The sequence below is a fragment of the Rhodococcus aetherivorans genome (genome assembly GCF_011058165.1).
Classification (GTDB): Bacteria; Actinomycetota; Actinomycetes; order Mycobacteriales; family Mycobacteriaceae; genus Rhodococcus; species Rhodococcus aetherivorans.
In genome coordinates this window covers 57672-105648 of sequence record NZ_JAALEG010000012.1, presented here as the reverse complement: position 1 = coordinate 105648, position 47977 = coordinate 57672, and the positions used below count along the sequence as shown (strand labels likewise).

The window sequence follows — 47977 nt, the reverse complement described above, 5'->3', positions numbered from 1 at the left end:
CGCCACCACCCAACCCGCCCCCACCACCGAGGAGTCCCAGGCATGAGCGAAGCACCGATCGAGATCGGCCGCGGCGCGAACGGCGCCGTCAAGCGGTTCGGCGGCCAGACCCCGGCCAAGGAGCCGTACCGGTTCGTGCTCGGCGACAGCCCCGAGTTCGTGATCCAGGAACCGGACACCGGCACGATGCTCGAGCTACAGTCGGACCGCACCTCGCTGCGGCAGGGACTTCGGCTGCTGCTGCTCGACCAATACGAGACCGCCGAGCCGTTCATCGAGGCGCTGTCGTGGGACGAGTTCATCGACTGGCAGCGTGATGTGTTCGAGTACTTCGGTCTCGACGCGCGGCGCTTCGAGGAGCGTCAGGCCGCGAACCGGTTCGAGCGTCGGCGTCGTCGCCGCTGACCCATGACCGAGCTGGAGACGGACCCGCCCGACGACGGGGACACCGAGAGCTTCTTCGAGCAGGTGCTCGCCGAGGCGGCGGGTCCGTTTTCCCTCGACCTCGACGGCCGCACCGTCGTGGTCGATGTCCCGGCGGCGGACGGGGCGTGCGCCCTCGACACCGCCGTCACCCCCACCGAGCAGCTCGACGCGCTGGTCGGGGAGGACCTCGCCGACGACATCCTCGACGTGTACGAGGAACGCCCGGTGTCCGAGCTGGTGACGCTGATCGACAAGATCCGGGCCCATTTCGGGCTGCTGGTCCCACCGCTCGGAGGGTTCCTGCGGCTGGTCGAGACCCTCGATCTGTACGGCGAGGCGATCGAACGCGACCTGATCGACCGGCACCTGAACCTGTACGACTGGGTGCGCGAGCACGAGAAAACCCCGTGGGACAAGCTGTTTCGGTTCCTCGAACGCCCCATCGAGGGCGGCTACTACACCGCGGCGCTCGCCGCGGATCTCGAGCTGGCCGAGCGGCACGCCAAGTGGGAAGCCGAGCACGGCAAGCCCGCGGGGGTAGGACGGCCGTCGCTGGTCGGGTGGACCCGCGACCGGGACACCGACACCGCGATCCTCGAGACGCTGCGCCGGATCGAGGCGGCGGTATTCCAGGCCAGCCCGAAGTTCAAGGGCCGCGGCCCGAAGACCCCGCGGCCGCTGCCGCGGCCCCTCACCGCCCGCGAGCGGTACGAGAAGTACCGGCTGTACGTCGAGCACGACGACATCGCCTCGAAGGTGCTCGGCTCCCGCTACAAGCGGCTGAGCCTGCCCGACCCCACCCACGACTGAGAGGAAGGACCGCGGTGCCTGATCTGTCCGGCGGCAACGCCTTCGTCGATGTCATGCCCTCGATGCGGGGCTACTTCCAGCGCGTGCGCCGCGAGATCCAGAGCAACCCGGTCGAGCACGAGATCCAGCCGTCGGTCGATCAGCGGCAGCTCGAGAAGGCGCGCCAGCAGGTGGAGCAGGCGTCGGCGAAGGTGGAGGCGGCCCGCCGCAAGGAGGCCGACGCCACAGGCGCGGTCGCCGTCGCGGAGGCCAAGCTGCAGGCCCTCGTCGATCGGGGCGTCACCGACGCCGGCCGCCTGGCCACGGCCCGCGAGAACGTGGCCAAGGCGACCCGCCGGCAGGAGGCAGCGGCGCAGGCCCTGCAGGCCGCCGAGTCCGGGCAGCGCTCCGCCGAGGGACGAGTGCTGCGAGTGCAGGCCAGGCTCGACAGCGCCGAAGCGGAAACCCAGACGGACTCGTTCTTCCAGCGCATGACCGGCCGGGCTCGCGCATTCGGCGGCGGATTCAGCGGCATCCTCAAGGGCGCGGCCACCGGTGCAGTCGCCGCGGTGGGACTGCTGTCGACGCAGATGGGCGAGGTCCTCGAACGCGGCAACCTGCAGCGGTCGCTGCGCGCGCAGCTGGACCTCACCGCGGAGGAGTCCAAGCGCGCCGGGTCGATCGCCGGCAACGTGTTCGCGCAGAACTACGGCTCCTCCATGGCCGAGGTCACCGACGCCGTCGGTGCCGTCGCGGGGTCGATGTCCCTGATCGGGGACACGACGGACGCCGAGATGGAGGACCTGACCAAGCGGCTGCTGGTCATGGCCCAGACCTTCGGCATGGACGTCAACGAGCTCGCGATGTCCTCGTCGCTGCTGATGCGCAACGGCATCGCGCAGAACGGGCAAGAGGCCACGGACATGCTCATGGCCGCGTTCCAGCGGGTGCCCCCGGCGATGCGTGGGGAGCTCATGCCCATCGTCGACGAGTACGGCGGGTACCTCACCGGGCTCGGGTTCACCGGGCAGGAGGCCATGGGCCTGATCGTGAACGCCTCGCAGAACGGCGCCATCGGGATGGACAAGATGGGCGACGCGCTCAAGGAGTTCCAGATCCGGGCCACGGACATGTCCAAGGCGTCCGGCGAGGCGTACACCGCCCTGGGCATGGACCAGACGGCCATGACCAACCGGCTGCTGGCCGGCGGGGAGGACGCCAAGGCAGCGTTCCGGGAGATCATGGTCGGGCTCGAGGGGATCAAGGATCCGGCGGCCCGGTCGCAGGCAGCGCTCGCGCTGTTCGGCACGCCGCTCGAGGACCTCGGCGTGGACAAGATCCCCCAGTTCCTGGCCCAGCTCAACGGCGCGGACTCCGCCATGGGCGACTTCCAGGGCTCGGTCAACGAAGCCGGCGATGTGCTGGCCGGCGGGCCGCTCAACGCCATCCAGACCTTCGGGCGCGAGATGCAGAACAAGGTCGTCGGCCTGCTCGGCGACAACGTCCTGCCGATGTTCGGGGAGTTCACCGGCGCCCTTGAGGACAGCGAGGGCAACGCCTTGGCCGCGGCCGCCTCGATGGTCGGACTCGGCGGCGCGCTGGGCGGATTCGAGCAGGCCAAGGGCGTGTTCGACTCCGTGAAGGAGGGCGTGGTCGGCGTCAAGGACTCCCTGGTCTCCGCCAAGGACACCGCCACCCAGGCATGGAGCACGATGAAGGACGCCGGCGGCTGGGTCAAGACCCAGGCCACCGCGGTCGGTTCCTTCGTCAAGACCTCCGCGTCCGCGACGGTGGAGGCGGTCAAGACCGCGGCCTCGTGGACCGCGGCGCAGGCCCGCATCATCGGCGGCTGGATCGCCAACGCAGCGCGCGCCACGGCCACCTTCATCGCGACCTCCGCATCCGCCGCGCTCGAGGCCGGCAAGACCGCGATCTCCTGGGTCGTGGCGAACGCCCGGATCGTCGCCTCGTTCATTGCGACCCGGGCGGCGATGATCGCCTCGGCCGTCGCCACCGGCGCGATGACCGCGGCGCAGTGGCTGCTCAACGCGGCCCTGAACGCCAACCCGATCGGCGTCATCATCGTCGCGCTGCTCGCCCTCGTCGGGGCGATCGTGTGGGCGTGGAACAACGTCGACTGGTTCCGCAACGCGGTGCTCACTGCCTGGGACTGGATCCAGGCCGCGATCTCCTGGGCGTGGAACAACGTGATCATGCCGATCCTGAACTGGTTCGGCCAGCTGTTCTCCGCCCTCGGCGCCGGCATCATGTGGGTCTGGAACAACGTCATCAAGGTGGCGTGGGACCTGCTCCTCGCCGGACTGCAGGCCGTGGGGAACTACTTCTCCTGGGTCTGGAACAGCGTCATCAAACCGGTCTGGGATGCCCTCGGCGCCGGAATCGCCTGGGTCGTCGACAACGTCGTGCTCCCGGTGTGGGACCGACTCAAGGGCGCCCTCGACCTGGTCAAGGACGCCTTCGGCGCCGCGGTCGACTGGATCGGCCAGGTATGGGACCGGATCAAGGGCATCGCCGCCAAGCCGGTGAAGTTCGTCGTCGACACCGTCTACAACAAGGGCATCCGCGAGGCGTGGAACAAGGTCGCCGGCTGGCTGAACCTGCCAAAGCTCGACGAGGCCCCACTCGGGGAACTCGGCAACTACGCCCGCGGCACATCGCGGCTGCCGGGATACTCGCCGGGACACGACAACATGCGGTTCGTCTCGACGGACGGCCGCGCCGCGATCAACCTCGGCGGCGGCGAAGGCATCGCCCGACCCGAGGTCGTGCGCGCGGTCGGGCCGAGCCGGTGGGACAACCTAAACACCGCCGCCCGCACCGGCGGTGTGCCCGCGGTGCGCCGCGAACTCGGCAACTTCGCCGGCGGCGGCGTGGTCGAGTCGATCGTCGACAAGGTCAACCGGTTCTTCCCCGGCATGGAGATCACCTCGACGTACCGCGACACCAACGATCTGCACGGCCGAGGTCTGGCGGTGGACTTCTCCAACGGCGGCACCGCCGGCACCCCGCAGATGAAGGCCGCCGCGCGGTTCTTCCACGACAACTACGCACCGATGCTCGCCGAGCTGATCCACTGGCCGCTCGCCGGGTGGCGCAACATCGACGAGGGCCGGCCGTTCGACTTCGGGCCGGCCACCAACGATCAGCACCGCGACCACGTGCACGTCGCGGCATACGCACCGCTACCGGAGCCGGGCACCCCCATCGAGCCGATCGCCTCCGGCGGCGGTGGCGGGGGCCTGTTCGGCTGGTTGCGGGCCCGCGTCGCCGACGCATTCGAGGGCGTGATGAGCCCGATCGGCAACGCCATCCCCGACTTCGGGGGCGGCGACATCGGCAAGCTGCCCAAGCTCGCGTTCGACAAGTTCACCAGCACCGTCGGGGACTTCCTGCGCGGCAAGGCCGACAAGGAGGAAGCGGCAGCCGGGATCGGCGCGTACGGCGCCGGTGCCGACTTCTATGCCTCCGAGATCATCCGCGCCGCGAAGGACCGCGGACTCGGGAAGGAAGGCGCCTCGATCGGTATCGCAACGGCCCTCGTCGAGTCCGCGCTGCGGATGTACGCGAACCCGAATGTTCCGGAGTCGCTGAGCTTCCCGCACGATGCGTTGGGCTACGACCACGATTCGGTGGGTCTGTTCCAGCAGCGGCAGGCCGGGTGGGGAACCATCCAGGAGCGGATGAACCCGTACGGTTCGGCCGGCCTGTTCTTCAACGCGATGGTGCGCAAGTTCCCGAACTGGCGGGCGATGGATCCCGGCGCGGTGGCGCAGGGCGTGCAGGTCTCCGCCTTCCCCGACCGGTACGGCCAGCGCATGCCCGAAGCCCGCGCGTGGGTGGACCGGCTGTTCGACCAGGGCGGCCTCGCGCACGGCCGCGGGATCATGATGAAGGACATCATCCGCCCGGAGCGGGTGCTCGATGCGGACATGACCCGGTCCTTCGACGAGAAGTTGATCCCGATCCTCGAACGCCTCACCACCGTCTCGCCGGGGGAGGTGCTGTCCGCGACCGACCGTGCGGCGTTGGTGTCGGTGGATCTGTCCGGCTCGCAGGTCGTCGGTCAGCAGATCGAGAACCAGTACGTCTCCGACGACAAGCGGGTGGCGCGTGAGGTGCGGCAGCAGACCAAGCGGGCCTTCGCGGAAGCGAGGCTGTGATGGCGGTGCTCACCCGGGTCGGCATGTGGTGGACCTCGCATCTGGGGACGCGGTGGGATCTGATGGCCGGCACCGAGGGCGCGGTGCTGCCCCAGGGTCTCAAGTCGGTGTTCCTGCCGAAGTTCACTCCGCGCACGCACACCTCGGCGCGGGTGCCGGGGGTGCGGTTCGACGGCATCGACTGGGATGCCGGGGAGCTCGGCATGACGGTGACGGTGGGCGATACGTGGGTCTCGCGGCCGGACGGGCGGTTCCGGCGCGGCGACGAGTGGCTGTTGCTGGATCGGGCGTTCCGGGATTCGTTCTCCCCGCTCTACCCGGGCACGCTCGAGGTTCAGGCGTTGTCGCAGACCCGCCGGTTCGTGGGGCGTCTGGTCGAACTCGATCTCGCGGACACCGCCGCGGCGATGCCGGACATCGCCGGCAAGACCACCTACAGCATCACGGTGGCGTCGGAGTCGCCGTTCTACCTCGGCAAGCCGCAGGTGTACGACTTCGGGTTCGTCGGAGCGGCGGCCCCGGAGAACTACTACGGCCCGGCGAACGCGGGCCCGGATTTCTACATCACCGGCGGCAACGCCCTGGGCAACGTGGTGCTCACCAATCCGGGGCAGGTGGAGGAGTGGCCGACGTGGACGGTCGACGGGCCGGGGCAGGCGGTGCTCGGCATCGGCGATCACATCACCTACACGCACGGCCTGGCGGCGGGGGAACGGTTGGTCATCGTCACCGACCCGAACGGCACCACCGTCGAAGACGGCGCCGGCAACCGGGCGTGGGACCGCATCGCCGGGCTGTACGACTTCGCACCCGTCGCACCCGGCGACAACGTCCTAGCGACGGCGCAGATCGTCGGGGGCGGCCCGGGCGCCAACATCCGCCTCGAACTCGCCACCCACTTCCTGAGCGCGTACTGACATGCACACCTCGAAGAATCAGCCCCGGTATCTGGTGTACAACCGGCACAAGGAACTGATCGCCTCGATCACCGACCACGACAAGGCGACGATCACCGCGAAGTGGGAGGACATCGGGTCGGGCACCATCACGATCCCCGGCACCCCGGACCCGCAGTTGCTCACCGCGGCGCTGCACGTGCACGACGAGCCGCTGCTGATCTCGGTGTACACCCCGTCGGCGGTGCCGTGGACCGGCCGCGTGTCGGGGGAGTACGTCGACGACGGCGACGGCCCGGTCCTCGAGCTCACCCTGGTCGGTGATCGGATCTGGCTCGACGCGATGCTCGCCGTCGCCAACCCCGACGTCGGACCGAGCCTGCAGGACCGCGAGTCCGACGTCCGGGAGGGCCCGCTCGAAACGGTGGTCAAGGGGTATCTGGCCGACGCGGTGGGGCGGTTGCAGGTGCCGGTGATGGTGGTGCCGGCCGCGCCGGACGATCAGTCCCCGATCGTCGAGCTCTCGGCGCGGATGGTCACGGTCAAGGCCCTCACCGACGATGTGCTCAAGCGGTACGGGTATTCGATCACCGCTCGCACCTACCGGGTCGGGGATCCGCTGCCGGCCGGGGTGCAGGTCGCCCCGGAGCCGGGCACGGTGATGCTCGACGTCGTCGCCGGCCGCGACACCGGCCGGTTGCTGTGGCAGCAGGAACACCTGTCCACCTTCTCGGTGGCCTCCACCGAACCGAAGGCGTACCGCGCGTACATCGGCGGCAAGGGCGAGGGAGTGGCGCGGCCGTTCTCGGAGGTGATCGACACCGACCGCCGCGCCGCCGGCGCGAACCTCGGGCTGCCGGAGATCTTCGTCGAGGCGAACGACGAGAACGTCGATCCGCTCGACGCCGGGCGTACCGCCCTCGCCGCGGCGGCCGGGGGACTGTCGGTGAACTTCACCGTCGTCGACGGCAAGCCGTGGTTCCTCGGGACCGACTGGGAGCTGGGGCATTTCGCGTACGCCCGCATCGCCGGACAGGTGTTCCGGGCGCAGATCACCGAGGTGGAGATGCGCGACGACGCCGGCGCCACCATCACCTACACCCCGACGTGCGGTTCCGCCGCCCCGGGCCGCCCGACCGCGGTCGCCGACGCGGTCGCCCGGCTCGCCGCGCAGATCCGCAACCAGAACGCCAGGAGGTGACCGCGTGGCCCAGACGCTGACCGGGTTCAAGGGGATCGTCGACGAGGCCGGCGAGGCGCGACGGTTCGCGATGCTCGCCCCGCCGGTGGTGGCCGGCGCGAACGACCTGAAACCGTCCTCGTCCGGAACGCGGACGATCGCGCTCACGGCGGGGACCGCACTGGCGTGCGGCATCCGGTACGCCGAGACCGCCGCCACCTCGGCGGTGTTGCCGGCCAACACCTCCGGGCAGCCGCGGTTCGACCTCGTCGGGCTGCGGTTCACCTGGGGAGCGTCCCCGTCGGTGACGGTGTTCTCGAAGCAGGGCACCCCGGCGGCGTCCCCGTCGTCGCCGGCGCCGACCCGCACCCCGGGCGTGGTGTACGAGATGGTCCTGGCGGTGGTGTACGTGCGCTCCGGCGTCACCACCATCGCCCCGGGGGACGTGTACGACACCCGCGTGTGGGGCGGCGTCGGCGGGCCGTACCGGGCGGTGCAGGCCACCAACCTCGCGCGGGTCGATCTGCCGCTCGGCGCGGAGATCCTGGTCGGGACCTCGCTGTATCAGGTGACGGTGCAGACCCCGGCGGCGGCGACGATCGGGTACACGGTGATCGATCCGCAGACCACGGCGTGGAAGTCGTTCGTGCCGAACATCTACAACTCGGCGGGCCAGCTGGTCACCGCGTCCACGTTCTGGAAGGACGGCCGGTACCGCATCGCGGACGGGGTGTGCCGGTTCAAGGTGCGGCTCGGGTTGTACGGCACGATCGGCGGCTGGACCAACCCGGACGGGGTCGCCTACGGCATGGCGCTGCCGACCGCGGTGGGGGCGCAGCTGACCGACCAGTGGGCCGACGCCGAGGTCATGTATCCGTCCTGGCCGTGGATGCCCGGGAAGATGCTGCTGCGCGAGAACGCCACCCGCGGCCTGTTCTACGTCGCGTCCAACCCGAACGATGTGCGCATCCGGGTGATGAACGGCCGCCCCGAACTCGTCACCGTCCACGGCGCATACCTGATCTAGGGAGCTGAGCTGAATTGGTAGCCACCACAGCAGGGTTCAAGGGCACCGTCACCGAGGTCCAGGAGGCCACCCGTTTCGCGCTCGCCGGCGCGAAGGCCGTCGTGGACACCGCGGCGGCGTTCAAACCGACCTCCACCGGCGTGCGGTCGATCCAGCTCGCCGCCGGCACCGCCATGGTGTGCGGGGTGCTGGTGGTCGAATCCGCCCCGCAGGTCGTCGAGATCGCCGCCAACGCCGGCGCCTCGGCGCGCCTCGACGTGCTGGGGTTGCGGTTCACCTGGGCCGGGGACAACTCGCGCGTGGAGGTGTTCGTCAAGCAGGGAGTGGTCGGGTCGAGCACCCCGCCGGCGCTGACCCGGGTCGCGGGAGGCACCTACGAGTTCCCGCTCGCGGTGGTGCGGGTCCGGCCGTCGGTGTCGACGATCGCCGCCGCCGATGTCCTCGACGTGCGGGTGTGGGGCGGGTTCGGGGGGCCGTTCCAGGCCGCGCAGACCGAGCAGCTGTCCATCGTGGATCTGCCGGTCGGGGCGGTGCTGCAGTCCGCCGCCACCGAGTACACGATCACCGCCAACGACGGGCAGGGCAACAGCACGCTGTCGCTGACCTCGGCGGCCGCGCTGCCGTGGACCGCGTACGACCCGGTGCTGCAGTCGTTCGTCTCCGGGGTGTGCAACCTCGGCGCCGGCGGGGTGCGACGCGGCTGGTACCAGCTCGACCCCGCCACCCAGACCTGCCACGTGCGGTTCGAGATCCGCAAGGGCACCGGCTTCGTCGACTTCGGCCGCGGCGGGATGCGCATCGACCTGCCGTCGGGGATCCGGCCGTCGACGGTGTTCGCCGACCAGTGGGGCGAGGGTCTGCTCAACACCAACACCGGGGACGGGTTCTACAACTGGCCGCTGAAGTTCCTGATCCGCAACGAGTACAACAACTTCGTCATCCCGTACGTGACCACCAAGGGCGACGACACGCGGCTGCTGCCGCTCAAGTCGAACGGCGACGACGGCAACCCGGCCGGCGCGGTGCCGGTCATCCTCAACGCCCCACCACCGAACGGTACGCCGGTGGTCGTCGACCCGAACGTCATCACCGGCCATCTCAGTTACATCGTCGCCTGAATGGGAGGCACCCTCGTGGCGCTCGCCGACCCGCACAACGCGGACCCGATCTGGTCCCCGAACCGATACCCCGGCGCGGCAACGGACTGCCGCTACCTCGTCATCCACACCCAGCAGGGCAACGGCACCGCCCGCTCCCTCGCCGGCTACTGCGCCCAGGCATCCTCGCAGGTGTCCTACCACGACGCGGTCGACGAGCGCGAGCTCATCCAGATGGTGCGCTATGTCGACGCCCCCTGGGCTGCGGCGAACGCGAACACCGTGGCCGAGCACCTGTGCTTCGGCGGCAGTTTCGCCGAGTGGACCGCAGCGCAGTGGCTCGATCCGGACAAGGACACCGACGGCCGCAACCAGGACCTGATGCTCTGGCGCGGCGCCCTGTGGGTCGCGTGGCGCGCCGAGATCAACGAGCTGCCGATCCGCCGCGTCACCGACGGCACCCCGCCCCGCTCGCGGGGCGTGTGCGGGCACGGGGACCTCGGCATGTGGGGCGGCGGGCACACCGACCCCGGACCCGAGTTCCCGTGGCCGATCTTCCTCGACCGGGCGGTGCACCTGTCGAAGGGCGGTGCCGTCGGCGCCGCGGTCACCGGTGAGGACTGGGACACGGTCCTGGCCGAATTCGTCGGAAGGGGAAAGTGATGGCCGGGCCGGAGGAGGCGTGGAAGCCGGTATCCGGATACGTCGGCTACTACGAGGTATCCGATCAGGGGCGGGTTCGATCCGTCGACCGCATGATCTGGCACAACTGCGGCCGCGAAGTGCTTTACCGTGGCCGAGTTCTGCGGCAGAAGATGATGCCTCGCGGACACCGACAGGTGACGCTGAGTCGGGACGGCGATCGGTGCACAGTGCTGGTGCACCGTCTCGTGCTCGAGGCCTTCGTCGGTCCGGCTCCCGAGGGGACCGAAGGGCTTCATTGGGACGACGACCCGGGCAACAACCGGGCCTCGAACCTCCGGTGGGGAACGCGATCCGAGAACATCGCCGACCGGATCCGGAACGGAAGGCGGTGCGGCGGAATACGCATCGTCTGCAAGCGGGGGCATCCGATGTCGGGTGACAACGTCCGCACGTTGAGCGATGGCAAGCGCCGCTGCGTCACCTGCCTACGCAAGACGGACAGGGAATGGCACGCAGCGAAAAGGCGGGAGATGAGCAATGCCGCGTAGGTACTTCCCGATGGCCCGCGGGCACATCGTTACTAGTGGTTACGGACCGCGTTGGGGCGCAACGCATTACGGTGTGGATTTCGGCTGGCCGGGTGGATCGGCCAACAAGCCGGTCTACGCCGTCCAGGCAGGCACCGTCGTCGCCGTCGGATGGGATCCAGAGGGTTTCGGTCACTATCTCGACATCGATTCCGACGACGCTCAGGGCTCGAACCTGTGGGTGTACGGGCACATCGTCCCCGAAGTACGCCGCGGCCAGAAGGTCGACGCAGGCCAGCGCATCGGCCGCGTGAACGGAGACCGATCGACCAATGGCGGCGTCGATCCGCACGTGCACGTCGAGGTGCACCGCTGGACGCGCCAACCGGCCGGCCCGGGACGCATGGACCCGATGCCGTTTCTGAAGAACGCGAACTACCCCGGCACCGCCCCGGCGCCGGCCACCACCAAGACCCCGGCGGCATCGGTGCCGTCGGTAACGAAGGGAGCCTCCGTGGCTACAGCAGCAGACGTCCAGAACGAACTCGTCAACACCGCCGACGCGTTGACCCTGTACGACAACATGTCGAACGAGTACCAGGACCCGCGGATGCGGCAGTGGCTCAAGTCCGTCGCCGCCGAGATGACCTTCGGTGAGGTCGCGGACAAGACCAAGGACGGCGGCACCGGCCCGACGACCATGCGCGGGCATGTGCTGCGCACCGCGGCGCTCGCGCGGGAGAACAACCTGCTGCTGCGTGCCGTCGCGGCGCACCTGCAGCTCGACGTGAATCAGATCCTGGGTAGCTGACCATGGTCAAGGTCAAGGATCTGACGCCGGCGCCGGTGGGGGACGTCGGCGGCACCGACCTCGGTATCCCGTTCGTGATGCCGAACGGCCGGGTCGGGTTCGTCCTCGGCGACACGTTCGGCGGCACCCAGCCGTGGGGCCCCCCGATCGGCGGGCTGACGAACTGGCGCTCCCCGGTGCTCGTCACCTCCCCGACCCGGGACATGGCGCAGCCCATCGTGATCGACGGGGCGTGCAAGGGCGGCGCCCAGCTGTGGCCGTACGTGCACAACAACCCGGTGTTCTCCACCGTGCTGCCGTGCGACGCCATCACCATCGGCAACCGCATATACCTGTGGGTGATGGTCACGCAGGGCCTCGGCGGTGAGGTGTGGTGCGAGATCTGGTACTCCGACGATCTCGGCGAGACCTGGGTCAACGGCACCAACTCCACCACGAAGTGGTCCACCAGCGCGTTCCGCGGGCAGCGGGTGATGATGACCTGGGACCGTGGCCGCGACGGCTGGGTCTACGCCATCTCCACCGGCGGCCTGGCCCGCAACAAGAACGCCCTGCTCTGGCGGGTCCGCGAGGAGGACATCCTCGATCCCACCAAGTGGGAGGGCCGCTGCTGGATCGGCGGTCAGTGGGTGTGGAAGGCGAACCCCGCGGACCACGAACCCGGCGACCTGCTCGCCGCCGGCGCCCGCCTCGGCGAGCTCGGGCTGCGCTGGATCCAGGGGCACTGGGTGTGGAGCGGATTCGACGACGCCGCGTACGCCAGCTTCATCCGCGTCGGCCACGGCCCGATCGAAAACATCAACTGGCGCACCGCCCCGATCACCCGCCCGGTGCGCGGCGGCGGCTTCCCGCTCGGATTCGACGTCGTCGACCGCCTGTACGGCTGCTACGTCCACCCCGACAGCCGCTTCCGGAAAGCGGACGGCACCAAGGGCACGTTCGTGATGATCGTGTCCCAGTGGGCCGCCGACGGCGACCCGTACCACGCGATGCAGTACCGCGTCGCCACCCCGAACCCCACCGGCCCGATCCTCGACGACCCGGCCCCACCGGACGCCCAGCCGGTCTCCGAGTGGGACGCCATCCTCGCCGAGTTCGTCGGCCACCCGTAGAAGGGGCACCCGCATGTCTGCAGATCACGAAACCGACGAGCCCGCCGGCGACCAGCTGCCGTTCTGGGAGCTGGTGCGCCGCGAGGCCGCCGACGCCGCCCGCCAGGAGTGGACGCGCCAACAGGCCGCGGTGCGCAGCGAGCTCGGCGACTACGCCCGGCAGGTCGGTGCCGGCGTGCTCACCGGCCAGGGCATGCCCGACCCGGTCCCGGACGTCACCGCGGTCACCGCCCGCGGGAAAGAGCTCACCGTCGTCGACGCCCGCAGCCGCTCGTGGCGCACCTTCGTCCAGGGCCTGGCGATCGACGTCGGCTTCGCCCTGTTGTCGGTGCTCGCCCTCGCGCTGGGGGACTTCGACTTCCTCGACGGCGCCGCGTGGGCCACGTTGGGGGTGCTGGTGCTCAAGACGATCATCCAGACCGCGATCTCGTACCTGGCGCGGCTGAAGATCGCCCCCCGCTACACCGCGGCCGCGCCGCCGGCCTCGGGGGTGAGGTCATGACCGCAGGGGCCCGCGGGCCGGCAGGAAAGGCAGGGACGGCGCGTGTCGCAACCGAACGGACCATCGCCGCGGACCCGGTCCGTGGTCGTCGGCATCGTCGTGGCCCTGTGGGGAACCTCGGTCTCCGCCCAGATCGTCTCGCAGTTCTTCCGGTTCGAGTGGGTGGCCCCGACCGGGCTGAACGAGATCATGACGGCCGTGGTGATGTGGTTGCTCGCGCGTAACCACCAGGCCGCCAAGGCCGACCCGCCGGCGCCGCCCCCACCGCCGCAACCTCGACGGCCGCAGGCCGAGCAGGAGGCCGAGTCCAATGACTGAACTGTGGGAGACGCTCATCCGCTACGTGCTCGTCGGCGCGGCCAGCTACGCCGCCGGCACCATCGTCCAGTACCGCCAGTACCGGCTGCGGGGCGTGTCGCTGCTGGTGCCGTTCGTGCCGAAATCGTCGCGCAACTTCACCATCGTCGTGATCACCCTGTCCCTGCTGACCACGTTCTCGGTGATCACCGGCCAGATCGCCCAGCAACACCAGGCCGAGTGCAACGCCGACTTCCAGCGCGCGCTACGGGAGAACGCCCGCATCAACAGCGAGGACCGCGACCTCGAAAAACGCGACGACGCGCTGCGTGAGCAGCGCGACGCCGCCCTGACCGACCTGGTCCGGGGTCTGCTCACCGCCCCACCCGGCGGCAACGGCCGGGTGCGGGATCTGCTCGAGCGGTACGAGACGACCGTCGCGGTCAACGACCGCGAACGCGCCGACCTGATCGCCGCGCGCGGGGCGCTCGAGCAGCAGCGCCGCGACAACCCGTATCCCGAACCGAAGTGCGACTGACCGGAAGGACGCCGCGATGCCGTCGAGAGTCGCCCAACTGGAGTTGGCCCGCCACCAGCGGGAGCTGATCCTCAAACCGTCCGAGGCGCACGTGTTCGGCGCGGGCCCGGACGCGCCGATGATGTCGTCGATCACCACCGGAGACGTCGCCACCCTCGCCGAGCTGCCGCCGGGGTGGTTCGACTACGGGCTGATCGACAAGGAGGATGCGATCGTGTGGGCCCGTGAGATGGAGAAGTCCGACATAGGTGCGATCGGCTACTCCAATCCGGTGCGCTCGGACATCACCTCGGACGTGTTCTCCCTGGCCTTCAAGGGGCTCGAGACCAACCGGCACAACATCGAGACGGGCCTGCAGGTCGACCTGTCCGGCGTCGCCCCGGTGCAGGTCACCGGCGAGGTCTCGTTCGACCAGCCTGCCGTCGCGCAGGTCCGCCGCGGCCGGTTCCTCACCCTGGCTCGCTCCGGGTACGGCGCCGACGCGATCTACATCGGCCGGCTGATCGCCGCCGGGGAGGTCGCCGAGACGGGGGAGCAGACCATCACCGACGGCGAGGGCGCCCTCGCGTGGCCGGCCACCGTCAACGCGATGATCGACACCGCCGCCGGGTTCTCCGTGCGGCACTTCTTCGGCGGCCCCGGCTGGAGACGGCTGCTCGTCGACCTCGGCTTCCCGCCGGTCGATCCGGAGACCTACACCCTCACCGAGTCGCCGGCCGGATCCGGGCTGTACGGGTTCACCGGCCTGACCGAAGACCCGCCCGGATCGGGGTTGTATGCGATCCCGGCCGGCATGCCCGAATCCCCGGCCGGATCCGGCCTGTACACGATTGGAGCCTGACCGATGGCCAGAAAGCTCGTCTCGTTCGACGAGGCAACCGGGAAGCTCTCACCCGACGTCGAGACCGCGCTCGGCACCGGGTTCGCCACCAAGGGCGAGGTCGGGGCGAAGCTCGACCAGACCGCCGTCGACGCCCGGGTGCGTGCGGTCGGGGATGCCACTTACGTGCGTCCGCCCGGTACCCGCGTGGGGATGATCCCGTTCTCCGCCCCGAACACGATCGCCGCCGCTACCGTGACGGACCTGACGCAGCGCAGCCTCGTGCAGCTCCCGTTCGACGGGATCGAATGGCGCCTCGGCGTCCGCAACATGTCGAACCGGTCCACAACAGTACCCACCACCCCGTGCACGATCACCGGCGTGTGGACCGGCGCACCGCAGCGCACCACCGGCAACACCACCGGACAGCGTTGGAACGGCAACATCCAGGGCGCCGTGACGCAGGTCGCCGGGCAATTCTCGGTCCCCACCGACGGCAGCTTCGGCTGGACCGACTGGATTCAGTCCGACCCGATCCAAGCAGGCATCGAGAAGGTCATCTCCTGGGGGCTGACCACGCCCGCCACCGGCACCGGGATCGCCAACGGCAACGCCCTACAGGGCGTGCTCGCCACCGGCGCAGCCCAGGCCAGCCAGGCGGTGCTGACCGATCCGGTGATCGCCCGCAACTCCATCCGCCTCGACGTGGTCGTGCAGTATCGGTTCGCGGAAACGGTGCAGCACGGTCTGTACGTAGGCGACTCGCGCACCATCTCCTACTCGCAGAGCCGTCTGCCGCTGCCCGCCCTCGTCACCGACGTGCCGGTCTCGGCGCTGCCGCACGAGTCCTGGCCGCTGACCGCCGCCGCCATGTCCGGTGCCGCCGGGTCGAACCTCGGCGTCGGCTCGACCACCCTCGCGGACTGGGCCGTCAACAACCTGCACCTGTGGGACCGCGTCCCGGCGGGTGAGCAGTACGACTTCGCGGTCGTCTCGCTCGGCATCAACGGCATCTCCGGCGGCCTCAACGGGTTCTCCACGCACATGCAGACCATCAACGCGAGGCTGCGGTCGATGGGCATCGGTCGTATCTGGTGGACCACCATCGCCCCGGCCGGGTACGCCGACCAGTACGCCAAGCTCACCGCGCCCGCCGCTGCCGGGGCGACGACGCTGTCCCTCAGCGCCTCGCCGCCGGCGGGGACGCTGCTGGTCGGCTCGGGATACAACACCGAGGACGTCACCGTGTCCTCGGTGTCCGGGACTGGGCCGTACACCGCGACGTTGTCGGCGGGCACCGCGTACGCGCACACCACCGACGAGGCCGCGACGTGGAACTCCGAACGGTGGCGCCGGGTGATCAATGCCCTGTTGCGTCAGCTCCCGGACGGCATCGCAGGGTGCGTCGACTTCGAGCGCGTCCTCGAGGCGACGCCGGGCAGTCCGGTCGGTGATCCCCGCCTGGTCGACTCGGACGGCATCCACTACACCCGTGCCGCGTCGGTGGAAATGGCGCGTTCGGTCGCTGCGGTGTCCTCGCGTCCGCTGTTCGCCTGACCCCGCTCGTAACGGCTCAAACCGACTGTGCTGAGACCCGACCCCTCAGCACAGTCGGTTTGAGCCGGACGTGTCGGACTCCACCGGTAGCCTCAGGCGGTCAAACGAAAGGACCCCGGCGGGTGCTGTAACACCCCCGGGGCATGGCCGAACTACTGAGGAGTTCGACGATGTCTGATGATAGCTGGCGCACCTGCCGGATCTGCGGCGAGACCAAGCACATCTCCATGTTCTACCGCGACCAACGGCGCAACGGGGAAGCCCGCATGCGGCGCCGGTTCGACTGCCGTGACTGCGCCCGCCGCATCATGCGGCAGAGGTACCAGTCCAACCTCGACTTCATCCGCAACTACAAGCTCGAGCAGGGCTGCGTCGACTGCGGGTACCGCGAGCACGCCGAGGCGCTCGAGTTCGATCACCTCCCGGGCGTGAACAAGCTGGCCCACGTCGGCGAGATGATGATGCACTCGCGGGCCGCGATCGAAGCTGAGATCGCCAAGTGCGAGGTGGTGTGCGCGAACTGTCACCGGGTGCGGACCAAGGGGCGCGGCGCTGCGCATGCGTGGCATGACCTCCGTCGTCGCGGCGAGCTGCCTCCCACCGACATCGCGCCACCGTTCCAGCAATTGCAGCTCGACCTGGGCGCATAACACTCACTACGTGGCGATGATCGCTACACCTTTGAGAGGATGGACACATGAGCCTCGGGGAGGATCCATTCGCCAACGCCGTGCCGTCCCAGTGGATGCGCGAACGGTACGGGTTCCTGTTCGACAACCCGCCACCCACCATCGATCGGGTGCCGTCCGGTCGGGGGTATGGGTGGGTCGGGCCGGAGCCGCAGGACTGCCCGCTGCGGCGTGACCACCTCATTCAGCAGGAACCGTGCGAGGGGTGCGGCTGGGATGGCTGGCGACTACCACTGGAGCCGGTGCGTATGAAGCGCACCACCTGGCGCAGATTCAACCTCAAGGCGTGCTTCGAGCATCTGAGGGGTGCGGCATGAGCGAAGACCAGCCGGAGCTCGATCGGGTAGAGGAGATACGCAAGGAATGTGAACGCCGCGCGGAGGCGGCTCGCGTGGGCGTGCTCGGCTACCCGTTCGGTAGCCGTACTGCGTGGCAGTGCCAGACGGAGGAGCAGATCTACTCGGCGATCGCGCGGCAGCTCGGCGACGCCATCGGTACCGTCGGCGGGTGACTCCGCAGAAGCGTGGACTGATCCCCGACCCGGAGCGGGCGCGCATCCTCGACGCGATGCGTGCCCGCGACGCCGCCGAAACCGAGCTGCGCGCCGCCGTCGTCGCCGGACTGTTGGCCGGCGGATCGATCCGCGAGATGAGCATGCTCACCGGCATGTCGACCAGCACCATCCAACGCTGGGGCCGCGAGGGCGGCTGGCCGTCCGACGAGCAGAAGACGCGGTGGGCGGCGAAGCACGCGGAGGTGGACGAGTGGCAGGCGCGCCTCGACGCCGCGAACCGGATGCTCGGACTGCTCGACACCGATGAGCAGTCACCACCGCCACAGCAGTAGACCGCGGGCCGCGGCTGCCGGCGCCGCGTCAGAAGCGGCTCACTACCGGCCGGGGCGTGCCGCATGAGAAAGGCCCCGCCGGGGAACATTGCCATGTAACGGGCGGGGCCTTCCGAGTCCGGCCGCCGGGGGTGGGGACCCGATCTCGGGGGAGATCATTCCGTCAGGAACCCGGCGGCCGGGGCCGCCTCCGGCGCGAAGGGAATCGGAAACGGAGGCGACAATTCGTAGCGTACCCAGCCGCCGGGCCGGCCGCACCGTGCGTCGTACGCGCGGGACTCTCGTCTGCTGATAAGTACACGCCGCCCGACGATCCCTGACTCGAATGCACCTCCCCGCTCCGGAATTTCGTTCCGGAGCGGGGGTGCTTTCTGCTTTCCGGACCGTCATACCGACCCGCTACGGTGCCCGATATGGACGAGCGTACCGAGCAGCGGTTCTGGCAACGGATCATTCGCCGCGAACCCGACGAGTGCTGGTGGTGGAACGGCGCGACGAACGGCGGTTTCGGGCAGTTCACTGTCGCCACCCGACCTCAGCGCATCCGGAGGCCGGCGCAGGCATTCGCGTGGGAGCTTGCCGGCGGGACCGTTCCGGACGGCCACCGGATCGGCTCGACGTGCGGGGAGAGGATGTGCGTCAACCCAGCGCATCTCTCGGTGCAGACCCAGTCGGACTATGCGCGATGGTCGGACGAGGCGCTGCGGAATCGATTTTGGCGGCGTGTCGAGAAGCTGCCGGACGGATGTTGGGAATGGACCGGGCACCGGTCGACGCTCGGGTACGGCATGACGACGCACAAGTCACGCAGCATCGGTGCGCACCGACTCGCGTGGATCATCACGCACGGCCCGATCCCGGCTGGCATGTTCATCTGCCACCACTGCGACAACCCGCCGTGCTGCAATCCGGCGCACCTGTTCATGGGTTCCCCGGCTGCGAACAGCTTCGACATGGCGAACAAGGGCCGTGCGGCCAGGCACATCGGAACTCGAAGCGCGGGAGCGAAGTTCACCGCTGAGGAGGTGCGCCGCTATCGAGCGCGCTACGCCGCCGGCGGTGTGTCCTCGCACGAACTCGCGCGCGAGGCGGGGGTGGCGTCGATGACGATGTGGAGGATGCTCGTCGGGAGGTCGTACACCGACGTGATGTGACGTCGCGGTACGACCGGGCGAGGGGCAACCTGGATCGGCACGGGAACTACGTGCTCGCCGCGTACCTGGGCGGGGCGGCGTAGGGGGTTGGCGCGGGGCCGGTGCTTCCCAGGCTCGTCGCCTCACCGGCCCCGCGGCGCCGACTGTAGCTGTTGTCGAACGGGTGTGCGAACTGGGCGTGATGAGCGAGACGGAAGTGACGCGAGGGGGAGTCGATACCGTAACGGCCGGTTTGTATCGTCCGATTCCACGGGTACGGGACACGAGTCCGCACCCACGACCGGAGGTACATCGCCAATGATCCGACGCGCACTCACCACCGCCGCCCTCGCGGCCGCCGCCACACTAGTACTCGCCCCGACCGCCACCGCCGACGAGATCGACCCGACCGGCCCGTACGACGCCACCGAGTACTTCGTCACCCCGTGGGATCCGGGGGCATTCGGCGAGCACGCCGAGAAGGGCCTGATCCTCAGCCCGTACGGGGATGCTGGCCTGCAGTGCCGCGGGTTCCACGGCCGCATCTGGGACTGCACCCAGACCTTGCCGAACGGCACGGTCAACAAGCTGATCCGGCTCTCGCCAGACGCCTATCCGTCCCGGGTGATGCGTGAGGTGTGGGCGTACGACCCGTTCAACACCGGCAGTGCGAGCTGAGCGAATCGCACAGGATCGGCCCCCGACCTACCCAGGTCGGGGGCCGTTTCGTCGTGTCGGGCTACTTCGACGCGAGTTCGGGGCAGCGGTAGTCGACGGACAGGTCGACGAGTTCGGCGGCGGCCGAGGGGGACAGACCGAGTTCGGTGGCGGTCTGCTGTGCGACAGCGTCGACGGCGCCGGGGCCGGGCTCGACGTCGATGCTCAGGCAGGTGACGTTGGCGATCTGCTGGGCCATGTTCGCGCTGACGGGTTCGCCGGTGATGTCGGTGAGGGCTTCGGCGAGGCCCTGGGCGTCGCCTGGCCGTTCGCGGACCTGTTCCTCGGCGCCCTGCTGCATCTGCTGCTCGAAACTGTCGGCCGTGCGCGCCGGCGATGATTCGGTCGCGGTCGTGGTGGGGGCGGCCGGCGAGCTGGTGGCGGTGTTGTCGGTGGTGTTGTCACCGCAGGCGGCGGCGAGCAGGAGGGCGGGCACGAGGGCGAATCCGCGGAGTCTCATACCTTCATCATCCCGGTCGGCCGGTTTGGTGTTACGGGCGCGCCCGGGCGATGGTTTCGAACCGATCCCCGGGCGCGCCCAGGCGGATCAGTGCATGGATTCGTTGTGTGCGCGCACGCGCATGTGATCACGTGCGGTGTTGGCGGCGTGGAGGAGTATTTCGGGGGCGTCGCAGGAGAGGACCCCGATGGCGTAGAACTGCTCCTGCTCGGTCAGATCGGCCCATGCGGCGATGGCGGCGTTGCTGATCGTGCTCATGGCGGTTCCTTTCGTGGGTCAGGCTGCGGCGGTGACCGCGGCGCGTACGTCGTCGCGGGTGATGGCGGTGTAGCGCTGCGTGGTCGCGACGCTGGCGTGCCCGAGAGCCTCCTGCACCGCAAGCAGATTGCGGGTGCCTTGGAATGCGCGGGTCGCAAACCGGTGACGCAGCTTGTGCATGGACCAGCCGGGCGGCATCAGTTCCCCGACGAGTTTGCCGACCGTGTCCGGTGCGAGATGGCCGTCGATCTGCCCCGGGAACAACCAGCCGGACCTTCCCCGTCCGATGGTGTGGCCCCCGGGGCCCTTCGCGATTTCCGCGGCGAGGCAGTCGCTGATCGGGATGGTGCGCTGCTTCCCGCCCTTGCCGTGGACGATCAGGGTCCAGCCGTCGATCTCTTCGATCAGATCGTTGGTGTGTACCCGCGCGACTTCTGCTCGACGCAACCCGCCTTCCCCAGCGAGTCGTGCCATGAGTCGTTCGCGCGGTCCGGCGTTGATGAGGATGTCCTGCCAGATTCGGTCGGTGGCCGGTCGTGGCCTCGGCCGGGATTCCGGGACCTTCGGTAGGCCGGCGGCGGGGTTGCTGGTGGTGAGTCCGCGCTCGGTGGTCCAGTCGAAGAACTTGATCAGTGATGTCCGGATGCCGCGGCGGTGGTCGGTGGACCAGTCTCGGCGCGCGAAGGTGGCGACGAGCTGCTCGGTGGTGACCGCGGCCGGCGTCCGGGTGCCCAGGATGCGGGCGGTGCGGCGGACGTGTCCGCGGCGGGTTCGGATGGTGGTCGCTGGTATTCCCCCGGTGCGGAGCCAGTCGAGCCAGCCCTCGACGGCCCCTTCCCATTCGTGGGGTAGGCGATATTTCTGTTTGTGCACATTTCCTCGTATCGCTACCAGCGTCAAGGAATGTGACCGCCTCTTCATCAGGCGGCGGAAAGAGCAGGTCGCAGGGCTGCAATCCGTCGTCCGAACGGTTGCTGGTTCGAGTCCAGCCGGGGGAGCATCCGCACGACAGACGAACCCCCGTCACCCCCTGGGTGGCGGGGGTTCGCTATTCCCGTGAGGATCTCGTCGAGATCCACCTCCAGGATGTAGCAGATCACCTCCAGCTCGTCGATGTCGAACGGCATCAAGCCGTTGAGTCGACGCGAGAGTCCTGACGAGTTGATTCCGGATAGCTCAGAGAGCCTGGTCTGGCTCATTCGTCGCTCGCCGAGTTTGCCGCGCAGGCGCCGGGCGATCGCTTGCCGACGTGTCTCGCGCTGATCGTCGCGGGGAAGAACGCTGAGTTTCGTCATGCGCAAGAGATTACGCGCCTAGCGGGTAAATGCAAGGTCTAAGCGCAATTTGTTGCGCTGAGAACAATACCGGCCGGAATGTCATGGTTGCGATTCGTGCTCATATGCGTTAGACCTTGCTCTGTGCGCAAACATCACCATCTCAGGCAAACAGTGGCCGGAAACGTCCGAGCCGAGCTGGGGCGCGCTCGTATGTCGCAGTCCGCAGCGGCAGCGCAGATCGGCATGAGCCAGACAGCGCTCTCTCGCCGACTCCTCGCTCATTCGGCCTTCGACACCGACGAGTTGGAAGCCCTGGCACGGATTCTCGGCGTGCCCGTCACGAAGTTCTTCGCCGGCAATGAGCTTGCCGCGGCCTGACAAAACGAAAGCGCCCCGCCGGTGCTCGCAACACCGGACGGGGCAACGACTCGAGACAGGACATCCCTATGTCGAACCAGATCATATCGAGCGCGGGTGACAGCAACCAGTCCCCGTTCGACTCCATCCGACAAGAACGCGCCGACGGCACCGAGTTCTGGTCCGCCCGCGACCTCATGCCGCTCCTCGGCTACGGGGCTGACTGGCGCAACTTCGTCGCCGCGATCGATCGGGCGAAGACCACAGCAGCGAATCAGGGAATGGACGTCGCCACCCTTTTCGTTGGCGCCACCGAAAAGTCCGGCGGGCGTCCCCGCGAGGACTTCCACCTCGCTCGTTTCGCCTGCTACTTGGTCGCGATGAACGGCGACCCCCGCAAGCCGGAGGTCGCCTCGGCACAGGCCTACTTCGCGATCCAGACTCGCGTCGCCGAAACCGCGCCGGCACAGTTCGCCCTACCGCAGACGATGGGCGAAGCGCTCCGGCTCGCCGCCGACCAGTTCGACCGTGCCGAGCTCGAGGCCTCCAAGCGTCGCCAGCTCGAAGCGAAGGTTGAGCACGATGCTCCGATGCTCGCCAAGGCCGAGGCGCACACCGCGTCCACAAAGGCGATCCACCGGCAGGAGTTCGCCCGCGAGGTGCAGGCGTGGGGGCAGAAGCTCTACGGCATCCGCATCCTGCAGAAGCACGTGTTCGCGTTCCTCGCGCACAAGGGCATGACCATCGGAGGCGGTCGCTCCGACGCCGGTCACGCCACCGCGCACGCCGTGCGATCCGGGTGGGCATGGACCGAGAAGGGCGTCGCCGAGGACGGCTACGAGTACGCCACCACCAAGCTCCTCCCGAAGGGGCAGGACGTGGCGTGGAAGTGGATCACCGCGCACGTCGAAGCGAACGGCACGCTCGAGCTTCCGCGTCGACTCCACGGCGGTGTCGCGTGACCGACTACCTGTACCGCGTCGTCGTCACGAAGATGCCCGAGGGCAGCACCTACGAGATCGCGCTGCCGGACGGCGAGGTCGCCACCGAACTCACCCCGGGCTGGGCGCCGGCCGGCTGGAAGCCCGAAGGCAACTACGTCGAGATCCTCGGCACCACCGACTTCGTGTGGCCCACCACGAACAAGGAGTACCGCTCGCGGTCGACCGCGAATAAGCGCGCCGACCTGTTGCGCCGCTACGGCGCCGAGTGCATCGTCCAGCGCTCGTCCCGCATCACCTGGCCCGACGTCGAGGAGGACGCATCGTGACCATCGAGAACTTCGACAGCATCAGCCTGTACGCCCTCCCGGTCCCCGCGGTCGACACCGGATCGATCATCATCGCCGCCGCCGCGGGGGAGACGGACTACCCCGAGAGCGACGTGGTCAGCTTGACGATCGTGTCCGGCCCGGTTCACTTCCAGATCCATCTGTCACCGGACGACGCGCGGGCGCTCGCCGACGACCTGAACGCCGCGGCCGCCGTCGACGGCGCAGACGAGGGCGGTACGGCATGACGATCCTGTACGCAGCTCGTGAGGTCGTCACGTTGGAAAAGGTCGCCGACCACGCTCCGTCCGGTCACCTGTGGCTGCTCAACCTGACGGACGGGACCACGGTGCCGGCGTTCGGCCACCAGCTCGACATCCCCGGCGCTACCCGGTGCCCCGGCAGCCAGCCCACCGTGCGGCCGTGCCGCGGCCTGGTGCTGGCGCTCGCCCTATCGCTGGCGGCATGGGTACCGATCGTGTGGGGCACGGTGTGGCTCGTTCGGACGGTGATCTCATGACCGCCCCGACTGTCCCCGACCCGTACGTGTACCTGTGCCCCCAGTGCCGGCTGACCGTGTCCGGTCGGGTGTGGGAGGACGTGCTGCGGCAGGGCCGGGCCCACGATTCGCTGCACGCCCACTACGACCCGCGGTACCGCGGTATCCCCACTGATCCGGCCACGCTCGCCGAGCTCCCGCCGATCGTGCTTGAGGACGGTGCCGCGTGAGCGCCGCGCACCCGATCGGGGTGTGGCAGATCCTCGACGCCACCCAACTCGCGCAGCTCGAGCTCACTGGGCGGGTGGCGATCACCTTGATCGTCGAACCCCCGCCGCCGGGGTTCGGCCCGTGGCAGCGCTGCGAGTACCGCGAATGGAAGGCCGCCAAGGCCGACGGCCTGCCGACCACCGAGCTCGAGCAGTCCTACGACGACCAGTTCCGGGCCGTGTACTGGGTCGCCCACCGCGCCAGCAATCAAACCGAAGGAAGTGCATCGTGACTAGCCCACGCATCGACTCCGACACCGGCTGGCAGCGGTACCTCACCGCGGCAGCCGAACTCGACACCCCCACCCGCTACGAGAACGTCATCGGGATCGGCATCGTCACCGGCGGTGTCGCCGCGCTGCTGATCACCCTCCGCGCGGTCGGGTTCCTGCAGACGGGGGTGTGGTGATGACCAGCGATTCCCGTCACCGCCTGGACCAGATCGACGCCGCCGAGGCCCGCGTGATCGGTGATGTCGCCGCGAACCTCGCGTATTCGCTGACCGACCGGGCCGCCCAGCCGGACGCCTCGCACCGTGGGGAGCTGCTCGCGCAGGCGAACGCCGCGGTGAACCTCGCGATCTCGTGGCGCACCTACGCCGCGATGTGGGAGGCCGACCAGTACGTCGAACCACCGACCCCGCCGGAAGCACCGGTTGTGAAGGCGAACGGCACGTACGAGGTCCACCGCCCCGAGCACGTCGCGGCACTCGCCGACTGCCTAGACGATCAGCCCGTCGACATCGCGTACCGACCCCGGACCGATCGGAGGGCCGGATGAGCCTGCCGATCCCCGAGTTCGACCACCTCGTCCTCTGCGCGGCGTGCGGACACCCCCGCACGCACCACGCCCGCGGCGGATCCTGCTGCACCGACCGCGACGGCCGCTACGAAGTCCGCGCCCAGCTCGCGGTCTGCCCATGCCCCGCCTACCAGCAACCGGAGGAACAGTGACCACCGTCAACACCGGGCCCGCCCTGACCAGGGACGAGGCCGAAGCCTTGCTGCAGCGGTTGCCGGCGGGCAGCGCGGTCGTGCACCTGCCTTCGTTGGCGGCGCCGCGTCGGTTGCCGGCCGAGCAGACAGTGATCGCGTGGACCGCCGAGGACGGGTCGGCGTGCATCACCGTCGACCCCGACGGGCGCCTCGCGGTACATGCGAGTGTGCTCACCTCCGCCCAGGCGAACGATGTGGCGGCCGCGTTGATCGCGGTCGCCGCCCGGGTGGTGGCCGCCGACTGATGGTGGCGCGGTGCAGGGACTGCCGGCAGGAGATCACGTGGGCCACGTCCACGGGATCCGGCAAACGGATCCGCCTCGACCTGTACCCGGACCCCGGGGCGGGCCGGGTCCGCAAACGCGACGTCCGCGACGAGGACGGCGTGATCTACGCGGACATCCTCCGCGGCGACGACCTGCACCGCGCCATCGCCGACCAGCAACCCCTCTACGTCCTGCACTCCGACACCTGCCATGCGCGCCGGCCCCCGAACCCGAGACCGCCGCATATCCGAATCGACCTGCCCCGACGAGCGAAACGGCAGTGGAGGTACCGATGAGCACCGTCGCCGACGCCGACGCCTGGTGGCACGCCCAACCACCCGAGCGTCGCGTAACCATCTACGGCTGGCTGTGCCGCGACCACTCGACCACAGGCCCGATCGACGGCCAACTCGCGATGCCGTTCCCCGCCGCACCAGAACGAAAGGGCAAGCAGTGACCAACATCTGCGTCGCCACCCACGACTTCCGCCGCGCGTGCACCGCCGTCGTCAAGCACGCCAACCCGAAAGCCGAAACCCTCAACCGCGTCCGCGCCCAGCTTGACCGGCACAACCTCACCCTGACCGCGACCGACGGCTGGACCTCCGGCCTCGCCATCGTCTCGGTGTGGGAATCCGAGAACGACCTGGTCCCCATCCCCACCGACGGTGTCATCGTCGACCTGGCCCCGGACCAGATCCGCAAGATCCTCTCGGTGTTCAAGGCGCCGGCCGACAAATCCGAAGAGCCCGAGGCGATCATCGAAATCGAGATCGGCGACAACTACGTCAAGATCGCCGACGTCTCCGGCCTGCCCGGCATCGACGGCCAGGCCCTCGAGCTGCCGCGCATGGAAACCCTCGACTCCTACCCGGATGTCGCGCACACCATCTCCCGGATCCGGCACCTGCCGTACACCGAGCTCGACACTGTGCACCTGTCCCCACACGTGATCTCCGCGTTCGTCGCGGCCGCGAACGCCTACAGCGAACCGATCTCGATCACCGCGCACGCCTCGACCCGCGCCCTGTCGGTGGTCGTCGGCGAGAGCTTCCTCGGCACTCTCACCCCGACCCTGCTGTCCGATGAGGACAAAGCCAAACGGGCCGACTGGGCCGAGTCCTGGCAGATCCGGCTGCCCGCCCCCGACTCGGTTCCCAGCAACGCCACCAAACCCGAGACCAACCAGATCAAGGCGGCCGCCGAACAACTCGCCAAGGCCGGCGTCGTCGAGATCACCTTCGGAGGGAAGGGCAGCGACCAATGACCGACACCTTCATCGACGTCGTCGCTGTCGACGACATGTTCGCTGACGACACCTACCAGCGGCCCCTCGATACCCGCCGCGCCGACAAGATCGCCGCCGCCTGGGACCGCCGACTCGTCGGTGTCCTCGAGGTCTCCGACCGCGGCGAGAACGCCACCCAGCGGTACGCGATCATCAACGGCCAGCACCGGTGGGCCGCCGCAGCGCGTCTCGGCATCGCCCAGCTCGCCGCCACCGTCCACACCGGCCTCACCGTCGAAGACGAAGCGAAGCTGTTCTTCGACATCGACGCCAAGACCCGCCAGCTCACCACCTGGGACCGCTGGCACGCCCGCAGCGCCGCCGGCGACCCCGCGGTCGCCGCCATCGAACGCATCGCCTCCGAGTGCGGACTCGCCGTCACCCAGGAAGCCGGCCCGAAGAACCTGCAGTGCTGCGCCGCACTCGAACGCATCTGGAACCGCTCCGCACCCGAGGTGCTCGCCGACACCCTCGTCCTGGTCCTCGACGTCTGGCCCGGCGACGAAGCCGCGAAGAAGGCCGTCGTCATCGAAGGCGTCTCCCTCGTGCTCGACCGGTACGCCCTCGACCTGGACTCCGGCCGCCTCGCCGACGCCATGTCCGACCTCACCCCACGCCAGCTCCACGCCCGCGCCCGCGACCTGCAGGACTCCGGAACGAAGGGAACCTTCCCGCAGCTCATCGCCCGGGTCCTCGTCACCGCCTACAACCGCCGGCCGGGCCGCGGCCGCCTCGACCTGACCCTCCTACAGAGGAAGTGACCCCAGTGACCACCACCGAGCACCACCTGCCCGGCACCACCCGCTGCGCCTCCTGCCGCGCCGAAATCGTCTGGGCCACCACCACGAAGGACAAACCCATACCACTCGAACCGGCCTCGACACCGCACGGCAACCTCGCCGTCTATCCCCTCGACGGAGGCGGACTGCGCGCCGTCGTCGTCCAGGGCCCGCGCCGCGACGCGATGCGCGCCTGCGGACAACCCCTCTACCTGCCGCACTGGACCTCGTGCCCGCACGCCGACCAATGGAGGAACCGATGAGAGACAACCCTGCCGAGGTCTACCGCACCACCCTCCCCGAGGCCCTCGAGGCGTGGGACACCTATGCCACCCGCCGCCACCAGTGGTACGAGAAGGTCAGAGCCTTCGCCAAGGAACACTCCGGCACCCACCAGTTCTGGGGCAACACCTTCCTGGGCCAGGACTACTTCCTCGGCCTGACCGCCCCCGACAACGACGCCGAAATCCCCACCGGTTGGCGCCGTGATCGCCGACAACCCAACATGATGGTCCCAAACCGCCGCACCCCAGAAGGCAAGAAGTGCGCCGCCGCGATCAAGAAGTTCGCCAACGCACCCCACCTCACCCTCGGCGGGATGCCCAACGAGGTCGACGGTGAGTACAACCCGGACGGGTCACACCGCGTCCACTCGTTCGGCGCCCAGCGTCTCGACGACGCCCTCGAGGTGTCCTGGTCCGTGCCGGTACCGCCGGAGAAGGTTGACTCCACCATCTGGCAGAAGGTCCCGCTGTCGCAGTGGCACGCCGAGCGCGAGGCGGCAGCGTCATGAAGACCCTCGCCACGATCGCCGAGGCCGCCGGCCTCACCGCTGTCGGTGTGCTCACCGCCGCCGCGATCGTCATCACCGTCCTCGTCCCGACCGGAAGGGGAACACTCCCATGAGCCTCTACGCGCGGGCCCCTCAGGGGATCCCTTCCGACGGCGACGCCGGCGCGGCGACGGACCAGAGCGACGTGCAGCGCCTCGCCGACGCCCAGGCCGAGATCGCCAAGCTCCGGGAACGTAACCGCGAGCTGGTCGGCCGCAACGACGTGCTGGTCCAGCAGGTGCGGGACTGGGCCGACGAGAACGGCCGCCTCGCCCGTCGGCTCGACACTGCGCTACGCACCGACGCGGCCCGCCGCCGCGTCCTCGACACGTGGTGCGCCGACCCGGTGCGCCCATACCTACCCGCGATTCACCTGATCACCGCATTGGAGACCGCGCTGTGAGAACTCGAACCATCCACCGCGTCAACTTCGAGATCACGGACACCGTCACCGTCGACCTCCCGTCCGGTGCGCGGCTGCTGCACGTCGCACCGTGCCGCGAGCACCCGGACCGCCGCATCGACCTGTGGTACGAGTGCCGCGTCGGCGTCCCGGCCCGGCCCTACACCTTGTACGTGGAGGGCACAGGACACCCGATCGTCGACGACGCCCTGTACGTGGGCACGGTCGTCGCCTCGAACGGTCTGGTCTGGCACGTCTACCTCGATGCCCGCCTCGCACGGGAGGTGGTGCTGCCGTGACCGTCACCGCCCAGATCCTCGACCAGGTTGTCGAGGTGCGTCGTGTCCACGACGGCCAGTTCACGAACGTCGACCCGGAGTTCGACGGGTCGTGGCCGAAGCTGACGAAACTGGAATGGCAGTGCGCCGTCGTCGAACTCGACTGCGGTATCCGCCCACGCGTGTCGCCAGCACTCCTGCATGTCAACGGCATCCCACAACCGGACCACTTCTGCATCGCGGTCGGGGGCTCGTCGATCTCACCGCTCAGCTTTCTCGACGCCTGGACGTACCTCAACGGAGTTGCTGCCGGCGTCATGGCAGCACGCGCCGGCGGGAAGGGACTCGAACGATGACCGGACGAGAGAGTGACCGGATCGAAGTGGATCGAATCGCCATGCACGCGGCCGACGCCGCGTACATGATGGTCGACCCGCACCCTAAGGGCTACATCTTCACCACCGCATCCCGCGTGCGCCGCGCCCTGTACGCCTACGAGTGGGCCAAGGCCAACAAGCGACCAGCTGGCGCCGACGGCTACTTCTACCTGCCGGATCCCGGGGAAGTGCGTGCCGCCGTACTGGAATACGAGGCCGCCGATGAGTGACCAGCACACCGTGCGCCTATACCGCGACGCGGCCGGCCAGTTTCGGTGGCAGCGCCGCGCACGCAACGGCCGCGTCATCTCCGACTCGGCGGAGGGCTACACCACGAAGGGCGCCGCCATCGACGGCCTGTACCTCGCCAACCGCGACAGCGACAACTACCAGTTCATCGACGACACCGAGGAGAGCCGGTGAGGATCCGCCTGCACATCGACAGCGGAGCGCACGTCGACGCCGAATGCGACGAGTTCACCGTCGAACGACATCCCCTCAGGGACAACGTCACGGTGCGTTGGAAGCACTCGGCAGAGAACGGGCCGACACTGCTCTACGTCAACGCCGACCGAGTCGTCGCGGTCACCCGAGAGGACTCCGACTCGTCCTCGGAAGTCGGGCGGTGTGGGATGCCTATGCCCGTGACAGCGGCAGTGCCTGGGCTGCGGCCGCCGCCGTGTTGCCTGCCGGCGGGCCACGCTGGCTGGCACCGCAATGACGACGGCACCGAGTGGGGAAGGGTGCCGATCTCTGGGTCTGCTGGGGCAGTCACGGTGATCAGGGGCGGCGAGGAGGACCGGTCCGCGGACGCCGCCTCAGAATCCTGCATGAAACCGGAAACCGAGCAGGTCACACCGTGCGCACGCGAACCCCGAAGGTGGCACGACCTGCACGACGTGCCCGCCGATGTAGCCCTCGTGACGGACGTGGACGGCCGCATCATCGCTCGTCCAGCTCGGGGATGGAGTGCCTACATCAGCAACCGCGACTTCGCCCCGTGGACCGAGGTGATCGACGATGCCTGAACGGATCCAGCGACGACGAACGAAGGGCTGGCGCATGCCGGACGGCGCGGTGTACGTCGGACGGCCGACGAAGTGGGCCAACCCGTACCGGATCGGATCGATGACGTATCTGACCGGGAAGAAGGCAGGACAGAAGATCGACGCAGAAGGCGTCGTGCAGATGTACCGGCACGCGGTGACGGGCGAGCACAATGCGGCCGCGCGGGAGACGATCCGGCAGGAACTTGCCGGGAAGGATCTCGCTTGCTGGTGCCCGCTCGGTCAGCCGTGCCACGCCGACGTCCTGCTCGAGATCGCCAACGGCAGCCCGTCATGAGTCATCAGCATCACGGGAAGAAGTCGTACCTCACGCCGGCGCACGCGATCGTCGATGCCCGGATGCTGTCTATCCAGTCGGGGGAGGACTGCATCGCCTACCCCTGCGAGTACTGCGAGCACTGGCACGTCGGGCACTTCCAGCATCTGCGCACCCAGATCGGCACCGCGCACCCGGATCTGCGGGAGCGGCTCGCCGACCGGATAACCCACCACCCCACCCCACGTGAGGAGTTCGCCCGTGCCGGAACCACCTGATTCCCAGAACCGCAGTCCGCCCCGTCCCGAAGGAGTCCCGTGTTCTTCCAGGTCACCGATCAGCTCACCCAGAACCGCAAGCACCGGTCGCTGGCTGAGCAGGCGCTCGAGGGGCACCTCGAAGGCATCGCCGCGATCGGCCTGTGGACGATGGCCGGCGCCGACTGCCAGTCCGCCGAGTCCGGCGGCACCGACGGTGTCGTCCGGCGCACCGACCTGATCCGGATCCTGCTCAACCCCCAGATCGCCGAGCACCTCGCCGGCATCCTCGTCGACGTCGGCCTGTGGCACGCACCCGGCCACACCTGCCCCCGCTGCCCCCCTGTCGAACCCGGAACGTACCTGTTCCACGACTGGTTCGACATGGGCTACGACCCGGCCGCCAAGGTCGAGGTCACCCGCCGCAAACGGAAGGAACTCAAGGACCAGGAGATCATCAACTCGGTCTGGGCCCGCGACTGCCTGGACCCCACCAAGCCCACCGAGGCGAACTGCCGATACTGCGGGGTCCTCGTCAAACGCAAGGACACCCGCTCCGAAACCGGGCGACGGCCCCAGCTCGACCACGTCGACCCGACCCGCGCCGACGGCGCCCGCAACATCGTCATCTCGTGCACGGACTGCAACCGCCGCAAAGGCAACCGAACCCCGGCCCAGGCCGACATGGTCCTGCTGCCACCGCCCCCTCGCGCCAACGTCTCGCCGCACCCCGCCGCTGAGTTCGTCTCGCCGCACCGCTCCGACGCTGAGCACGTCTCGCCGACACCCGTCGACGCAGAGACCAGCTCGCCGGACCACCGCGACGCTGAGATGCTCTCGCCGGGCCGCCGCGCCGCAGAGAACACCGCCGCGACCAGCGGTGACGCGACCACGCGTCGACCACGCCCCGACCACACCACCGACCACCCGAAACGAGGTGTCCCCGTACGGGCGACGCGCGCGGGCGCGGGCCTGGCAGGGTCAGGGCAGGGTATGGGTTTGGTTCCAGGTAAGGGTCACCAGGACAGGTCACCCGCGGCTGCTCCTCCTGAGGAGAGATCACCTCGCAAACGTCGTCGTCGGGGGAAGGGAAGGCGACCCACTGCCGTCGATCCTCCGGTCTCCCGTCAGCTGATCTCCCAGCCCCCCACCCCAGACCCTCACCCCGAATCCCCGGTGTGGGACGCGGGCGCCGCACCGCACGTGCCGGCCCCCGGCAGGTTCGGATCCCCCTGGGCTGGGTGGACCGGGCCGCCCTCGACCGTCGGCGACGAGACCACCTGCCCCGAACACCATCTGCCCGAGCCGTGCTGGAAGTGCGCACCACCGGAAGGACATCCCCATGACCACTGACCGACCCCACCCCCTGCCCGATGCGGTACTCGCCGACCTCGACGACCGGGCCGTGCAACTCGTCGCGGTCACCCACGGCGAGGGCGATGCCGGCGACGTGGCCCGCCTGACCGCGGCCCTCGACCGGCAGCAGTTGATCGGCCTGGCGATCTCGTGCGCCGCGATGGTCGACCCGTCCAAGCCGGTCTCCGAGCTGCTCGCGTGGATGTCCCCGCAGGATCCGGTGTGCGAGAGCACCGCGGCGGACGGGGTGGCCCGGGCCTGGACCGAGCCGGAGTTGCGCCGCGCCCACGCTGCCCATGTCCGCGGGGTGCGCACCCCGTACGTGGTCACGGGGGAGCGGCTCTATCAGCGGTTGAGCAAGCGGGCCCGCGCCGCCCGGTCGGGGGTGCCGGCATGAGCCGAGCCACCGTAGCGACAGTGACCCGCGACGTCGAGTACCTCGAGCAGGCCTGGCCCTCGCTGATCGCGTTGAAGATCCCCGGCACCGCCCGGTCGTGGGTGGAGAACCCGCGCCGCGCCGGCACGTTGTCCCCGGAGGACCAGGAACGTCTCGGCAAGCGCGGCCTGCAGACCCCGGCGCCGGCCGACATCCAGGTGCTCGACCTGATCTACAGCATCACCACGCGCGCCGCCGAGATCGCCGAGTGCCTGATCGACGTCGTCGGCCCCGTCGACGGACACGAACTGCCGGACGTGGCGGCGTCGAAGGACCCGATGCGCTGGCTCGCCACCGCCCGCGAACTGGTGCCGGTAGCGCACGAGTGCGACGACAAGACCGCGCCGTGGGTGGCGTACCTGATCAACCCGCTGGTGCGGCAGACCGCCCGGTTGCTTGGAGACATCCGGGACGGGCAGGTGCTCAACGGGATCTGTCCGTGGTGCAGCGGACGACTGTCCGGTGATGTGCTCGGACAGCGCACCATGCAGATCCACTACCCGGACCCGGACGAGGACGACGACGAACCGCTGATCATCTGCCGGGGGATCAACTGCTCCCCGCCCCGCGCGATGTGCGGGATGCGGTGGCGGGGCCATCCGGCGTGGACCCGCCGTGAATGGGACTGGCTGGCGAAGATGCTGCGCGATCCCGACCGTGAGATCGAGAAGGCAGGGTGACCAGCGATGAGTGAACTCCCGAACCCGTACGGACCCGAGCGGTTCTCGGCGGCCCTGTCCCATCACGGTGTACCGATGACGTTCAAGAGCGCCCGCACCTCGTGGGAAGGGGACTACGAGCTGCACATCCTGCGGTTCGTGTGCGACTGCGGACTCACTGCCGAGGTGCACACCCGGGAGTTGGATGGCGGACCGGAGATGCTCCAGCGGAGACAGGGCGGGCAGTGACACGCGAGGGCCTGGTCATGGGCTTGCCAACAGAGTTATCCACAGGCATGATGTCCCCAAGCGATCTCCCATGCCCGGACACAGGGTGTGGGAGTTTCCGTTTCCGGGGTGCTCACCCCGAAATCCAGGGAGGTTCTCATGAACCTGATCCATGCCCTGCTCGATCTGGCCCAGGCCACCATCGACGTCCTGCGGATCGTGTTCGCCCGATGAAGCTCACCCTGACCGGGCGGATCCTGGTATGGCTGCGCAACCTCGGCGCCCGACGAGCACGGCCGTGAACACCGGGAGGATGGTCGAGCTGTCGCCGACCAACGTCCGCGTCGGTCTGTGGTGCGACACCTGCCACCTGCCGAGCCGCGTCGAGCTGGACCTGGCCCGACTCGACGACGGTGGTGTCACCCTCGCCTACCGCGAGGTGAGCCTGTGCACCGAGTGCCCGGGCGAGGACGAGGGCTGATGTCGGCACCGCGCAAGCGCGCCGCCTCCACCACTGCGCGTGGGCTCGGCTGGTCGCATCAGCAGCAGCGCACTCGGTTGCTGCAGCGGCACGTCGACGGGGCGCCGTGCTGGTGGTGTGACCGGCCGATGTTCCGGGATCGGACCCGCAACTTCGACTACGATCCGACGAGCGAGGATCAGACGTCGGGCACGCTCGCAGCCGACCACTCGCACTCTCGAGCCACTGGTGGCACGAAGGCTGATCGGTTGCTTCACGGGCTGTGCAACAAGCAGCGCGGTGATGGTAGCCGGGACCATCTGCGGCCGGCGATCACGGGCCGGGAGTTCCTCGTCCCGGGGGACGAGCGGGATGACGACCGCGCGCGGTGGTGTCTGCTCGACTGGTGAGTCACCACCCTACCGATGAGTAAGTAAGGGTGCCCTAAATTATTGGGGTACCCCCCTGTCCTGACTGCCCGCCACCCGCAGTCAAGATTTTTTTGCCGGGCCGGATCTCACGTGCAGGCCCAGGTCAGGGCGGGTGCCGGGCGGGACGGCGGGCAGTACGGAGGGGCCTTCGGGGCCGGACGAGGAAGGGGTGAGACGACGATGCAGGTGCTCGACGCGTTGGCCGCCTACGACCGGTCTCACGCCGCGCCGGCCGAGGCGGAACAGGAGCCGGAGATCTCACAGGCAGACGCGGAGTCCCCGGCCGGTGCCGAGTTCGGGCCGGGCGGCACGGAGCTCTACCGCGCACTGTTCGATCCGCTCGACCCGTACGACCTGACCGCGATGGTCATCGAGGCGTCGCGGATCAAGGACCAGCTCGACCAGTACCACCGGATGCTCACGGGCAATTCGGAGGTGTGGTTCCGGGTGGTGCCGGCCCGCGGCGATTCTCAGGTGCTCGAGGTCAAGGCGACCGGTGTCGCGCAGGAGGCCCGGCAGCTCACGAACGTGTGGCGCCAGTTGCTCGCCGAGATCCGACGGCGCAAGGGCGCCACCTCCGGATCCGGTAGCGATGACGATCTCGACGATCTCTGACGAGTTCCCGACACTGGCCGGGCGGCAGGAGCCGCACCATGTGTCGGTGTTTCCAGGCGACGACGAGCACGGCCGCAAGGCGGTCGAGCTCGGCCGTCGGGTCGGGCGGCCGTCGATGCCGTGGCAGAAGATGGCGTTGCACGCGATCCTCACCACGAACCCGGACGGGTTGTGGACGCACACGATCTGCTGCCTGCTGTGCCCGCGGCAGAACGGCAAGTCGCTGATCCTGGTGATGCGTTGCCTGTACGGGCTGTTCAAGCTCGGCGAGCGCATCGCGTACACGGCGCAGCGGTGGAAGACGGCGAAGGATCTGTACAACCGGCTGTGGTCGATCATCCGGGCGCGGCCGTCGCTGCGCAGCCGCGTGGCGAAGGCCAGCCTGGGGCAGGGCGTCGGCTACATCGAACTGACCAACGGGGCGCAGATCGAGTTCTCGACCCGGTCGGCGGACTCCGGTCGTGGTCTCGACAAGGTCGATCTGCTGATCTACGACGAGGCGTACAACGTCACCGACTCCGAGCAGTCCGCGTTGTCGCCGACGCAGCTGGCGTCGAACAACCCGCAGACGATCTACGCCTCGACGGCGGTGAACGAGGAGCAGCACCCGAACGGGCAGATCCTCGCGGGTCTGCGCCGCAAGGGTCTGGCCGGCGCCCCGAACCTGTACTTCGCCGAGTACATGGCGCCGGAGGAGATGGACCGCGACGACCCCGAGACGTGGAAGTACTGCAACCCGTCGTACGGGGTGATCGCGAACGACGCGAAGATCCTCAAGCTCCGCGGGGAGCTGCCGCAGAAGAGTTTCGACGCCGACCTTCTCGGCCGCGGCCTGTGGCCCGTCGACGAGGACGACGTCGCCCCGGAGTACGTGATCGACCCGCAGCGGTGGCGTGACATGGAGAACCGGGAGGCGACCTTGGGGAAGAAGGTCGCCCTCGCGATCGACATGTCCCCGGACCGCAAGTGGGTCTCGATCGCCGCCGCGGCCCGCACCGACGCCGGGCGGGTGCACCTCGAGGTCGGCTACCACGCCGCCCCGGGGCCGGGGCTGGTGCGGCTCCTGCTGTCGCTGATCGACCGGTGGGATCCGTGCGCGCTGGTGATCGACAAGGCCTCGCCCGCGTACTCGCTGCACCCGGATCTGGTGGCGGCGGGCATCGAGCCGGAGGTCACGACGGCGGGGCAGATGGTGCAGGCGTGCGGCGGGTTCTACGACGACGCGGTGAACGCGAACCTCTCGCACACCGGGGATCCGTTGCTGGCGTCGGCGCTCGAGGGGGCAACGAAGCGGGATCTGTCCGGTGGTGGGTGGGCGTGGAACCGCAAGGGCAACATGACCATCTCACCGCTGGTGGCGGCGACGCTCGCCCATTGGGCGCTCAAGGTCTACGACGTGCCCAAACCGAAGCCGGCGGGTCCGGCGTTCAAACCGACCGCGCCGCAGGACGCGGCGGTGCCGGCGCTCGCGGGTGGGTTCGGTGGCGAGGTCGATGTGTTGACGGTCGGATTCTAGGAAGGAGGTGGCGTCGTGGCCGAGACGACAGGCACACCCAGCTCCTTCCGGGAGACGGGGTATGTCAACGGCTCCGGGATGACCGAGTGGCAGCAGTGGATGTCGGGGGAGAAGGTCCCGGATCTGCGGTGGCCGCGGTCGATCGCGGTGTTCGATCGGATGACGCGGGAGGACACCCGGATCTCGTCGGTGCTCGACGCGATCTCGCTGCCGGTGTTGGGGACGGGCTGGCGGATCGACGGTGCCGGTGCCCGCGACGAGGTGACCGAGTTCGTCGCGGACAACCTCGGGCTGCCGATCAAGGGCGCCGACGAGCCGCGGCAGGGCCAGAGGACCCGCAGTCGCGGCCGGTTCTCGTGGCGGTTGCACCTCGAGCAGGCGTTGCTGCAGAACAAGCACGGCCACAGCTACTTCGAGCAGGTGTACCGGCCGGGCGAGGACGGCCGGATCTGGCTGCGCAAACTCGCGCCCCGCCCCGCTGCGACGATCCGGGCGATCCATGTCGCGCTCGACGGTGGTCTGGAATCGATCGAGCAGCACGCGCCGGCCGGGGCGCCGGTGGAGTGGCTGCTGAGGCCGCAGAAGATCCCGGTGTCGCGGTTGGTGGCGTATGTCCGCAAGCCGGAGCCGGGCCCGTACCAGTGGATCGGGCAGTCGATGCTGCGCCCGGCCTACAAGCACTGGATTCTCAAGGACGAGCTGATGCGGATCCAGGCGGCCGCGGCTCGCCGCAACGGCATCGGTGTGCCGGTGTTCTGGGCGAGCCCGGAGGAGAGCGAAGACCCGGAGAAGATCGAGAAGTACCGGCAGATGGCGTCGCAGTACCGCGGTGGTGAATCGTCCGGCGTGGGGCTGCCGAAGGGGGCCGACGCGAAACTCCTCGGCGTGCAGGGCAACCTGCCGGATCTGCAGCAGGCCATCGCGTACCACGACAAGCAGATGGCGCTCGCCGGCCTCGCGCACTACCTCAACCTCGACGGCGGTGGCAGCTACGCGCTGGCATCGGTGCAGGAGAACACGTTCGTGCAGTCGGTGCAGTCGCAGACCGAATCGGTGCGCGACACCGCCAATGCGCACATCGTCGAGGATCTGGTGGATCTGAACTTCGGTGTCGACGAGCCGGCGCCGCGGATCGAGTTCGACGACATCGGCGCCCGGCAGGATCTGACGGCGTCGGCGCTCAAGCTGCTCATCGACGCCGGCCTGATCCGCCTCGACAGGTCGCTCGAGGAGTTCACCCGCCAGCAGTACGGGCTGCCGCCGAAGGACACCCCGCCCCCCGAGCAGCCGTGGACGCCCGGCACCCCGAACCCGCAGGAGGATCAGTGAACCCGTTCCTACGGAGCCCGTCGGCGTTCCAGCGCACGCCGGTGCGGGCCGAGCGGCCCGACCCGAAGACCTCCGCAGGGGGTGTGGTCACGCTGCGGCTATACGATCCGCTCGACTCCTGGGGCGAGTGGTGGGGGATCTCGGCGAAGGAGTTCGTCGCGGTGCTCGACGAGCTCCCGGACGACACCCGCGAGATCCGGCTGCTGATCAACTCCCCGGGCGGGGAGGTGTGGGAGGCCCTGGCGATCCTCAACGCGTTGCGCGCGCACCCGGCGAAGGTGGTCGCGGTCGTCGAGGGGGTGGCCGCATCGTCGGCGTCGTTCATCGCCGCCGGCGTCGACGAGCTGCACATGATGCGCAACGCCGAGCTGTTCGTGCACAAGGCGTGGGGGATGTGCATGGGCAACGCCGACGACATGACGAAGATGTCCGGGTATCTCGAGCACGAGGACCGCAACATCGCCTCGGTGTACGCCGACAAGGCAGGCGGCACCGTCGAGCAGTGGCTCGACGCGATGGCCGCCGAGACCTGGTATTCGGCGGACGAGGCGGCCGCGGCCGGGTTGGCCGACGTGGTGCTCGACGCCGAATCCGAGCAGGCGCAGGCGGTGCAGAACCGGTTCGACCTGTCGGTGTTCAACCACGCCGGGCGCCGCGCCACCGCGCGGCCCGGCCCCAAGGATTCCTCTGCCGAGGCGGAGGCCGCTACAGGAAAGGAGGGCGCTGTGCCCACCCTGAAGGAAGAGATCGCCAAGAGCCTCGGCATCGCTGAGGACGCCACCGACGAGCAGGTGTTGGCGGCGGTGAACGAAGCCCTCGAAGAACGTGCCGACCCGGCCGCGGGCACCGAGGCGGCGCCGGTCACCACGGAGGCGGTCACGCAGGCCGCCGCGAAGTTCGGGCTCACGGTCGTCGACAGCGCCAAGCTCGAGCAGTGGCAGGCCGACGCCGCGGCAGGCCGTGCCGCGCTCGACCGCATCGAACGCCAGGACCGCGAACGCGTCGTCGACGAGGCGGTCGCGAAGGGGAAGATCCCGCCGGCCAACCGGGAGCACTGGCTGAATCTGCTCGCGGCGGACCCGGCGGCGAAGGAGACCCTCAACGCCCTGCCCGACGAGCTCGCTGTGCCGATCAACGAGATCGGCTACAGCGGTGTCGATCCCGCCCAGCCGTCGAACGTCGCCGACCACGCGACCTACAAGAACTGGAGCCTGTGACATGAGCGCCGTCCTCGAGGTCACCAAGACCGGACCGAAGACCTTCATCCCGGCCGAACGCATCACCGGCGGCCAGCTCGTCGAAGCCCGCGCCGCCGGCCGGATCGGTGTCGCCGCCGCGGGCAGCACCAAGGTGCTCGGTGTCGCGCTGACCGACGCCCAGAATCCGGAGGCGGAGGTCACCGAACCGACCACCGGCCCGGACGGTCAGCCGGTGCTCACCGCCACGCAGCTGCCGACCCGGGTGGCGGTCGCCTACTCGGGTACCGAGGTGAAGGTGACGTACTCGGCGGCAGCGACGTTCGGTGACAAGCTCGTCGCTACCGCGGCTGGCAAGGTCGGACCGGCCGCCGCCACCCCCGATGCCCGCACCATCGTCGGGATCTGCACCGAACCGGCCGGCGTGGCCGCGGACGGTGTCGGCCTGATGCGGATCGCCTGACCGCTCACAACGACTCGAGGAGAAACCGTCATGACTGTTGATGTGGTGAGCGTTTCGGACGGACCGCGGATCACCGTGGCCGAACTGGTCGCCAACCCGCTGTTCATTCCCACCAAGCTGATGGAGCTGATGCGCAATCAGTTCATCAGCGAGGCCCTGCTGCGCGACGCCGGCCCCAACCCGTCGGGGGTGGTGGCCTACCGCGAGGGTGACCCGATGTTCCTCGAGGACGACGTCGCCGACGTCGCCGAGTTCGGGGAGATCCCGGTCAGCCACGGCAAGCTGGGTCTGCCCCGCACGGCGTTCGCGGTCAAGCGGGCGCTCGGTGTGCGGGTGTCGAAGGAGATGATCGACGAGAACCGGATCGACGCGGTGAACAAGCAGCTCACCGGGCTGCGCAACACGTTCATCCGCGCCAACGACCGGTCGGCGAAGGCGCTGCTGCAGTCGCCGGTGGTGCCGACGATGCCGGTGTCGACACCGTGGGACGATCCGGCCGGCAAGCCGCGCACCGACCTGGCGAAGGCGATCGAGGAGATCACCTCGGCCGCGCCGACCGAGGCGCAGGGCGGCACCGGCGACGAGTACTTCGGGTTCGAGCCGGACGCGATCGTGCTGCACCCGGGTCTGCTCGCGACGCTGCTCGACAACGACAACGTCCTGAAGGTGTACCAGGGCAATCTCGCCGAGCAGAACATCGCCTACACCGGGGCGCTGCCGGCGACGATCTTCGGCCTGAACGTCATCCAGTCCCGCACCTTCCCGCGGGATCGGGCGTTGGTGCTGCAGCGCGGGGTGGTCGGCTTCTACAGCGACACCCGGCCGTTGCAGTTCACCGGCCTGTACCCGGAGGGCAACGGCCCCAACGGCGGCCCGACGGAGACGTGGCGTTCGGACGCCTCGCACAAGCGGGCGATGGGTCTCGACCAGCCCAAGGCCGCGCTGTGGCTGACCGGATTGGAGACGCCGTGACCGAGTACATCCTGACCGCGACGCGCTTCGACCAGGTGCTCGAACGGGACGAGAAGGGCCGCGTCACCAAGCTCGTCCGCCGTCGCCGCGGCGATACGGTCACCGGCCTGGACGAGGTCGAGGTCGCCCGGCTGCTGCGGGCCGGGGCGATCGTCGATGCCGAGCAGGTCCGCCCGGCCCCCGTACCGCCGGTCGACGACGACCAGGTCGACACCGCTGGGGCGGGCGACGGAGAACCCGGCGGGGCCGGCGAGCCCGCGCCGGTACCGGTGGCGGTGCCGCGGCCGAAACAGGCCGCGGACAAGGACGACTGGATCGCCTACGCGGTCTCTCGCGGCATGGACGAGGCCGAGGCCCGGTCGATGACCAAGCCGCAGCTGCTCGCCGCGCTGGCGGAGTGACCCGGTGGCGGCCTTCGCGATCCCGGACGACATCACCCTCGGGGGCCGGTCACTGACCGCGGCGCAGAAGGTCGAGGCGCAGCTGTTGCTCGACGCGGCGGCGTCGTGGATCCGGGACCGCAAACCCGACATCGCGCCGGACGATCCGAATGCGAAGTTGGTGTCGATCCAGGTCGTCAAGGCCGCCCTCGCCTCCGAGCCCTACCTCGGTCTGTCCTCGTACTCGAAGACGGTCGGGGAGGTCACCCGCAGCGGCACCCTCGCCCATCCGGGGCAGTTCCTGGTGTTCACCGACTTCCACAAGGAGCTGCTCGGCATTCCGTTCCGGGCGGGGCCGGCGTGGTCGTTCAAGGTCGGGGACTACTGATGCTCGACGACCTCGGCAACCAGACCGTGTGGATCACACCGCGCATCAAGGTCAAGCACGGCGACTACGTCGACGGCGCCCCGGTCGCGTACCCGGGGTGCGCGGTGCAGCCGGCGCAGTCCGACGAGCGGCGGGAGGACGGGGAGGCCACCGAGTCGCGGTGGAAGCTCCTCGCCCCAGCCGGGTTCCCGGAACGCACCACGAGTGTCCTCACCGCCGACGGGATCGTCGACGACAGCGGTAGGCCGCGCCGGCTGCATGTCGACGGGGAACTGCAGACGCACTACGACGACTTCGGGTTCGCCGAGTACGTGGGCGGATTCCTGACCGAATGGAGAGGCTGATGGCTCGCGCACGATTCACCTGGTCCTCGCGGGATGCACAGCGGATCATGTCGTCGCCGAAGGTCCAGACGGCGGTGCGCAAACAGGCCGAGAAGGGCCGGGCCGCATTGGGTGGCGCGTTCGGGCGCACCGCCCGCGTGGAACCGGCACGCGGCTGGGACGGCCGGCCCGGCTACCGGATCGTCGTGCCGCCCAGCCAGGCGATCCGGAACCCGCTCGCCGCCGAGTTCGGCACCCGCCGCTCCCGGGGCGCGAGCCGGCTGCAGTCGGCGATAGGCGCCGCGGGCCGGCGAGACGGGCGGCGATAGATGGCTGTCACCCCGCCGCTGCCCTTCGCCAACGTCGAGAAGGTCCTCATGGTGGCACTCGAGGACCTGGCAGAGACCGACACGGAGACACCGGACGCGGAGATCGAGGTCGGCATCCGGATCAACCGGGTCGGCGGCACCGACGACGGGATCACCGACTACCCCCGGGTCGAGATCTCCTGTTTCGCACCGAGCTACGACGAGGTGCACACCCTCAGCGAGACGGTGCGTGACCGGATGCTCGCGCTCGGCGGGGAGGCATTCGTCGTCGACGGGCAGCGCGTGACCGTCGACTTCTGCCGCACCGACACTCCGCCCGAGGGCGTGCCGTACGACAACCCGGACCGCGACCGCGCCACGGGGTGGTACCAGCTCGGGTTGATGCGTCCCCGCCCGGCCTGACCGTCGTCACAACCGAATACAGCCCTGATCAGCCCGCGAATCCTCGTGGGCATTTTTTCTGCCCACAGCAAGGAGGCACCCCATGCCCAGCAAAGTCGCCCAGCTCGAGATCGCTCGGCACCAGCGCGAGCTGATCCTCAAGCCCCGCGCCGCCCACGTGTTCGGCGCGCCCACCACCACCCCGGTCGTCCTGAACATCACCGAAGGCCCCAGCAGCCAGCTCGCCGAGCTGCCCACCGGGTACTACGACTTCGGGCTGCTCGACAAGGAAGACGCCATCACCCTCTCCCGGGAGATGGAGAAGGCCGACATCAACGCGATCGGCTACTCGAACCCGGTGCGCTCGGACATCACCAGCGACATCTTCGGCATGGCGTTCAAGGGCCTGGAGACGAACCGGTTCAACATCGAGACGAACCTCGGTGTCGACCTGTCCGGCGTCACCCCCGACCCGGTCACCGGTGAGGTCTCGTTCGACCAGCCGGCCGTCGCGTTGATCCGCCGCCAGCGGTACATGCTGCTGTCGGAGGTCGGGTCCGGCGTCGACACGATCTACTTCGGCCGGCAGTTCCTCGCCGGCGAGGTCGCCGAGACCGGGGAGCAGACCATCACCGACGGCGAGGGCTACCTCGGCTGGCCGTTCACCGTCAACGCCATGGTCGACACCGACTACGGCGTGTCGGTCCGCCACCACTTCGGCGGCCCCGGCTGGAAGAACCTCCTCGAGGAAGCCGGGTTCGATCCGAAGGTCACCTACGTCGTCACCATCGGCGGGAGCCCCACCGGCGGCACCTTCACGCTGTCCTTCGGCGGGCAGACCACCGCTCCCATCGCGTTCAACGCCACCGCCGCCGCGGTGCAGGCCGCGCTCGAGGCGCTGTCGAACCTCGACCCCGGGGACGTCACCGTCACCGGCACCGCGGGTGGCCCCTACACGGTGAAGATCGACGTCGCCAAGGTCGGCACCCTCACCGGCTCCGGTGCCTCGCTGACCCCGTCCGGCACGGTCACCATCTCCTGACCTGGTGCCGTCCCACTACCGCGCACGTCCGCGCGAGAAACGGAGCAAGAAACCCATGGGCACCATGCGCACATTCGACCCGGACGGCTGGACGCCACGCGAGCTCGTCTCCCCGGACGGCCGCCGATTCACCCCCTCCACCCGCGCCGAGGAAGGCGAGCTGCTCGCCCGCCAGTACCGCGTCGCGAACCCCGAGCAGGACACCTCTGCCGGCGGGGAGCCGGTCGCGCCGGCGCCCGAGGACACCCCGGCCGCCGAGCACGTCGCGACCGAGCAACCGGCGGCCGAGGTCGTCGACATCGCGCCCACCGACGAACCTGCCGCTGACGCGGCGGCCGAACCGGTCGAGCCCGTGCCGGCCGAGGCTGCCCCGCCGAAGCCGCGGCGCACCCGCACCACCACCCAGCCCACCGACACCACGCAGGAGCAGCAGGCATGAGCGAGGCCCCCATCGACATCAGCAGCCGCGGCCACGACGCAGGAGAGGTGCGGCAGTACCGCCGCACCGGCCCGGCGAAGAAGCCGTTCAAGTTCCAGCTCGAGGACAGCCCTGTCTTCACCGTCCCCGAGCCGGACTCGGGCACGATGATGGAGATCGAGCAGCCCAGCTGCACGACCCGCACCGCGCTGAAGCTGTTCCTCGGAGACGACTTCGACACGGCCGAGCCATACCTCGAGGCCATGCCGATGCACGGACCCGAGGGACTGACCACCCTGATCGGTGACCTGTTCGACCACTTCGGTCTCAACGCCGACAAGTTCCAGCAGCAGGAAGCGGTCAACCGGCAGGCCCGCCGCCGGCGTCGCCGCGGGTAAGTGAGCGAGCAGGAGACGGACCCGCCGCACTCGTTCTTCGAGCAACTGCTCGGCGAGGCCGCGGGTCCGTACCTTCTCGACCTCGACGGCGACGAGATCGTTGTGGCGGTCCCGTCCGCCGACGGGGTGTGCGAACTCGATACCGCCGTCACCCCCACCGAGCAGCTCGACGCGCTGGTCGGTGAGGACCTGGCCGACGACATCCTCGACGTCTACGACGACCGACCCGCGTCCGAACTCGTGGATCTGATCGACGACATCCGAACCCACTTCGGAATCCTGATACCACCTCTCGGCGGGTTCCTCCGCCTGGTCGAGACGCTCGACCTGTACGGCGAGGACGTCGAGCGGGACCTGATCGACAAACAGCTGAACCTGTACGACTGGGTGCGCGACCACGAAAACACCCCGTGGGACAAGCTGTTCCGATTCCTAGACCGGGCACCCGAGGGCGGGTGGTACGCCGCGGCCCTGGCTTCCGACATCGAACTCGCCGAGCGTGTCGCCAAGCTCGAGCAGGAGCAGGGCAAGCCCACCGGCGCGAAGCGGCCGTCGCTCGTCGGCTGGACCCGCGACCGCGACACCGACACCGCCATCCTCGAGACGCTGCGCCGCATCGAGGCCGCGATCTTCCAGGCCAGCCCGAAGGTCAAGGGCCGCGGCCCGAAAGCCCCGAAGAGCCTGCCACGGCCGCTCACAGCGCGCGAGCGGTACGAGAAGTACCGGCTGTACGTCGAGCACGACGACATCGCCTCGAAGGTGCTCGGCTCCCGCTACAAGCGGCTCAGCCTGCCAGACCCCACCCACGACTGAGAGGAAGGACCGCGGTGCCCGATCTGTCCGGCGGCAACGCCTTCGTCGACGTCATGCCCTCGATGCGGGGCTACTTCCAGCGCGTGCGCCGCGAGATCCAGAGCAACCCGGTCGAGCACGAGATCCAGCCGACGGTCGATCAGCGGCAGCTCGAGAAGGCGCGCCAGCAGGTGGAGCAGGCCTCGGCGAAGGTGGAGGCGGCCCGCCGCAAGGAGGCCGACGCCACCGGCGCGGTCGCCGTCGCGGAGGCCAAGCTGCAGGCCCTCGTCGATCGGGGCGTCACCGACGCCGGCCGCCTGGCCACGGCCCGCGAGAACGTGGCCAAGGCGACCCGCCGGCAGGAGGCAGCGGCGCAGGCCCTGCAGGCCGCCGAGTCCGGGCAGCGCTCCGCCGAGGGACGAGTGCTGCGAGTGCAGGCCCGGCTCGACAGCGCCGAAGCGGAAACCCAGACGGACTCGTTCTTCCAGCGCATGACCGGCCGGGCCCGCGCCTTCGGCGGCGGATTCAGCGGCATCCTCAAGGGCGCGGCCACCGGTGCCGTCGCCGCGGTGGGACTGCTGTCGACGCAGATGGGCGAGGTCCTCGAACGCGGCAACCTGCAACGGTCGCTGCGCGCGCAGCTGGACCTCACCGCGGAGGAGTCCAAGCGCGCCGGGTCGATCGCCGGCAACGTGTTCGCGCAGAACTACGGCTCCTCCATGGCCGAGGTCACCGACGCCGTCGGCGCCGTCGCGGGGTCGATGTCCCTGATCGGGGACACCACGGACGCCGAGATGGAGGACCTGACCAAGCGGCTGCTGGTCATGTCCCAGACCTTCGGCATGGACGTCAACGAGCTCGCCATGTCCTCGTCCCTGCTGATGCGCAACGGCATCGCGCAGAACGGGCAAGAGGCCACGGACATGCTCATGGCCGCGTTCCAGCGGGTGCCCCCGGCGATGCGTGGGGAGCTCATGCCCATCGTCGACGAGTACGGCGGATACCTCACCGGGCTCGGGTTCACCGGGCAGGAGGCCATGGGCCTGATCGTGAACGCCTCGCAGAACGGCGCCATCGGTATGGACAAGATGGGCGACGCTCTCAAGGAGTTCCAGATCCGGGCCACGGACATGTCCAAGACGACCGGCGAGGCGTACGCCGCCCTGGGCATGGACCAGACGGCCATGACCAACCGGCTGCTGGCCGGCGGGGAGGACGCCAAGGCAGCGTTCCGGGAAATCATGGCCGGGCTCGAGGGGATCAAGGATCCGGCGGCCCGATCGCAGGCGGCGCTCGCGCTGTTCGGCACGCCGCTAGAGGACCTCGGCGTGGACAAGATCCCCCAGTTCCTGGCCCAGCTCAACGGCGCGGACTCCGCCATGGCCGAGTTCCAGGGCTCGGTGGACGAGGCCGGGGCCGTGCTGGGAGGTGGGCCGCTCAACGCCATCCAGACCTTCGGCCGCGAGATGCAGAACAAGGTAGTCGGCCTGCTCGGGGACAACGTCCTGCCCCTGTTCGGGGAGTTCACCGGCGCCCTCGAGGACAGCGAGGGCAACGCCCTGGCCGCTGCCGCCTCGATGGTCGGACTCGGTGGCGTGATGGGCGGATTCGAGCAGGCCAAGGGCGTGTTCGACTCCGTGAAGGAGGGCGTGGTCGGCGTCAAGGACTCCCTGGTCTCAGCCAAGGACACCGCCACCCAGGCCTGGAGCACGATGAAGGACGCCGGCGGCTGGGTCAAGACCCAGGCCACCGCGGTCGGTTCCTTCGTCAAGACCTCCGCGTCCGCGACGGTGGAGGCGGTCAAGACCGCGGCATCGTGGACCGCGGCGCAGGCCCGCATCATCGGCGGCTGGATCGCCAACGCAGCGCGCGCCACGGCCACCTTCATCGCGACCTCAGCGTCCGCCGCGCTCGAGGCAGGCAAGACCGCGATCTCCTGGGTTGTGGCGAACGCCCGGATCGTCGCCTCCTTCATCGCGACCCGGGCGGCGATGATCGCCTCGGCCGTCGCCACCGGCGCGATGACCGCGGCGCAGTGGCTGCTCAACGCGGCCCTGAACGCCAACCCGATCGGCGTCATCATCGTCGCCCTGCTCGCCCTCGTCGGGGCGATCGTGTGGGCGTGGAACAACGTCGACTGGTTCCGCAACGCGGTGCTCACCGCCTGGGACTGGATCCAGGCCGCGATCTCCTGGGCGTGGAACAACGTGATCATGCCGATCCTGAACTGGTTCGGTCAGCTGTTCTCCGCCCTCGGCGCCGGCATCATGTGGGTCTGGAACAACGTCATCAAGGTGGCGTGGGACCTGCTCCTCGCCGGACTGCAGGCCGTGGGGAAATACTTCTCCTGGGTCTGGAACAGCGTCATCAAACCGGTCTGGGATGCCCTCGGCGCCGGAATCGCCTGGGTCGTCGACAACGTCGTCCTCCCGGTGTGGGACCGACTCAAGCGCGCACTCGACCTGGTCAAGGACTCCTTCGGTGCCGCGGTCGACTGGATCGGCCAGGTGTGGGATCGCATCAAGGGCATCGCCGCCAAGCCGGTGAAGTTCGTCGTCGACACCGTCTACAACAAGGGCATCCGCGCGGCGTGGAACAAGGTCGCCGGCTGGCTGAACCTGCCCGAGCTCGGCGAGGCACCGCTCGGTGAACTCGGCAACTACGCGCGCGGCGGTGTGCTGCCCGGCTACACCCCCGGCCGGGACGTGCACGACTTCTACTCCCCGTCGGGTCTGCACATCGGGCTGTCCGGCGGCGAGGCGATCCTGCGGCCCGAGGCGGCCCGGGCGCTCGGCCCCGGCGGCGTGGACTCGATCAACGCCGCGGCCCGCGTCGGTGGCCCGGAGGCGGTGCGGCGGGAGCTGGGCCAGTACGCCGGTGGCGGCATC

The 47977-nt window shown here is 69.3% G+C and carries 74 protein-coding genes (1 of these 74 running past the window's edge); 70 read left to right on the top strand and 4 right to left on the bottom strand.

Annotation, left to right across the window (positions count from 1 at the left end; genetic code table 11):
- The first annotated feature begins 42 nt into the window (after positions 1 to 42).
- The 22 genes from G6039_RS07865 to G6039_RS07760 all read left to right on the top strand — a co-directional run bounded on the left by G6039_RS07865 (position 43) and on the right by G6039_RS07760 (position 19751).
- Complete coding sequence (locus G6039_RS07865; protein WP_043799385.1) at positions 43 to 405, top strand: hypothetical protein; 363 nt, start codon at positions 43 to 45, stop codon at positions 403 to 405.
- Positions 406 to 408: 3 nt separating this feature from the next.
- The gene (locus G6039_RS07860) at positions 409 to 1236 is read left to right on the top strand and encodes a hypothetical protein (protein ID WP_043799380.1); all 828 of its coding nucleotides are present in this window, start codon (positions 409 to 411) and stop codon (positions 1234 to 1236) included.
- Between the two features lie 14 nt (positions 1237 to 1250).
- Positions 1251 to 5396 (top strand): phage tail tape measure protein, encoded by a 4146-nt coding sequence (locus G6039_RS07855; protein WP_051446052.1) that lies wholly within the window; start codon positions 1251 to 1253, stop codon positions 5394 to 5396.
- Positions 5396 to 6313: a hypothetical protein gene (locus G6039_RS07850; protein WP_043799377.1), complete on the top strand. Its 918-nt coding sequence runs from the start codon at positions 5396 to 5398 to the stop codon at positions 6311 to 6313. Before G6039_RS07855 ends, G6039_RS07850 begins: the two co-directional genes overlap by 1 nt.
- Position 6314: 1 nt before the next feature.
- The gene (locus G6039_RS07845) at positions 6315 to 7493 is read left to right on the top strand and encodes a Gp37-like protein (RefSeq protein ID WP_043799374.1); all 1179 of its coding nucleotides are present in this window, start codon (positions 6315 to 6317) and stop codon (positions 7491 to 7493) included.
- 4 nt (positions 7494 to 7497) lie between these two features.
- Positions 7498 to 8499: a hypothetical protein gene (locus G6039_RS07840; RefSeq protein WP_043799369.1), complete on the top strand. Its 1002-nt coding sequence runs from the start codon at positions 7498 to 7500 to the stop codon at positions 8497 to 8499.
- Positions 8500 to 8513: 14 nt separating this feature from the next.
- Entirely contained in the window at positions 8514 to 9617 is a 1104-nt protein-coding gene (locus G6039_RS07835; RefSeq protein ID WP_043799367.1) for a hypothetical protein, read from the top strand.
- Positions 9618 to 10259 (top strand): N-acetylmuramoyl-L-alanine amidase, encoded by a 642-nt coding sequence (locus tag G6039_RS07830; protein ID WP_051446051.1) that lies wholly within the window; start codon positions 9618 to 9620, stop codon positions 10257 to 10259.
- Positions 10259 to 10789, top strand: a complete 531-nt coding sequence (locus tag G6039_RS07825; protein WP_043799364.1) for an NUMOD4 motif-containing HNH endonuclease — start codon at positions 10259 to 10261, stop codon at positions 10787 to 10789. Before G6039_RS07830 ends, G6039_RS07825 begins: the two co-directional genes overlap by 1 nt.
- Before the next feature lie 73 nt (positions 10790 to 10862).
- A complete protein-coding gene (locus G6039_RS07820) occupies positions 10863 to 11579 on the top strand; it encodes a M23 family metallopeptidase (protein ID WP_235194057.1) in 717 nt (238 codons plus the stop codon).
- Positions 11580 to 11581: 2 nt separating this feature from the next.
- Complete coding sequence (locus tag G6039_RS07815) at positions 11582 to 12691, top strand: DUF4185 domain-containing protein (RefSeq protein WP_051446050.1); 1110 nt, start codon at positions 11582 to 11584, stop codon at positions 12689 to 12691.
- A 13-nt stretch (positions 12692 to 12704) separates the two neighbouring features.
- Complete coding sequence (locus tag G6039_RS07810; protein ID WP_051446049.1) at positions 12705 to 13193, top strand: hypothetical protein; 489 nt, start codon at positions 12705 to 12707, stop codon at positions 13191 to 13193.
- A 42-nt stretch (positions 13194 to 13235) separates the two neighbouring features.
- Positions 13236 to 13511, top strand: coding sequence for a hypothetical protein (locus G6039_RS07805; protein ID WP_152103955.1), 276 nt, complete (start codon positions 13236 to 13238; stop codon positions 13509 to 13511).
- Positions 13504 to 14028 carry a hypothetical protein gene (locus G6039_RS07800; protein WP_043799358.1) on the top strand — a complete coding sequence of 175 codons (525 nt, stop codon included), beginning with the start codon at positions 13504 to 13506 and terminating at the stop codon, positions 14026 to 14028. Before G6039_RS07805 ends, G6039_RS07800 begins: the two co-directional genes overlap by 8 nt.
- A 16-nt stretch (positions 14029 to 14044) precedes the next feature.
- Positions 14045 to 14869 (top strand): hypothetical protein, encoded by an 825-nt coding sequence (locus G6039_RS07795; protein WP_200868112.1) that lies wholly within the window; start codon positions 14045 to 14047, stop codon positions 14867 to 14869.
- Between the two features lie 3 nt (positions 14870 to 14872).
- On the top strand, positions 14873 to 16405 hold the full coding sequence (locus G6039_RS07790) for a hypothetical protein (protein WP_043799354.1): 1533 nt from the start codon (positions 14873 to 14875) through the stop codon (positions 16403 to 16405).
- Positions 16406 to 16575: 170 nt separating this feature from the next.
- Positions 16576 to 17055: a hypothetical protein gene (locus G6039_RS07785; protein ID WP_152545954.1), complete on the top strand. Its 480-nt coding sequence runs from the start codon at positions 16576 to 16578 to the stop codon at positions 17053 to 17055.
- Positions 17056 to 17102: 47 nt separating this feature from the next.
- The gene (locus G6039_RS07780) at positions 17103 to 17411 is read left to right on the top strand and encodes a hypothetical protein (protein ID WP_043799350.1); all 309 of its coding nucleotides are present in this window, start codon (positions 17103 to 17105) and stop codon (positions 17409 to 17411) included.
- On the top strand, positions 17408 to 17605 hold the full coding sequence (locus tag G6039_RS07775) for a hypothetical protein (RefSeq protein WP_043799347.1): 198 nt from the start codon (positions 17408 to 17410) through the stop codon (positions 17603 to 17605). Before G6039_RS07780 ends, G6039_RS07775 begins: the two co-directional genes overlap by 4 nt.
- Positions 17602 to 17940 carry a hypothetical protein gene (locus G6039_RS07770; protein WP_051446047.1) on the top strand — a complete coding sequence of 113 codons (339 nt, stop codon included), beginning with the start codon at positions 17602 to 17604 and terminating at the stop codon, positions 17938 to 17940. The genes G6039_RS07775 and G6039_RS07770 overlap by 4 nt, the downstream gene beginning before the upstream one ends.
- A gap of 413 nt (positions 17941 to 18353) precedes the next feature.
- Positions 18354 to 19094, top strand: a complete 741-nt coding sequence (locus G6039_RS07765) for an HNH endonuclease signature motif containing protein (RefSeq protein WP_051446046.1) — start codon at positions 18354 to 18356, stop codon at positions 19092 to 19094.
- Positions 19095 to 19391: 297 nt separating this feature from the next.
- A complete protein-coding gene (locus tag G6039_RS07760) occupies positions 19392 to 19751 on the top strand; it encodes a hypothetical protein (protein WP_043799343.1) in 360 nt (119 codons plus the stop codon).
- A gap of 61 nt (positions 19752 to 19812) precedes the next feature.
- Here the strand turns inward: G6039_RS07760 and G6039_RS07755 are convergent, their stop codons facing one another.
- From G6039_RS07755 to G6039_RS07740, 4 genes are all read right to left on the bottom strand, one after another.
- Positions 19813 to 20250: a hypothetical protein gene (locus tag G6039_RS07755; RefSeq protein WP_043799339.1), complete on the bottom strand. Its 438-nt coding sequence runs from the start codon at positions 20248 to 20250 to the stop codon at positions 19813 to 19815.
- Between the two features lie 87 nt (positions 20251 to 20337).
- Entirely contained in the window at positions 20338 to 20508 is a 171-nt protein-coding gene (locus G6039_RS07750; RefSeq protein ID WP_161780438.1) for a hypothetical protein, read from the bottom strand.
- Between the two features lie 18 nt (positions 20509 to 20526).
- Positions 20527 to 21381: a tyrosine-type recombinase/integrase gene (locus tag G6039_RS31010; RefSeq protein ID WP_043799335.1), complete on the bottom strand. Its 855-nt coding sequence runs from the start codon at positions 21379 to 21381 to the stop codon at positions 20527 to 20529.
- A gap of 47 nt (positions 21382 to 21428) precedes the next feature.
- Complete coding sequence (locus tag G6039_RS07740) at positions 21429 to 21803, bottom strand: helix-turn-helix domain-containing protein (RefSeq protein WP_164528064.1); 375 nt, start codon at positions 21801 to 21803, stop codon at positions 21429 to 21431.
- 78 nt (positions 21804 to 21881) lie between these two features.
- On the opposite strand from G6039_RS07740, the gene G6039_RS31205 reads away from it, so the two are divergent.
- The 48 genes from G6039_RS31205 to G6039_RS30485 all read left to right on the top strand — a co-directional run.
- Positions 21882 to 22163 carry a helix-turn-helix domain-containing protein gene (locus tag G6039_RS31205; RefSeq protein ID WP_152104027.1) on the top strand — a complete coding sequence of 94 codons (282 nt, stop codon included), beginning with the start codon at positions 21882 to 21884 and terminating at the stop codon, positions 22161 to 22163.
- A gap of 68 nt (positions 22164 to 22231) precedes the next feature.
- Positions 22232 to 23104 (top strand): phage antirepressor KilAC domain-containing protein, encoded by an 873-nt coding sequence (locus tag G6039_RS07730; protein WP_043799502.1) that lies wholly within the window; start codon positions 22232 to 22234, stop codon positions 23102 to 23104.
- Positions 23101 to 23412, top strand: coding sequence for a hypothetical protein (locus G6039_RS07725; protein WP_043799499.1), 312 nt, complete (start codon positions 23101 to 23103; stop codon positions 23410 to 23412). Before G6039_RS07730 ends, G6039_RS07725 begins: the two co-directional genes overlap by 4 nt.
- On the top strand, positions 23409 to 23660 hold the full coding sequence (locus tag G6039_RS07720) for a hypothetical protein (protein ID WP_043799494.1): 252 nt from the start codon (positions 23409 to 23411) through the stop codon (positions 23658 to 23660). The genes G6039_RS07725 and G6039_RS07720 overlap by 4 nt, the downstream gene beginning before the upstream one ends.
- Positions 23657 to 23932 carry a hypothetical protein gene (locus G6039_RS07715; protein WP_043799490.1) on the top strand — a complete coding sequence of 92 codons (276 nt, stop codon included), beginning with the start codon at positions 23657 to 23659 and terminating at the stop codon, positions 23930 to 23932. The genes G6039_RS07720 and G6039_RS07715 overlap by 4 nt, the downstream gene beginning before the upstream one ends.
- The gene (locus G6039_RS07710) at positions 23929 to 24141 is read left to right on the top strand and encodes a hypothetical protein (protein WP_043799486.1); all 213 of its coding nucleotides are present in this window, start codon (positions 23929 to 23931) and stop codon (positions 24139 to 24141) included. The genes G6039_RS07715 and G6039_RS07710 overlap by 4 nt, the downstream gene beginning before the upstream one ends.
- Positions 24138 to 24413, top strand: coding sequence for a hypothetical protein (locus G6039_RS07705; protein WP_043799481.1), 276 nt, complete (start codon positions 24138 to 24140; stop codon positions 24411 to 24413). Before G6039_RS07710 ends, G6039_RS07705 begins: the two co-directional genes overlap by 4 nt.
- Entirely contained in the window at positions 24410 to 24589 is a 180-nt protein-coding gene (locus G6039_RS07700; RefSeq protein WP_043799476.1) for a hypothetical protein, read from the top strand. Before G6039_RS07705 ends, G6039_RS07700 begins: the two co-directional genes overlap by 4 nt.
- Positions 24589 to 24960, top strand: coding sequence for a hypothetical protein (locus tag G6039_RS07695; RefSeq protein WP_043799473.1), 372 nt, complete (start codon positions 24589 to 24591; stop codon positions 24958 to 24960). The genes G6039_RS07700 and G6039_RS07695 overlap by 1 nt, the downstream gene beginning before the upstream one ends.
- A complete protein-coding gene (locus G6039_RS07690; RefSeq protein ID WP_161780440.1) occupies positions 24957 to 25133 on the top strand; it encodes a hypothetical protein in 177 nt (58 codons plus the stop codon). Before G6039_RS07695 ends, G6039_RS07690 begins: the two co-directional genes overlap by 4 nt.
- On the top strand, positions 25130 to 25420 hold the full coding sequence (locus tag G6039_RS07685; protein WP_043799470.1) for a hypothetical protein: 291 nt from the start codon (positions 25130 to 25132) through the stop codon (positions 25418 to 25420). Before G6039_RS07690 ends, G6039_RS07685 begins: the two co-directional genes overlap by 4 nt.
- The gene (locus G6039_RS07680) at positions 25420 to 25737 is read left to right on the top strand and encodes a hypothetical protein (RefSeq protein ID WP_043799467.1); all 318 of its coding nucleotides are present in this window, start codon (positions 25420 to 25422) and stop codon (positions 25735 to 25737) included. Before G6039_RS07685 ends, G6039_RS07680 begins: the two co-directional genes overlap by 1 nt.
- The gene (locus G6039_RS07675) at positions 25734 to 25898 is read left to right on the top strand and encodes a hypothetical protein (protein ID WP_161780439.1); all 165 of its coding nucleotides are present in this window, start codon (positions 25734 to 25736) and stop codon (positions 25896 to 25898) included. The genes G6039_RS07680 and G6039_RS07675 overlap by 4 nt, the downstream gene beginning before the upstream one ends.
- Positions 25895 to 26707, top strand: coding sequence for a hypothetical protein (locus tag G6039_RS07670; RefSeq protein WP_043799463.1), 813 nt, complete (start codon positions 25895 to 25897; stop codon positions 26705 to 26707). Before G6039_RS07675 ends, G6039_RS07670 begins: the two co-directional genes overlap by 4 nt.
- The gene (locus G6039_RS07665) at positions 26704 to 27489 is read left to right on the top strand and encodes a DUF6551 family protein (RefSeq protein ID WP_051446056.1); all 786 of its coding nucleotides are present in this window, start codon (positions 26704 to 26706) and stop codon (positions 27487 to 27489) included. Before G6039_RS07670 ends, G6039_RS07665 begins: the two co-directional genes overlap by 4 nt.
- 5 nt (positions 27490 to 27494) lie before the next feature.
- Positions 27495 to 27770: a hypothetical protein gene (locus G6039_RS07660; protein ID WP_051446055.1), complete on the top strand. Its 276-nt coding sequence runs from the start codon at positions 27495 to 27497 to the stop codon at positions 27768 to 27770.
- Positions 27767 to 28300 (top strand): hypothetical protein, encoded by a 534-nt coding sequence (locus tag G6039_RS07655; protein WP_043799460.1) that lies wholly within the window; start codon positions 27767 to 27769, stop codon positions 28298 to 28300. The genes G6039_RS07660 and G6039_RS07655 overlap by 4 nt, the downstream gene beginning before the upstream one ends.
- Before the next feature lie 109 nt (positions 28301 to 28409).
- Positions 28410 to 28742, top strand: coding sequence for a hypothetical protein (locus G6039_RS07650; RefSeq protein ID WP_043799456.1), 333 nt, complete (start codon positions 28410 to 28412; stop codon positions 28740 to 28742).
- On the top strand, positions 28739 to 29041 hold the full coding sequence (locus tag G6039_RS07645; protein WP_043799452.1) for a DUF7352 domain-containing protein: 303 nt from the start codon (positions 28739 to 28741) through the stop codon (positions 29039 to 29041). Before G6039_RS07650 ends, G6039_RS07645 begins: the two co-directional genes overlap by 4 nt.
- Positions 29038 to 29376 carry a hypothetical protein gene (locus tag G6039_RS07640; RefSeq protein ID WP_043799446.1) on the top strand — a complete coding sequence of 113 codons (339 nt, stop codon included), beginning with the start codon at positions 29038 to 29040 and terminating at the stop codon, positions 29374 to 29376. The genes G6039_RS07645 and G6039_RS07640 overlap by 4 nt, the downstream gene beginning before the upstream one ends.
- Positions 29373 to 29627 (top strand): hypothetical protein, encoded by a 255-nt coding sequence (locus tag G6039_RS07635; protein WP_043799442.1) that lies wholly within the window; start codon positions 29373 to 29375, stop codon positions 29625 to 29627. The genes G6039_RS07640 and G6039_RS07635 overlap by 4 nt, the downstream gene beginning before the upstream one ends.
- Positions 29620 to 29820: a DUF1508 domain-containing protein gene (locus G6039_RS07630; protein WP_043799439.1), complete on the top strand. Its 201-nt coding sequence runs from the start codon at positions 29620 to 29622 to the stop codon at positions 29818 to 29820. Before G6039_RS07635 ends, G6039_RS07630 begins: the two co-directional genes overlap by 8 nt.
- Positions 29817 to 30425 (top strand): hypothetical protein, encoded by a 609-nt coding sequence (locus G6039_RS07625; protein ID WP_152104026.1) that lies wholly within the window; start codon positions 29817 to 29819, stop codon positions 30423 to 30425. The genes G6039_RS07630 and G6039_RS07625 overlap by 4 nt, the downstream gene beginning before the upstream one ends.
- Positions 30418 to 30741, top strand: coding sequence for a DUF4326 domain-containing protein (locus tag G6039_RS07620; protein WP_043799432.1), 324 nt, complete (start codon positions 30418 to 30420; stop codon positions 30739 to 30741). Before G6039_RS07625 ends, G6039_RS07620 begins: the two co-directional genes overlap by 8 nt.
- Positions 30738 to 30998 (top strand): hypothetical protein, encoded by a 261-nt coding sequence (locus G6039_RS07615; protein ID WP_043799429.1) that lies wholly within the window; start codon positions 30738 to 30740, stop codon positions 30996 to 30998. Before G6039_RS07620 ends, G6039_RS07615 begins: the two co-directional genes overlap by 4 nt.
- Before the next feature lie 39 nt (positions 30999 to 31037).
- Positions 31038 to 32330, top strand: a complete 1293-nt coding sequence (locus G6039_RS07610) for an HNH endonuclease domain-containing protein (protein ID WP_051446054.1) — start codon at positions 31038 to 31040, stop codon at positions 32328 to 32330.
- Positions 32320 to 32730 carry a hypothetical protein gene (locus tag G6039_RS07605; RefSeq protein WP_043799426.1) on the top strand — a complete coding sequence of 137 codons (411 nt, stop codon included), beginning with the start codon at positions 32320 to 32322 and terminating at the stop codon, positions 32728 to 32730. The genes G6039_RS07610 and G6039_RS07605 overlap by 11 nt, the downstream gene beginning before the upstream one ends.
- On the top strand, positions 32727 to 33449 hold the full coding sequence (locus G6039_RS07600; protein ID WP_152104025.1) for a hypothetical protein: 723 nt from the start codon (positions 32727 to 32729) through the stop codon (positions 33447 to 33449). Before G6039_RS07605 ends, G6039_RS07600 begins: the two co-directional genes overlap by 4 nt.
- A gap of 6 nt (positions 33450 to 33455) precedes the next feature.
- The gene (locus G6039_RS07595; RefSeq protein ID WP_043799421.1) at positions 33456 to 33677 is read left to right on the top strand and encodes a hypothetical protein; all 222 of its coding nucleotides are present in this window, start codon (positions 33456 to 33458) and stop codon (positions 33675 to 33677) included.
- Between the two features lie 87 nt (positions 33678 to 33764).
- On the top strand, positions 33765 to 33890 hold the full coding sequence (locus G6039_RS31005; protein WP_255326778.1) for a hypothetical protein: 126 nt from the start codon (positions 33765 to 33767) through the stop codon (positions 33888 to 33890).
- Between the two features lie 64 nt (positions 33891 to 33954).
- Complete coding sequence (locus G6039_RS07590; RefSeq protein ID WP_152104024.1) at positions 33955 to 34137, top strand: hypothetical protein; 183 nt, start codon at positions 33955 to 33957, stop codon at positions 34135 to 34137.
- Complete coding sequence (locus G6039_RS07585; protein WP_235194059.1) at positions 34137 to 34526, top strand: hypothetical protein; 390 nt, start codon at positions 34137 to 34139, stop codon at positions 34524 to 34526. Before G6039_RS07590 ends, G6039_RS07585 begins: the two co-directional genes overlap by 1 nt.
- A 201-nt stretch (positions 34527 to 34727) precedes the next feature.
- Positions 34728 to 35162 carry a hypothetical protein gene (locus tag G6039_RS07580; protein WP_235194058.1) on the top strand — a complete coding sequence of 145 codons (435 nt, stop codon included), beginning with the start codon at positions 34728 to 34730 and terminating at the stop codon, positions 35160 to 35162.
- Positions 35140 to 36678: a hypothetical protein gene (locus tag G6039_RS07575; RefSeq protein WP_043799419.1), complete on the top strand. Its 1539-nt coding sequence runs from the start codon at positions 35140 to 35142 to the stop codon at positions 36676 to 36678. Before G6039_RS07580 ends, G6039_RS07575 begins: the two co-directional genes overlap by 23 nt.
- A gap of 15 nt (positions 36679 to 36693) precedes the next feature.
- Positions 36694 to 38007, top strand: coding sequence for a phage portal protein family protein (locus tag G6039_RS07570; RefSeq protein ID WP_043799416.1), 1314 nt, complete (start codon positions 36694 to 36696; stop codon positions 38005 to 38007).
- Complete coding sequence (locus G6039_RS07565) at positions 38004 to 39224, top strand: head maturation protease, ClpP-related (RefSeq protein ID WP_080688530.1); 1221 nt, start codon at positions 38004 to 38006, stop codon at positions 39222 to 39224. Before G6039_RS07570 ends, G6039_RS07565 begins: the two co-directional genes overlap by 4 nt.
- 1 nt (position 39225) lies before the next feature.
- The gene (locus G6039_RS07560; RefSeq protein ID WP_043799412.1) at positions 39226 to 39666 is read left to right on the top strand and encodes a hypothetical protein; all 441 of its coding nucleotides are present in this window, start codon (positions 39226 to 39228) and stop codon (positions 39664 to 39666) included.
- A 30-nt stretch (positions 39667 to 39696) separates the two neighbouring features.
- The gene (locus tag G6039_RS07555; RefSeq protein WP_043799409.1) at positions 39697 to 40638 is read left to right on the top strand and encodes a phage major capsid protein; all 942 of its coding nucleotides are present in this window, start codon (positions 39697 to 39699) and stop codon (positions 40636 to 40638) included.
- On the top strand, positions 40635 to 41039 hold the full coding sequence (locus G6039_RS07550) for a hypothetical protein (protein ID WP_043799405.1): 405 nt from the start codon (positions 40635 to 40637) through the stop codon (positions 41037 to 41039). The genes G6039_RS07555 and G6039_RS07550 overlap by 4 nt, the downstream gene beginning before the upstream one ends.
- A 4-nt stretch (positions 41040 to 41043) precedes the next feature.
- Complete coding sequence (locus G6039_RS07545) at positions 41044 to 41406, top strand: hypothetical protein (protein WP_051446053.1); 363 nt, start codon at positions 41044 to 41046, stop codon at positions 41404 to 41406.
- Positions 41406 to 41750, top strand: a complete 345-nt coding sequence (locus G6039_RS07540) for a hypothetical protein (RefSeq protein ID WP_043799402.1) — start codon at positions 41406 to 41408, stop codon at positions 41748 to 41750. The genes G6039_RS07545 and G6039_RS07540 overlap by 1 nt, the downstream gene beginning before the upstream one ends.
- Positions 41750 to 42058 carry a hypothetical protein gene (locus G6039_RS07535; RefSeq protein ID WP_043799398.1) on the top strand — a complete coding sequence of 103 codons (309 nt, stop codon included), beginning with the start codon at positions 41750 to 41752 and terminating at the stop codon, positions 42056 to 42058. The genes G6039_RS07540 and G6039_RS07535 overlap by 1 nt, the downstream gene beginning before the upstream one ends.
- Entirely contained in the window at positions 42059 to 42460 is a 402-nt protein-coding gene (locus G6039_RS07530) for a hypothetical protein (protein ID WP_043799395.1), read from the top strand. It begins immediately after the preceding gene.
- 82 nt (positions 42461 to 42542) lie between these two features.
- Positions 42543 to 43481 carry a hypothetical protein gene (locus G6039_RS07525; protein ID WP_043799392.1) on the top strand — a complete coding sequence of 313 codons (939 nt, stop codon included), beginning with the start codon at positions 42543 to 42545 and terminating at the stop codon, positions 43479 to 43481.
- 55 nt (positions 43482 to 43536) lie between these two features.
- On the top strand, positions 43537 to 43920 hold the full coding sequence (locus G6039_RS07520) for a hypothetical protein (RefSeq protein ID WP_043801315.1): 384 nt from the start codon (positions 43537 to 43539) through the stop codon (positions 43918 to 43920).
- Complete coding sequence (locus G6039_RS07515) at positions 43917 to 44297, top strand: hypothetical protein (protein WP_051446136.1); 381 nt, start codon at positions 43917 to 43919, stop codon at positions 44295 to 44297. The genes G6039_RS07520 and G6039_RS07515 overlap by 4 nt, the downstream gene beginning before the upstream one ends.
- Complete coding sequence (locus G6039_RS07510) at positions 44298 to 45110, top strand: hypothetical protein (protein ID WP_043801320.1); 813 nt, start codon at positions 44298 to 44300, stop codon at positions 45108 to 45110. It begins immediately after the preceding gene.
- Between the two features lie 14 nt (positions 45111 to 45124).
- Positions 45125 to 47977: the 5' portion of a transglycosylase SLT domain-containing protein gene (locus G6039_RS30485; protein ID WP_043801323.1), read on the top strand. It continues 1206 nt past the right edge of the window; the window shows 2853 of its 4059 coding nt (coding positions 1–2853); the start codon lies at positions 45125 to 45127; its stop codon lies off the right edge, out of view.

Bases quoted from the DNA above. Each gene is read 5' to 3' on its own strand.
- G6039_RS07600 (WP_152104025.1), top strand. From the start codon at position 32,727: ATGAGCCGAGCCACCGTAGCGACAGTGACCCGCGACGTCGAGTACCTC.
- G6039_RS07730 (WP_043799502.1), top strand. From the start codon at position 22,232: ATGTCGAACCAGATCATATCGAGCGCGGGTGACAGCAACCAGTCCCCG.
- G6039_RS07755 (WP_043799339.1), bottom strand. From the start codon at position 20,250: ATGAGACTCCGCGGATTCGCCCTCGTGCCCGCCCTCCTGCTCGCCGCC.
- G6039_RS07750 (WP_161780438.1), bottom strand. From the start codon at position 20,508: ATGAGCACGATCAGCAACGCCGCCATCGCCGCATGGGCCGATCTGACC.
- G6039_RS07795 (WP_200868112.1), top strand. From the start codon at position 14,045: ATGCCGTCGAGAGTCGCCCAACTGGAGTTGGCCCGCCACCAGCGGGAG.
- G6039_RS07865 (WP_043799385.1), top strand. From the start codon at position 43: ATGAGCGAAGCACCGATCGAGATCGGCCGCGGCGCGAACGGCGCCGTC.
- G6039_RS07585 (WP_235194059.1), top strand. From the start codon at position 34,137: ATGTCGGCACCGCGCAAGCGCGCCGCCTCCACCACTGCGCGTGGGCTC.
- G6039_RS07790 (WP_043799354.1), top strand. From the start codon at position 14,873: ATGGCCAGAAAGCTCGTCTCGTTCGACGAGGCAACCGGGAAGCTCTCA.
- G6039_RS07535 (WP_043799398.1), top strand. From the start codon at position 41,750: ATGGCTCGCGCACGATTCACCTGGTCCTCGCGGGATGCACAGCGGATC.
- G6039_RS31205 (WP_152104027.1), top strand. From the start codon at position 21,882: ATGTCATGGTTGCGATTCGTGCTCATATGCGTTAGACCTTGCTCTGTG.
- G6039_RS07675 (WP_161780439.1), top strand. From the start codon at position 25,734: ATGAGCACCGTCGCCGACGCCGACGCCTGGTGGCACGCCCAACCACCC.
- G6039_RS07665 (WP_051446056.1), top strand. From the start codon at position 26,704: ATGACCGACACCTTCATCGACGTCGTCGCTGTCGACGACATGTTCGCT.
- G6039_RS07540 (WP_043799402.1), top strand. From the start codon at position 41,406: ATGCTCGACGACCTCGGCAACCAGACCGTGTGGATCACACCGCGCATC.
- G6039_RS07695 (WP_043799473.1), top strand. From the start codon at position 24,589: ATGACCAGCGATTCCCGTCACCGCCTGGACCAGATCGACGCCGCCGAG.
- G6039_RS07655 (WP_043799460.1), top strand. From the start codon at position 27,767: ATGAGAGACAACCCTGCCGAGGTCTACCGCACCACCCTCCCCGAGGCC.
- G6039_RS07525 (WP_043799392.1), top strand. From the start codon at position 42,543: ATGCCCAGCAAAGTCGCCCAGCTCGAGATCGCTCGGCACCAGCGCGAG.
- G6039_RS07825 (WP_043799364.1), top strand. From the start codon at position 10,259: ATGGCCGGGCCGGAGGAGGCGTGGAAGCCGGTATCCGGATACGTCGGC.
- G6039_RS07555 (WP_043799409.1), top strand. From the start codon at position 39,697: ATGACTGTTGATGTGGTGAGCGTTTCGGACGGACCGCGGATCACCGTG.
- G6039_RS07830 (WP_051446051.1), top strand. From the start codon at position 9,618: ATGGGAGGCACCCTCGTGGCGCTCGCCGACCCGCACAACGCGGACCCG.
- G6039_RS07530 (WP_043799395.1), top strand. From the start codon at position 42,059: ATGGCTGTCACCCCGCCGCTGCCCTTCGCCAACGTCGAGAAGGTCCTC.
- G6039_RS07740 (WP_164528064.1), bottom strand. From the start codon at position 21,803: ATGACGAAACTCAGCGTTCTTCCCCGCGACGATCAGCGCGAGACACGT.
- G6039_RS07650 (WP_043799456.1), top strand. From the start codon at position 28,410: ATGAGCCTCTACGCGCGGGCCCCTCAGGGGATCCCTTCCGACGGCGAC.
- G6039_RS07580 (WP_235194058.1), top strand. From the start codon at position 34,728: ATGCAGGTGCTCGACGCGTTGGCCGCCTACGACCGGTCTCACGCCGCG.
- G6039_RS07845 (WP_043799374.1), top strand. From the start codon at position 6,315: ATGCACACCTCGAAGAATCAGCCCCGGTATCTGGTGTACAACCGGCAC.
- G6039_RS07620 (WP_043799432.1), top strand. From the start codon at position 30,418: ATGCCTGAACGGATCCAGCGACGACGAACGAAGGGCTGGCGCATGCCG.
- G6039_RS07785 (WP_152545954.1), top strand. From the start codon at position 16,576: ATGTCTGATGATAGCTGGCGCACCTGCCGGATCTGCGGCGAGACCAAG.
- G6039_RS07635 (WP_043799442.1), top strand. From the start codon at position 29,373: ATGACCGGACGAGAGAGTGACCGGATCGAAGTGGATCGAATCGCCATG.
- G6039_RS07680 (WP_043799467.1), top strand. From the start codon at position 25,420: ATGGTGGCGCGGTGCAGGGACTGCCGGCAGGAGATCACGTGGGCCACG.
- G6039_RS07760 (WP_043799343.1), top strand. From the start codon at position 19,392: ATGATCCGACGCGCACTCACCACCGCCGCCCTCGCGGCCGCCGCCACA.
- G6039_RS07780 (WP_043799350.1), top strand. From the start codon at position 17,103: ATGAGCCTCGGGGAGGATCCATTCGCCAACGCCGTGCCGTCCCAGTGG.
- G6039_RS07615 (WP_043799429.1), top strand. From the start codon at position 30,738: ATGAGTCATCAGCATCACGGGAAGAAGTCGTACCTCACGCCGGCGCAC.
- G6039_RS07595 (WP_043799421.1), top strand. From the start codon at position 33,456: ATGAGTGAACTCCCGAACCCGTACGGACCCGAGCGGTTCTCGGCGGCC.
- G6039_RS07575 (WP_043799419.1), top strand. From the start codon at position 35,140: ATGACGATCTCGACGATCTCTGACGAGTTCCCGACACTGGCCGGGCGG.
- G6039_RS07765 (WP_051446046.1), top strand. From the start codon at position 18,354: ATGGACGAGCGTACCGAGCAGCGGTTCTGGCAACGGATCATTCGCCGC.
- G6039_RS07775 (WP_043799347.1), top strand. From the start codon at position 17,408: ATGAGCGAAGACCAGCCGGAGCTCGATCGGGTAGAGGAGATACGCAAG.
- G6039_RS07515 (WP_051446136.1), top strand. From the start codon at position 43,917: ATGAGCGAGGCCCCCATCGACATCAGCAGCCGCGGCCACGACGCAGGA.
- G6039_RS07860 (WP_043799380.1), top strand. From the start codon at position 409: ATGACCGAGCTGGAGACGGACCCGCCCGACGACGGGGACACCGAGAGC.
- G6039_RS07560 (WP_043799412.1), top strand. From the start codon at position 39,226: ATGAGCGCCGTCCTCGAGGTCACCAAGACCGGACCGAAGACCTTCATC.
- G6039_RS07690 (WP_161780440.1), top strand. From the start codon at position 24,957: ATGAGCCTGCCGATCCCCGAGTTCGACCACCTCGTCCTCTGCGCGGCG.
- G6039_RS07605 (WP_043799426.1), top strand. From the start codon at position 32,320: ATGACCACTGACCGACCCCACCCCCTGCCCGATGCGGTACTCGCCGAC.
- G6039_RS07715 (WP_043799490.1), top strand. From the start codon at position 23,657: ATGACGATCCTGTACGCAGCTCGTGAGGTCGTCACGTTGGAAAAGGTC.
- G6039_RS07815 (WP_051446050.1), top strand. From the start codon at position 11,582: ATGGTCAAGGTCAAGGATCTGACGCCGGCGCCGGTGGGGGACGTCGGC.
- G6039_RS07810 (WP_051446049.1), top strand. From the start codon at position 12,705: ATGTCTGCAGATCACGAAACCGACGAGCCCGCCGGCGACCAGCTGCCG.
- G6039_RS07630 (WP_043799439.1), top strand. From the start codon at position 29,620: ATGAGTGACCAGCACACCGTGCGCCTATACCGCGACGCGGCCGGCCAG.
- G6039_RS07520 (WP_043801315.1), top strand. From the start codon at position 43,537: ATGGGCACCATGCGCACATTCGACCCGGACGGCTGGACGCCACGCGAG.
- G6039_RS07850 (WP_043799377.1), top strand. From the start codon at position 5,396: ATGGCGGTGCTCACCCGGGTCGGCATGTGGTGGACCTCGCATCTGGGG.
- G6039_RS07710 (WP_043799486.1), top strand. From the start codon at position 23,929: ATGACCGCCCCGACTGTCCCCGACCCGTACGTGTACCTGTGCCCCCAG.
- G6039_RS07800 (WP_043799358.1), top strand. From the start codon at position 13,504: ATGACTGAACTGTGGGAGACGCTCATCCGCTACGTGCTCGTCGGCGCG.